Origin of the sequence: Streptomyces sp. NPDC051320, from assembly GCF_040682175.1 — a bacterium.
Lineage (GTDB): Bacteria > Actinomycetota > Actinomycetes > Streptomycetales > Streptomycetaceae > Streptomyces.
This window is the reverse complement of the sequence record NZ_JBFBAL010000010.1, coordinates 172880-228833: the sequence shown is the minus strand read 5'-3', so window position 1 is coordinate 228833 and position 55954 is coordinate 172880. Positions and strand designations below refer to the sequence as shown.

The following is a 55954-nucleotide window of genomic DNA, read 5'->3' as shown; positions in this document are numbered from 1 at the left end:
GCCGCGGCGGTCACCAGGGCTCCGACCAGGACGGAACGGCGTGCGATGTGCGGGGGCTTCGTGGGCATGCTGGTAGTGCCTCCGTTGCGGCTGGGGATGGTTCAGGGAACAGAGGGTGCGGCCGGGGCTGTTCGCCCCGGCCGCCGAGCGGGTGTGAACTCAGTGGATCTTTCCGGCTCCGGCGCCGCGGTCCACCAGGTGCGGGACGGCGCGGGGGTTGTCGACGCGGGTGCGCAGGGTGGGGGTCCAGCCCGCGCCGGAGGTGAGGTGCTCCGCGGGGATTCCGGCGTTGTGGACCGCGATGAGGTCGGTCCGCCGGCCGTTGACGTAGTTGTCGTCGGCGGTGAGGGGCGCCTCGCTCCACTTCTTGAGGATGGTCGCCGGGTCGAAGCCGGGCGCCAGGGTGATGGCGTTGTGCTCGGCGACCAGCTGGGAGTTCTTGCCCACGCCGAACGTGTACGCGTATTCCTGGCCGGGGGTGATCACGAAGTGGTTGTTGTACGAGTCGACCTGGCCGAAGCGGACCCGCGGGGCGCGCTCGGTGATGCTCCGGAAGAGGTTGTGGTGCAGGGTGACCTTGATCTTGCCGGCGTCGGTGGCGGTCGCGCTGTCGCTGTTGCCGAAGAGCAGGGTCTTGTCGTGGTCGGTGAAGGCGTTCCAGGACGCGGTGACGTAGTTGGCGCCCTTGACGACGTCCAGTTCACCGTCGTGCTGCTGGTAGATCCGGCCGAAGTAGTACGGCTGCGCGCTGTCGGGGCGGCGGCCGTCGGTGAAGGTGTTGTGGTCGAGCCAGACGTGGGTGGCTCCGTAGACGACCAGGTTGTCGTATTCGGAGTTCCAGTTCCCGGTGTCCCCGTCCGTCGGGTCCCACTGCGGGAAGCAGTCGAAGGCGTCCTCGAAGGTGAGGTTGCGGACGATGACGTTGTCCACGTTCTCGATCTGCAGGTCGCCGGAGAGGATCCTGGCGTGCGGGCCGAGGCCGATCACGGTGGTGTTGGCGGGCACCTTGACCTCGACCCTGGCTGCCTGGTTGGCGGCTGACGCGTCCCGCAGGTCCTCCTGCGGGCCGCTGGGCACCTGGTCACGGCCCCAGACGGCGGGGTCGTAGTCGGCGAGGTACTGCTCGAGGCGGTAGCCGGGGGCCGCGTAGTCGTCGCAGGAGAGGCCAGCGCCCGTGTCGTCGGTGTTGAAGTCGAGGGTGCCCCTGACCTTGATGATCTTGGGGGCGTCCCCGGCGTCCTTGAAGGCGGCAACCAGTTCGGCGCGGCTGGAGACGGTGTAGATGTGGTCGGCCGTCGCGGCCGATCCGCCGGTCGTGCCGGCGCCGGCCGAACCCCAGCCGTCGTGGGCTGCCAGCACGGCACGTGCCGGGTCGTGATGCGGTGCGGCCGATGCGGCGGGCCCGGTGATGCCGAGCACCAGCGCGGCGCATCCCACGACGATTCTCATGACGCGGCCATGACATGCCTGACCACGACGTCTCGGTGAAAGCATCGTTACTCCTGAAGGGGTGGATGTCCGGCGGCGGCACCGTCCCGGCTGCCGCCGCCGCTTGTGGGCGTGCTGTGGGCGTACTGCTGGGGGCGAATCGCGAAAATCAGCTCTTCGTCCGCTGCTTCCAGTCCGCCTGAGCCGCGTTCAGCTCATCGGCGATCTTGTCGAGAAAGGCCTTCGCGGTGATCTTGCCGAGCAACAGCTTCTGGAACTCCGGCTCGTTGTCGGACTTGGAAATGGTGTTCCAGTCGGGCAGGTAGTACGGCAGCTGCACGATCGTGGTGTCGGCACCGTTCAGCGCTTCGGCGGCCAGCTTGGTGGGCTCCGCCTTCTGGACCCAGGCCGCCTTGGCGGCCTCGGTGTTCGCCGGAACCTGGCCCGCGGACTCGTTGAACTTGGAGTTCTCCTCGGCCGAGACGGCGAACTCGATGAACTTCCAGGCAGCCGCCTTGTTCTTGCTCGCCTTGAACAGGCTCAGCCCGTCGACCGGGTTCGAGACCTGCACACGCTTGCCGTCGTCCATGGTCGGATTCGGGATGCCGCGGAACTTGTCCGCACCCAGCGCCTTCAGGTGGTCCTGGTAGGAGCCGAGGTTGTGACTCAGCATGCCGATGGAGCCGCTGTCCCACTGGGCGACCATCTTGGTGAAGTCGTTGTTGAGGTCGGCGGACGGCGTGTCCTTCTTGTACAGGGCGACGTACTTCGCCAGAGCGGCCACGTTCTTCGGATCGTTGACCGTGGTCTTGTCGCCGCTCCAGAAGGAGCTGATGCCGGTCTGCCCGTACACCGCGTCCAGGGCCGGCGCGATGGACCCCGTACCGCCCCGGATGGTGAAGCCGAACTTGTTCTTGCCGCTGTCGGTGAGCTTGTCGGCCGCGGTGTAGAACTTCGACCAGGTGGTCGGTGCGTCCAGGCCGGCGCTCTTGAAGAGGTCGGTGCGATACCACAGCGTGCCGTTGTTGACGGACGTCGGCACCTGGTACAGCTTGTCCCCGCCGCCCGCGGCCCGGCTGCTGTCGAGCAGTTTCTGGCCCAGTCGGCCGTGCAGCGAGCTCTTGTCCAGCCGGCTGTCCAGCGGCTCCAGCGCCCCCTGGACCGCGACTTCGGCGAGCATCGCGGTGCCCACACCTCCGACGTCCGGCAGGCCACCGCCCTGGATGGCGGTGTCGTACTTGGACTGGGCACTCGCTGCGGGTATCCCGACGTAGTTGACCTTGATGTCGGGGTACTTCTTCTCGAAGTCCGCGATGACCTGCTTCCAGATGTCGGTGCGGACACCGCCGTTGTTGTCCCAGAAGGTGATCTCGCCCTTGCCGGAGCCCTCGTTTCCCTTGGCTCCCGCGGTGCCGCTGCCGTCGTCACCGCAAGCGGTCGCGGTCAGGGCGAGCACCGCGGCCAGCGTGGCCGCGCCGGACGTTCTGCGCCGGTGGGTGGTGGTGGAGATCTTCATCGTCGGCTCTTCTCTCTCTGGATCCCTGAATCTCTGAAAGGCGCGGTTACTCATGCGGTGGCCACCCTCCGTACGTAGGCGGCGGCCGTGTCCCGGTCGAGTCGACCGTCGGCGACGACGGTGACGATGCGCCGGACGACCACCTCGCCGGCCGCCACCGGCAGCCGTCCCTCCCAGGCGAGGGCCGAGCCGACACCCGGGTACTCCCTGCTCCGTACGAACCACGGGTCACGGCGGGTCTCCTCGGTCGCCCCGGCGAACACCAGCGTCCAGCCGTTGCCCGCGAGCGCCAGCCAGTCCGCTCGCCTCCCGTGGACCGGCTCCTCGCCGTCGGTGTCCTGGGTGAACACGTGGGGCGTCCCGGCCTCCTTGGGCGCGCGCCAGAAGAAGCCGCCGTATCCCGCGCCGGGACGGCCGTTGGTTGCCGGGCTGCCGATCGAGAGGTCCCGGCCGCTGGAGTTGGTGAGCGAGAAGGTGAAGTCCAGCGCCCAGGCGCGGTCGTCGAGCTCGGTCGCGGCGACGGTCCGGTACTCGCTGAGCAGTTCCCCTTGCGCAGTGCGCCAGCTCACGTCCTCGACGAAGCCGTCCGAGTCGCGCAGCTTCCACCCGTCATGACGCTGCGTCCCGTGGTTGGCCAGCTCGGTGGAGCCCCGGCCCCGGACGAAGGTGCGTCCGCCCCAGAAGTTGACCCCGTCGATGTCGGGCACGGCGACCGACACGCCCAGATGGTGCAGATGGTCCTGCGGCATCTCCTCGGTGACCCGGAGCCCCTGCAGGGTGGTGAGCGGGTGGAGGTACGGACGGGGGGAGAGCCGTGTGTCGATCTCGGGCCGGTAGTGGTAACAGCCGACCGGGCGTCCCGCGCAGCGCAGGACCACGGAGGACCGCACGGACGACTGCACGGAGGACGTCATGAGGTGCTCACCTCGGAGGGGAGGGCCCAGGGGGCGCCGAGTTCGGAGAAGAGGCTGAGCGTGTCGGCGCTCGCGGCGACCAGGCCGCCGATGCCCCGCACGATCCGCCGGGAACCGCTCTCACCTGCGGCGCTGCGCCAGGACCCGGCGGGCAGCGGGGCCGGATCCGGGGCGAGGCGGATGGCTTCGACCACCCGCATGAAGGCCCCCGTCTCCTGCGGTGGCGCTAGGAGCGCGGCCCGGCCCGAGAGGTGCTCGACCAGGTTCTCCAGCAGATCCGTGCGGCCATGAACCGACTCGGCCGGCCCGCTGCCCGCGCGCTGCACCAGGACCCGGTCCTGCTTGTACCAGAAGGTGATCCGCCCACGGTCGCCGTGCACCACGAGATACGGTTCGGCCTGCTCTTCCGCGCAGAGCGTCGCCGCCACGGTGACCCGGGTGCCGCGCCCGGTGACGGCGCGTACGCAGGAGGTGTCGTCGGCCTCGATGTCGTGCGCCCGGAACAGCTCGGTCTCGATGGACGACACGTCATCGGCCTGCGAACTGCCGTCCAGGGCGAAGGCGGTCGCGACGGCATGCGCCAGCGGATTCGTCAGCACCCCGTCGACGACGTCCAGGTCACCGAGACGGCGACGGCCCGCCCAGGGAGCCCGCCGGTAGTAGCCCTCGTCGCGTACCCATGCCCCGGCGCCGCCGATGCCCCGTACGGTCCCGATCGAACCGCTGTCGATCAGCTGGCGGATCGCGGGCAGGGCGTGCGAGCCGAGGGACTGGAAGCCGATCTGGCAGGCCGTTCCCGCCGCCCGGACCCCATCGGCCATCCGCTGGAACTCGGCGTAGGACGGCGCGGGCGGTTTCTCCAGGAGGAGGTGCACACCGCGCCGGGCGGCGGCGAGCGCCAGCTCCGTGTGGGTCTGGATGGGCGTGCAGATCACCGCCAGCTCGGCGCCGGTGGAGTCCAGGAGCCCGCCGAAATCGGCGGACTGCGCGGGGGCGCCGAACCCGGCCAGTTCCTCTGCGGTGAGCGGAGCGAGCTCACAGATCCCGGCCAGCCGGAGCAGGCCGGCGGCCTCCAGGCGGCCGATGTTCTCGAGATGTCTGCGTCCGTGGCCGCGCGCGCCCGCCAGGACGACAGGCAGCGGCCGACTGCTCTTCACCATGGACATCAGCCCTTCACCGCACCGGCGCTGAAGCCGGTGATCAGCCACTTCTGGATGAATGCGAAGACGATGACGACGGGCAGCGCGGCCACCACACCGCCCGCGGCCAGCGCACCCAGGTCGACGCTGTCCGAGCCGATCAGGGTGTTCAGGCCGACCGGGATCGTCTGTTTGTCCTGTTCGCTCAGGAACATCAGAGCGAAGAGGAAGTGGTTCCAGCTGTGCACGAAGGCGAACGAGCCGACCGCGATCAGCCCGGGGCGCAGCAGCGGCAGCACCACCGCGCAGAAGGCCCGGAAGCGTCCGCAGCCGTCCACCCAGGCGGCCTCCTCCAGCGAGACCGGCACGTTCTTGATGAAACCGCTGATCAGGATGATCGACAGGGGCAGCTGGAAGACCGTCTCGGCGACGATCACGCTGCCCAGCGAGTTGATCATCCGGAGGTTCTTGAAGATCTCGAAGAGCGGCACCAGCATCAGTGCCCCCGGAATGAACTGCGAGCAGAGCAGGCCGAGCATGAAGGCGTTCTTGATACGGAACCGGAAGCGGGCGAGGGCGTATCCGCCGGCCAGCGCCACGGCCGTGGTCGCCACCAGCGTGCTGATGCCGACGATCATGCTGTTCTGGAAGAAGATCCCGAAGCTCCGGTCGTTCCAGACCTTGGAGAAGTGCTCGAAGGTGATCGGCCACGGCACCAGCGCCGTCGAGCCGGCCGGGCGGAACGCGAAGAGGAGCATCCAGTAGAAGGGGACGAGGGTGAAGAGCAGATAGAGGCCCAGCGGCAGATAGATCTGCCAGCGCGGCACCTCGTCGAACGCGCGCCGGTTCTTCTTCGGGGGATGCACCGGAGCGGAGGCACCGGTGCCAACTCGGCGTTCCCGGGTGCTCTTCTCGGCGAGTGCGGCGGTCACTTGTTGTCGCCTCCGAACTTGCTCAGGCGGAGATAGACGATGGAGCAGAAGAGCAGGATCACGAAGGCGACGGTGGTCAGCGCCGAGGCGTAGCCGAAGTCGTGGCCGTCGATGGTGGTGTTGGCGATCTTCAGCGGCAGTGTGGTGGTCACACCGGCCGGGCCGCCGCCGGTGAGGGTGTAGAGCAGGTCCACGTTGTTGAACTCCCACACTCCGCGCAGCAGGGTGGCGAGGATGATCGCGTCCTTGAGGTGCGGCAGGGTGATGTGGAAGAACTGCCGCATCCGTCCGGCGCCGTCGACCGACGCCGCCTCGTACAGCTCCTTGGAGACGGACTGCAGGTCGGCGAGGATGAGGATCGCGAAGAAGGGAACGCCGCGCCACAGTTCGGCGACGGTCGCGGCCCAGAAGACGGTGCCGGTGTCGGAGAGCACCGAGGTGCCGTACGAGCCGATGCCTGCGTCGGCGAGGTAACGGCTGAAGCCGGTCGACGAGTTGTACAGCAGGATCCAGATGGTGCTGGTCAGCACACCGGAGACGGCCCACGGCGAGAACACCATGGCGCGGGAGATACCGCGGCCGATGAAGGTCTGGTTGACGATCAGCGCCAGGCCCAGTCCGAGGGCCAGTTGGAGGGCGATCTGGGTGACGACCCACTGTGCGCTGAACCCCAGCGTCGGCCAGAACTGGTCGTCCTGGGTGAAGATCCGGGTGAAGTTGTCGAAGCCGGCGAAGCCGTTGCGCCAGGGTTTGGTGACGTTGTAGTTCTGCAGGCTGTAGTAGAAGACGCTGAGCACCGGGTACGCGATGAAGCCCAGCATCAGCAGGCCTGCGGGGGCGATCAGCAGGTAGGGCAGGCGCCGGGGCGTCGCCGAACGCCGCTTGGGCACCTTCGGCTGCTGTGCGGCCACGGCTGCGGCTTGTGCCATGACTCGTCTCCGATCTGGGTTGGGGTAAGCGCTTACCGGACGGCGTTCGGCATACCGGGTGTGTAGCTGTGCGGCGGGTGGGACGTCGTGCGGGTGGAACGTTGGGCGGGGCGATCAGGCGGTTCGGTCAGCCCGCGTAGGGGTCCGGCACCTGTCCCGGCCGTGCCAGGAAGGCGAAGTCGCAGCCGGTGTCGGCCTGAGTGACCTGTTCGTTGTAGAGAGCGCCGTAGCCGCGCTCGTACCGGGTGGGTGGCGGGGTCCACGCGGCCCTGCGTTGCTCCAGCTCCTCGTCGGACACCTCGAGTCGGAGGGTGCGGGCGGGTACGTCCAGGGTGATGAGGTCCCCGGTGCGCACCAGCGCGAGCGGACCGCCGACGTAGGACTCCGGCGCGACGTGCAGCACGCAGGCGCCGTAACTCGTACCGCTCATCCGGGCGTCGGAGATCCGCACCATGTCGCGGACCCCCTGCTTGAGCAGATGGTCGGGGATGGGCAGCATCCCGTACTCGGGCATCCCGGGGCCGCCCTTGGGGCCCGCGTTGCGCAGCACCAGGACGTGCTCGGCGGTGATGCCCAGTGCGGGGTCGTTGATGGTGTTCTGCATGGTCCGGTAGTCGTCGAAGACGACCGCGGGGCCGGTGTGGGTGAGCAGCCGGGGCTCGGCCGCGATGTGCTTGATGACGGCGCCGTCGGGGCAGAGGTTGCCGCGCAGCACGGCGACGCCGCCCTCTTCGGCGAGCGGGTTCTCGCGGGGGCGGATCACATCCGGGTTGTGGACGAGAGCGCCTTCGAGCTGGTCACGCAGGGTGGCGTGGGAGACGGTGGGCCGGTCCAGGTGCAGCACATCGGTCAACTGGGCCAGGAAGGCCGGGAGGCCGCCGGCGAAGTGGAAATCCTCCATCAGATAGCGGCCGCCCGGACGGAGATTGGCGAGTACCGGGACCGTGCGGGCGATGCGGTCGAAGTCGTCGAGGGTGAGTTTGATCCCGGAGCGGCCCGCCATGGCGATGAGATGGATGACGGCGTTGGTCGAACCGCCGAGCGCGAGCACGGTGGCCACCGCGTCCTCGTACGCCTCGGCGGTGAGGATCTTCGAGAGCTTCATGTCCTGGTGGACGAGGTCCACGATCCGCAGCCCGGAGGCGGCGGCCATCCGGTCGTGACCGGAGTCGACGGCCGGGATGGAGGAGGCACCGGGGACGGTCACGCCGAGCACCTCGGCTGCGGCCGTGAGGGTGGACGCGGTGCCCATGGTCATGCAGTGGCCGGGCGAGCGGGCGAGCCCGTTCTCCAGCTCCGCCATCTCGCAGTCGCCGATCAGACCGGCCCGCTTGTCGTCCCAGTACTTCCACATGTCGGTGCCCGAGCCGAGGACCTCGTTACGCCAGTGGCCCGGCAGCATCGGGCCCGCGGGGACGAAGACGGTGGGCAGGTCGACGGTGGCCGCGCCCATCAGCAGGGCGGGGGTGGACTTGTCGCAGCCGCCGAGCAGCACCGCGCCGTCGACCGGATAGGAACGGAGCAGTTCCTCGGTCTCCAGCGAGAGGAGGTTGCGGTAGAGCATCGGGGTCGGCTTCTGGAAGGTCTCCGACAGGGTCGACACCGGGAATTCCAGCGGGAACCCACCGGCCTGCCAGACTCCGCGCTTGACCGCCTGCGCCCGGTCGCGCAGATGGACGTGGCACGGGTTGATGTCGCTCCAGGTGTTGAGGATCGCGATGACCGGCTTGCCGAGGTGCTCCTCGGGCAGATAGCCGAGCTGGCGGGTGCGGGCCCGGTGGCTGAAGGAGCGCAGACCGTCGGTGCCGTACCACTGGTGGCTGCGCAGCTGATCCGGCCTTCTGCGGGAGGTACCGGCCGGTGGGGTGCCGGCGGAGGAGCTACCGGTCTGGCGGGCGTCGGTGGAAGCGGTCGTGGGCTCGGAGTTGTCGAACCTCATATCGCCCACCCCGCCACCAGGTCGGCGACCTCCGCGCGCTGCGCCTCGTCCAGTACCCGGCTCGGCGCCCGCACGTCCCGCCGGCACAGCCCGAGCGAGGCGAGCGCCTCCTTGACCACGGTGACGTTGTTGGCGGACTGATCGGCGGCGCGCAGTTCCTCGAAGGGGCGGATCTGCTCCCAGACCTTCATGGCGGCGGCGCTGTCGCCGGCCCGCAGAGCCTCCAGCATGGCCAACGAGACGCTCGGCGCCACATTGACGAGTCCCGAGGTGAAGCCGGCGGCGCCGCCCGCGAAGTACGAGGGCGCGTACAGCTCGGCGAGTCCCGCGATCCAGACGAAGCGGTCGAGGCCCGCGTCACGGGCGAAAGCGGCGAAGCGCGCCGCGTCGGGGACCGCGTACTTCACCCCGATGACGTTGCGGCAGAGCCGGCCGAGCTCGGCCATGCTGGCTCCGGGAAGGTGCGGGTTACGCAGGTAGGGCACCACACCGAGTTCCGGCACGGCGTCCGCGACGGCCCGGTGGTAGTCGACCCAGCCGCCCCGCGACACATACGGGTGGACGGGCTGATGGACCATCACCATCTGCGCCCCGCACTCCCGGGCGTGCCGTGCCGCGGCGACCGCGGTCGGAACATCGTGGCCGACTCCGACCAGCACCACCGCCCCTGCACCGGTGCCGGGGACCGCCCCGGCCGCTGCCTCCTCGATGGTCAGTTCGGTGACGCGGGTCCGTTCGGCGGGCGTGAGGGCGTAGAACTCACCGGTGTTGCCGTTGGGGGTCAGCGTCCGGACGCCGCCGTCGATGAGCCGGCGCAGCAGAGCTCGGTGTGCGGTCTCGTCGATCGCGCCGTCTGCGTCGAAGGGCGTCACGGGGATCGCTACGACATCGGCGAGCGCGGTGCGCAGTGGCTGGAAGTTCATCGGGCTTCCGCTCCTTCGGATCCTGCTGACCTGCCGGACGCTCCGGACATCCCGGAATCGGGGAAGGCCCGTTCCACGAAGCCGGCGATGTGGTTGTGCAGGGTGCGTGCCGCACGCTCGACGTCCCCGTCCAGGGCGAACCGCAGGATCTCCCGGTGTTCGCCTGCCTCCCGGTCCCAGGAGGGGTCGGCGGCCCAGGCGACGGTGGAGACCAGGGCGGCCTGGTCGCGTACCTCGTCCAGCATCTTCGCGAGCAGCGGATTGCCGCAGGGCAGGTAGAGGGCCCGGTGGAACTCACGGTTGGCGAGGGAGCGTTCGGCCCGGTCCTCGGCACCGTCGGCCCGTACCAGGGCTTCCCGGGCGGCCTGGAGGGACGCCTTGCGGAGAATGGATCTCTTCAGCGCCTCCGGCTCGAGCAGCAGTCGTACGTCATACACCTCGCGTGCCATGGCGGCGTCGACGGTGCGCACGGTGACGCCCTTGTACTGGCTCATGACGACCAGCCCGGTGCCGGCGAGCGTCTTGAGTGCTTCGCGTACCGGGGTCTTGGAGACCCCGAACTGTGCTGCCAGCTCGGTCTCGACCAGGGCCTGCCCCGGGCTGAGCTGCCCGGTGAGGATGGAGTGCTTGATCGCCTCCAGGACGTACTGGGTCCGGGAAGGGATCGGGCTCGGGGCAAAGGTCATGGGCGCTCTCAGATCTCACGTATCAGGTGTCACGTATGGGGCGCGTACCAGGTCCGTGTATGGCATATCGCGTATCGCGTCTCATATATGACGTACGAAGTACGACGCGTTGAAGCTAGGCCCGTGACAGCCGTTCGTCAATGCTTCGCGCACCAGTGATTCGGTTGCCCAAGCGGTCGGTGCCGGTCCTGCCAAGGCATCTGCCCGATCCGCCGAGTACCCCTCAGCTGCCACGCCGGCCTGGTGAAATGGTCACGAGCGAGGGTCCTGCGGGACCGCGATGCGGCCCTGGATCTGACAGGCACGATCGTCAACTCTTTCGGCACCAACGCCATGTGGCCGGCGTCCGGCAGCTGGGCCAGGTCCCTGACCGGCTCGGACAGTCTGGCCGGACTGACCGTCTTCGCGATGTGGGCGCCGACGCCGGCGGGGCCGTTGCTCGGCGCGGTCGCCGACCGGGTCCGCCGCCGCCCACTGCTCGTCCGGTCGAACCTGGCCATGTCGGTGACTGATCCTCTCCCTCGGGGCCCTCGACTCCCGGGGGCGGCTCTGGCTCCTCTTCGCCGTCCGGTGGTCTACGGCACCCACACCGTCGTCACCGACGCCGCCGAATCGGCGCTGGCGACCGCCGTCGTCGACAAGGAATGTTGTCGACAACAGGGTCAGACTCTCCGGACCGGAGAAACTCATCGCTGGGTCCGTGAGCGGTCAGAACAGCATGCTCCGGGATCAGGCCAGCGCGGCCCGCACGAGCCCGAGGTCGGTGTCCGACGCCAGTCCCGCGTGGTACAGCCGCAGTTCACTCGCGCCGAGTCCGGCGGCGCGGGCGGCGTCGTCGGCCAGGGTGGCCGGGCTGCCGCCCATACCGGAGACCACGGTGAAGTTGGCGGCGAGGACCGTGCCGGGCCTGCGGTGCGCGGCGAAGGGGGTCAGCAGCGCGGGGTCGCCCGCGCAGGGCACGACCACGCCGTCGGCGACCGCCAGGATGTGTCCGGGATCGACGCCGGCGTTGGCTCCGCAGTGGTGGGCGACCGGGTCCGCGTGCAGCAGGACCTGGAAGCCGGGGGCGGCAGCGGCCCGTACCGCGGCGATCGCCCGTTCCTGCAAGGTCCGGGCGGTCCGGGTACGCCAGGTGAGCGTGGCCGCGGCGAGGTCGGCGCCGAGCAGCTTCTCGATCGCCGGCCATCCGGCGCCGGAGGTCCCGCTGGACCACACCGGCTCCAGCCCGCGCCGTACCGCGACGCTCAGCTCTTCCGCGTCCACGCCGAGTTGCTGGTAGCCGTCGGCGCAGGCGGGGCAGAAGCAGAGCGACATCAGGTAGTGACCGGCCTCGCCGAGCTGCACCCCGGCGATCTTGTCGTGGGCGTGCAGATGGGCGAGCCCGTACCAGCCGAGGGACTCCAGTTCGGTGCCGAGCGCGCCGGGGCGGGTCGCTGCCTCGGCCGCGAGGTCGGTCAGATAGTCGCGGGTCGCGGGCTGTGCGATGCAGGGCGCCCAGGGATAACGGTCGCCGTAGGCGTTGACCACCGAGGTGCCGGGATGCTCGGCGCCCATCCGGGAGTTGTGCGCGAGCACCACCCAGGTGTGCACATCGAGGCCGGCTCCGGCGAGCGCGGCGGCGGCCTCGGCGAACGGGTCGGCGGACGGCGCCCAGGCCCCGGCCGCGTACGGGCGCAGTGCACGTCCGGCCCACCGTGCGCCGGACGCCGGGTAGAGCACGGACGCGTGAGCGGCGGTCACGATCCGGTGCTCCGGATGGCGCGGCGTCAGCGCGCGCGTGGAGTGGTAGGCGGACGCCAGGGTGACCTGCTGGACACCCAGGTCGGCGATACGCGAGGCGGCGTCCGGGTCGCCGACGACATCCCAGGGATAGACGAAGGCAGCGGTCTTCACTCCGATCCCTCCGCAGCCGTCAGCACCGCACGGCCGTGCTCGATGATCTCGGTGAGCGCCTTCACATGGGGGGCCGATGGTTCGCTCAGCGGCGCGCGGACCTCGCCGACGTCCAGGCCGCCGAGCCGTACACCGGCCTTGACCAGCGACACCGCGTAACCGCGCCCCCGGTTGCGCAGTTCGACCAGCGGCCGGTAGAAGCCGTCGAGCAGCCGGTTCACCAGCGCGTCGTCGCCGGAGCGCAGCGCCCGGAAGTAGGCGAGGGCGATGTCGGGAGCGAAGCAGAAGACCGCCGAGGAGTACAGCGTCACGCCGATGGCCCGGTAGGCCGGAGCAGTGAGTTCGGCGGTGGGCAGTCCATTGAAGTAGAGGAAGTCGCGGCCGGGGAGTTCGGTGCGCACCGCGCTGATGATGCGCTGCAGCAGGTCGAGGTCGCCGTGCCCGTCCTTGACTCCGATGATCCCTTCGACCCGGGCGAGCGCGACGACGGTCTCCGGGGTGAACACGGCGTTGTCGCGCTGGTAGACGATGACGTCGAGCGCGGTGGCCGTGGCGAGCTCGGTGTAGTGGCGCAGCAGCCCGTCCTGGTCCGCCACCACGAGGTAGGGCGGCATGGCGAGCAGCCCGTCGGCTCCGGCCTGTTCGGCGAGGTTCGCGTACTGGACGGCGAGCGCGGTGCCGTAGCCGACGCCGGCCACGACGGGGACCCGGCCGGCGCTCTCCTCGACCGCGGCGGCGACGACCGCCCCGAACTCCTCGGGCGCGAGGGCGTGGAATTCGCCCGTGCCGCAGCAGGCGAAGACCGCTGCCGCACCGTCGTCGATGCCGCGGCGCACATGAAGGCGAAAGGCATCGAGGTCGATGGCGCCGTCCGGCCCGTATGCGGTGACGGGGAAGAACAGCAGGCCATCGAGTCGGCCGGCGAGCGGGGCTGAGGACACGGGGGCGCTCCCTGGGGCATTCCGTTGTGCACAGTTCCGGTCGTGCACCGTGCAGATGTGCACAAACCTGATCTGCGTCTACATTTCTGAACGATGTCCACGCTAAGTCAGCAGGCGGGACCGGTCAAGGCAGAAAACACCGAGTCGGCGGTGGAACTCGGCCCTCCGCGCGACACTTGACGGGTCCCACGGGGCTCCTTAGCTTGTCCATGCATGTGAATGCCATCCATGTGAACGTCGGCCCCTCGAGGAGAGACCCGCTGATGCCCGCTCCCCGCACCATCCTGCTCACCGGAGCCGCCGGAGGCCTCGGCACCCTGATGCGCGGTCTGCTGCCCGCTTACGGCTACGAGCTGCGCCTCTTCGACGTCACCCCGATCGAGGGCGAGCCGACGGCGATCACCGCGGACCTGGCCGACCGGGAAGCACTGCGCGAGGCCGTCCGAGGCGTCGATGCGATCATCCACCTGGCCGGCATCTCGCTGGAGTCATCGTTCGACAAAATTCTCCGGGCCAACATCGAAGGCACCTACAACCTGTACGAGGCGGCGCGCGCGGAGGGCGTCGGACGGATCGTCTTCGCCTCCTCCAACCACGCGGTGGGCTACACCCCGAGCCCGGAGGGCGAGCTCCCGCTCGATTCGGGCGCACTGATCCCGATCGACACCCCGCGCCGGCCCGACACCTACTACGGCCTCTCGAAGTGCTTCGGCGAGGATCTGGCGCAGCTGTACTGGGACAAGTTCGGCCAGGAGACGGTTTCGGTACGGATCGGCTCCTGCTTCATGGAGCCCACCTCCGTCCGGATGCTGTCGGTCTGGATGAGCCCCGGCGACGGCGCCCGCCTCTTCCATGCCGCGCTGACCGCCGAGGACGTCCGGCACACGGTGGTCTACGGATCGTCCGCCAACACCAGGCTGTGGTGGGACCTCACGTCGGCGCGGGCGCTGGGTTACGAGCCGCAGGACGACTCGGAGCAGTACGCGGAGAAGCTCATCGCCGAGCAGGGCGAACTGGACCCGGCCGACCCCGCGCAATCGCACCTCGGCGGCCCGTTCCTCACCGACCCGCCCATCTGGCCCTACTGAGCGGAGCCGCACCGCACCCTCGACAGCAGTACCCGCGCGCCCCGCGTGACCTCGCGTCCTGCGGGATGCGGGCAGCAAACGGGCCCGTCCGGTCTACCGGACGGGCCTTTGTCATGCCCGGACGGGCACGGCCTCCCCTGGTCGGACCTGCGTAACCGCCCATCGAAGCGGGCACAAACGGGCAGGACCGAGCCCGTTCCTGCCCTATTCACGTCAGGCGGGCGGCGGTAGAAATCACCCCACAGCGCGTGGCAACACCTACGCGTGGCACCACCGAGGAGGCACCGTGTCCGCGAACGCGGAACAACGACAGCGAGAGATCGTCCAGGCCGCCAGACGGTCGGGTTCGGTCGATGTCGCCGAACTCTCCGTGCTGCTCGGTGTCGCCAAGGAAACGGTGCGCCGCGACCTGCGGGCGCTGGAGGACCACGGCCTGGTCCGGCGTACGCACGGCGGGGCCTACCCGGTCGAGAGCGCCGGCTTCGAGACCACCCTCGACTTCCGCACCACCATGCACGTCCCCGAGAAGCGCCGGATCGCCGCCGCCGCCGCCCAGTTGCTCGGTGACGCGGAAACGGTCTTCGTCGACGAGGGCTTCACCCCGCAGCTGATCGCCGAGGCGCTGCCGCACGACCGCCCACTCACCGTGGTCACCGCCTCCCTGCAGACCGCCGGTGCGCTGGCGGTCGCCGAGAACACCGGCGTACTGCTGCTCGGCGGCCGGCTCCGGGCCGGCACGCTGGCCACCGTCGATCACTGGGCGACCCGGATGCTGGCCGGGTTCGTCATCGACCTGGCGTTCATCGGCGCCAACGGCATCTCCCGCGAACACGGTCTGACCACCCCCGACCCGGCGGTCGGCGAGGTGAAGGCGCAAGCGGTCAGATCGGCAAGGCGCCGGGTGTTCGTCGGCAACCACACGAAATTCGGGGCGGCCGGTTTCTGCCGCTTCGCCGAGGTGACCGACTTCGAAACGATCGTCACGAGCACGCTGCTCCCGCCGTCCGAAGCCCACCGCTACTCCCTGCTCGGGCCGCAGGTCATCCGCGTCTGAGTCTCACCACCCGAGGAGCAATCCATGCGAAGTCAGAGCCGGCGCAGGACGCGCTCCGTGCTCGTGCAGGCCACCGCCGGCGCCCTGCTCACCAGCCTGTTGTCCGGCTGCTGGGCCGGCGCCGGAGGAACCGGATCGGGCGGGAACTCGATCAACGTACTAATGGTCAACAACCCGCAGATGACGGAGTTGCAGAAGCTCACCGCCGCACACTTCACCCGGGAGACCGGCATCAAGGTGAACTTCACCGTCCTCCCCGAGAACGATGTCCGCGACAAGATCAGCCAGGACTTCGCCAACCAGGCGGGGCAGTACGACGTCGCGACCCTGAGCAACTATGAGATACCCATCTACGCCAGGAACGGCTGGCTGCGCGAACTGGGGACGTACGCGGGCCGGGACCAGGCGTTCGACCAGCAGGACATCCTGCCCGCGCTGCGCCAGTCCCTCACCGGCGAGGACAGGAAGCTCTACGGTGAGCCGTTCTACGGCGAGTCCTCCTTCCTGATGTACCGCAAGGACGTCTTCGCACAGAAGCACCTGACCATGCCCGCCCATCCCACCTGGCAGCAGGTCGCCGACCTCGCCGCGAAGGCCGACGGCGCGAAGCCGGGCATGAAGGGCATCTGTCTGCGCGGTCTGCCCGGCTGGGGGGAGCTGATCGCACCGCTGACCACGGTCGTCAACACCTTCGGCGGCACCTGGTTCGACAAGGACTGGAAAGCCCGGCTGGACTCCCCCGCCTTCAAGCAGGCCGTGGACTTCTATGTGCAACTGGTCCGCAAGCACGGCGAGTCGGGCGCCGCCCAGTCCGGTTTCGCCGAGTGCCTCAACGACCTCACCCAGTCCAAGACCGCGATGTGGTACGACGCCACATCCGCCGCGGGATCACTGGAATCGGCCTCGTCCCCGGTCAAGGGCAAGATCGGCTACGCTCCGGCGCCGGTGCAGAAGACCAGCAGCTCGGGCTGGCTCTACACCTGGGCCTGGGGCGTCCAGAAGGCATCCCGCAATCCGGACAAGGCCTGGAAGTTCATCTCCTGGGCTTCCAGCAAGGAGTACGAGGAGCTCGTCGGCAAGGAGACGGGCTGGTCCGACGCCCCGGCCGGCAAACGCGCCTCCACGTACGCCAACCCCTCCTACCGCAAGGCCTCCGCCGCCTTCGCGGACACCACCCTCAACGCCATCAAGAGCGCCAGGCCGAACGATCCCGGGGTGCAGCCGAGGCCCGCGCCCGGCATTCAGTTCGTCGGCATTCCCGAGTTCACCGACCTCGGCACCAAGGTCTCCCAGGAGATCAGTGCCGCCATCGCCGGGCGCCAGTCGGTGGATTCGGCCATCAAGGCGTCTCAGCGGCTCGCCTCGAAGATCGCGAAGGAGTACGAGGGACGATGACTGCAACCGCCGCTCCGACCCTGCCCGCCCTCGCGCCACCGGCCCACGGCCGGCTGCGCGCCTGGGTCACCCGGGCCCCGCTGCTCCCCGCCCTGATCTTCATGATCGCCGTCACCCAACTGCCCTTCGTGGCGACGGTGGTGATCTCCTTCTTCAACTGGAACGCGCTCTACCCCGACGCACGGCACTTCACCGGATTCGCCAACTACTCCGATGTCCTCACCGATCCGGCGCTGCGCAAGTCGGTGTACACCACCGTGCTGCTCACCGTGGCGGTGGTGCTCGTCAGCCTGGTGCTCGGGCTGATCCTGGCGCTGCTGCTGGACCGCCGCTTCAAGGGCCGCGGCTTCGTCCGCACGCTGCTGATCGCCCCCTTCCTGCTGGTGCCGGTGGCCGCGGCGCTGCTGTGGAAGCACGTCCTCTACAACCCGGAGTACGGGCTGTTCAACGGCGTGCTGCACTGGATCGGCGGCAACGGCGCACCACAGCCGGACTGGGTGTCCAACACCCCGCTGCTCGCGGTGGAGGCGTCGCTCATCTGGCAGTGGACACCGTTCATGATGCTGATCCTGCTGGCCGGACTGCAGAGCCGCTCGCCGGAACTGATCGAGGCGGCCCGGATCGACGGGGCGGGCAGCTGGCAGATCTTCCGCCACCTGACACTGCCGCACCTGCGGCGCTACCTCGAACTCGGCGCGCTGCTCGGCTCGATCTACATCGTGCAGAACTTCGACGCGGTCTTCACCATCACCTCGGGCGGCCTGGGCACCGCGAACCTCCCGTACACCGTCTACCAGGCCTTCTACCAGGCACATGAGAACGGACTGGCCTCCGCCGCAGGCGTGCTGGTGGTCATCGGCACGATCATCATCGCGACCTTCGCGCTCCGCGTGGTCTCGTCCCTCTTCAACGAGGAGGCATCCCGGGCATGACGTCTCTCGACACATCCACCGGCACCCCGGTCGGCGCCGCCGGCCCACCGCCCGGCCCGTCGGCCGGCACCCGGCGTACCCCGCGCGGTAAGGGCGCGGCGCTCGGTCTCGTCGCCTGGCTCGCCGGGATCCTCTTCTTCCTCCCCATCGCCTGGATGGCGCTCACCTCCTTCCACGCGGAGGCGGACGCGGCCACCAACCCGCCATCGCTGGCCGCCTCGCTCACCCTCGACGGCTACCGCGACTTCTTCGGCGCGGGCGGCGGTGCCAGTCCCTGGCCCGCGCTGATCAACTCGGCGGTGGCCTCGGTCGCTTCGACGCTGTTCGTGCTGCTGCTCGCGATGCCGGCCGCGTACGCGCTGTCCATCCGGCCGGTGAAGAAGTGGACCGACGTCCTGTTCTTCTTCCTCTCCACCAAGATGCTGCCGGTGGTGGCCGGGCTGCTGCCGATCTACCTCTTCGCCAAGAACACCGGGATGCTCGACAACATCTGGCTGCTGGTCATCCTCTACACCTCGATGAACCTGCCGATCGCGGTGTGGATGATGCAGTCCTTCCTCGCCGAGGTGCCGGTGGCCATCATCGAGGCCGCACGGGTCGACGGCGCCCGGCTGCCGGTGATCCTGACCCGGATCGTCGCCCCGATCTCGGCACCCGGTATCGCGGCCACCGCACTGATCTGCTTCATCTTCAGCTGGAACGAGCTGCTCTTCGCCCGGGTACTGACCGGGGTGGTCGCGCAGACCGCGCCGGTCTTCCTGACCGGCTTCATCACCAGCCAGGGCCTGTTCCTGGCGAAGGTGTGCGCCGCGTCGCTCGTCATCTCCCTGCCGGTACTCGCCGCAGGGTTCGCCGCCCAGGACAAACTGGTCCAGGGCCTTTCGCTGGGAGCCGTGAAATGAAGGCCGCCATCATCGAATCCGTCGGCAAGGTCGTGTACGGGGAGGTGCCCGACCCCACCCCCGGACCGCGGGAGGTGGTCGTCGAGGTGGCCGCCTGCGGACTGTGCGGGACCGATCTGCACATCCTGCAGGGCGAGTTCGCTCCCACCCTGCCGGTGGTGCCCGGCCACGAGTTCGCCGGCACGGTCGTCGCGCTGGGCCGCGAGGTCACCTCGCTGGCGGCCGGGGACCGGGTGGCCGTCGACCCTTCGCTGTACTGCTTCGAGTGCCGTTACTGCCGCATCGGCCACAACAACATGTGTGAGAAGTGGGCGGCGATCGGGGTGACCACGGCGGGTGGTGCCGCCGAGTACGCGGTGGCGCCCGCGGCCAACTGCGTCAAGCTGCCCGACCAGGTCAGGACCGAGGACGCGGCGCTGATCGAGCCACTGTCCTGCGCGGTGCGCGGCTACGACGTACTGAACAGCAGGCTCGCCGCCCACGTGCTGATCTACGGCTCGGGGACGATGGGCCTGATGATGCTGGAGCTGGCCAAGCGGACCGGCGCGGCGAGCGTCGACGTCGTCGACATCAACGAGGAACGGCTGGTCACCGCCCGGGGACTCGGCTGCAGCGGCACGGCCCGCGCCGCCGACGAGCTGGGCCGGGCATCCCGGGGCTGGGACGTCGTCATCGACGCCACCGGGAACGCGGCGGCCATCCAGGACGGCCTGGGCCGGGTCGCGAAGGCCGGCACCTACCTGCAGTTCGGCGTCGCCGACTACGCGACCCGGGCCACCATCGACCCGTACCGCATCTACAACCAGGAGATCACCATCACCGGCTCGATGGCGGTGCTGCACAGCTACGAGCGGGCTGCCGAGCTGTTCGCCGCAGGGGCTCTGGATCCGGAGGTCTTCATCAGCGACCGGCTGCCGCTGGCGAGCTACCCGGACGCGCTGGACCGCTTCAAGGCGGGCCTCGGACGGAAGATCGTGGTGCTGCCCGGGAGCTGAGCCGTCACTGCGGGACGTGCCGGAGAAGTCCGAAGAAGATTCAAGAAACTGCAAAGAATTCGCGGAACTGCACAGGGCCTCCGCTCGTTGCTCCGGACATGACCGCAATGACCCCTGGCTCGAACATCCCGCTCCCGACCACCCATGTCGCGGTGGACGTCACCGCACCGGTGCGGCTCGACGTGTCGGGCCTGCTGCTCACCGCAGACGGCAAGGTGCGCTCCGACGACGACTTCATCTTCTACAACCAGCCGTCCGGTCCCGGTGTCACCCACCGCTCCGGTGGCGGTTCCGCGCCGGACGCGATCGTGGTGGACACCGCGGCGGTCCCGGCGGGTATCGAGAAGATCGTCGTCACCGCGAGCCCGGACGCGGCCGGACAGACCTTCCAGGGCATCGAGCCCACCGCCACCGTCCGCAACGCCCAGGACGGCGCCACACTGGCCTCCTTCACCCCGCCCCGGCTGGGCACCGAGACCGCGCTGGTGATCGTGGAGATCTATCTCCGCAACGGCGCCTGGAAGGTCCGTGCGGTGGGACAGGGCTATGCGAACGGGCTGGCCGGTATCGCGACGGACTTCGGTGTCTCGGTGGAGGAGCCGGCCGCCGCTGCGCCGACGCCGGCCGCCACGACCCTCCCGCCCATGCCGCAGGCACCGCCGGCGCCGGTGGCCGACCCGCGGGTCGCCGCTCCGACGCCGGCCGCCACCACGCCCCCGGCCGCCCCGGAACCCGCCGCGCCGGCACCGGCCGCGACCGGGCGGATCAACCTCGACAAGGGCCGGGTCAGTCTGCAGAAGAACCAGACGGTGTCCCTGGTCAAGGCAGGTAAGCCGCTGCTCTCGCAGGTGAAGATGGGTCTCGGCTGGGAACCGGCCTTCCGTGGCAAGGACATCGACCTCGACGCCTCGGTCATCGCCTACGGCCCGCAACGCAACCACATCGACAGCTGCTACTTCGGCAAGCTGTCCATCCTGAACGGCGCGATCAAGCACTCCGGTGACAACCTGACCGGCGAGGGTGCGGGCGACGACGAGGTCATCATGGTCGACCTCGGCCGGATCCCCGCCGAGGCGACCGGCCTGGTCTTCACGGTCAACTCGTTCACCGGCCAGAAGTTCACCGAGGTGGCGAAGGCCTACTGCCGGCTGATCGACGCGGCCAGCGGCGAGGAGCTGGTCCGCTTCGATCTGACGGGCGCGGAGCCGCAGACCGGTGTGCTGATGGCCAAGCTGATCAAGCAGTTCTCCGGGGAGTGGGAGATGACGGCGGTGGGCGACTTCGTGAAGTCACGCACGGTCCGTGGCATGGTCAAGCCCGGAGCCCAGACGCTCTGACCGGTGGGACGGCCACGTCGGTCCGGCGGACGCCGGCCTGCCCCCGTCACTGGCGGTAGCCGCTGAGGAAGCGGCCGATGCGGCTGATCGCCGCTTCGAGGTCGTCGGCGTACGGCAGGGTCAGGATCCGGAAGTGGTCGGGCCGCGGCCAGTTGAAGCCGGTGCCCTGCACGACCTGGATCTTTTCGCGGAGCAGCAGGTCCAGGACGAATTTCTCGTCGTCCTGGACCTGGTGAACCTTGGGATCCAGCCGCGGGAAGGCGTACAGCGCACCCTTCGGTTTCACGCACGAGATGCCCGGGATCTCGTTGAGCTTCTGCCACGCCCGGTCGCGCTGGTCGTGCAGACGGCCGCCCGGCGCGGTCAGTTCGCCGATGGACTGCCGGCCGCCGAGCGCGGCCTGAATGGCGTACTGCGCCGGGGCGTTGGCGCACAGCCGCATGGAGGCCAGCATCGTCAGGCCCTCCAGATAGCTCTTCGCGTGCTGCTTCGGGCCGGTGACGACCAGCCAGCCCGAGCGGAAACCGGCCACCCGGTAGGTCTTCGACAGACCGCAGAAGGTCAGCACCACCAGGTCGGGTGCGAGGGACGCCGCGCTGTGATGGACCGCGTCGTCGTACAGGATCTGGTCGTAGATCTCATCGGCGAAGACCATCAGACCGTGGCGGCGGGCCAGATCGAGCATGCCCTCGACGATCTCCCGGGGATAGACCGCGCCGGTCGGATTGTTGGGATTGATGATCACCATGGCTTTGGTGCGGTCGGTGATCCTGGCCGCCATGTCCTCGAGGTCGGGGTTCCAGTCCGCCGACTCGTCACAGATGTAGTGCACCGCCCTGCCGCCGGCCAGCGTGGTCACCGCGGTCCAGAGCGGGAAGTCCGGGGCCGGGATCAGGACCTCGTCGCCGTCCTCGATCAGCGCCTGCATCGCCATCGAGATCAGCTCGGAGACACCGTTTCCGAGAAAGACGTCGTCGACGGTGACATCGGTGAGACCCAGGTCCTGGTATCGCTGGACGACGGCACGCCGTGCGGACAGCACGCCCCGCGAATCGGTGTAGCCGTGCGCCCGGGGCAGCATCCGGATCATGTCCTGGACGATCTCCTCCGGGGCCTCGAAACCGAAGAGGGCCGGGTTGCCGGTGTTCAGGCGCAGCACGCTGTGACCAGCTTCTTCCAGCGCGTTCGCCTGCTCGATCACCGGGCCCCGGATCTCGTAGCAGACCTCGCTCAGCTTGTTGGACTGGCGGAACTCCATGCCGTGGCCCTCCCAGGTCTCACTTGCGTCACTTGGTTTTACCAAGTGGCAGCTTGGAAAGTCCAACTTGTTGTCTAGACTGCGTCCCATGCCCCGCCGAAGCTACGACCAGTACTGCCCCGCGGCCCGCGCCCTCGATGCCGTGGGGGACCGGTGGACCCTGCTGATCGTGCGAGAACTCCTGGCCGGTCCGCGCCGCTACACCGACCTGCACGCCGACCTGCCCGGCGTCAGTACGGACGTGCTCGCCTCCCGGCTCAAGGACATGGAGCGCGACGGCCTGACCAGCCGGCGCAGACTGCCACCGCCGGGCGTGGCGTTCGTGTACGAGCTCAGCCCGCGCGGGCGCGAGCTGCTGCCGGTCCTCACCGCGCTGGCCGACTGGGGTGCACCGGAGCTGGCCGAGCGCCGGCCCACCGACGCGGTCCGGGCACACTGGTTCGCGATTCCGCTGGCGCGGCGTCTCGGCGACCTGGGCGTGGGGGTGATCGAGGTCCGTCTGGACGAAGGCGTCTTCCATGTACGGACCGACGGCGGCGAACCGCTGTACGGTGACGGCCCCGCCGACCGGCCGACGGCCACGCTCACCATGGACGCCGGCACCTGTATCGCCGTCAGTGACGGCAGCCTCTCCCTGAAAGAAGGCATCAGCCAGGGGTCGGTCCTGCTGGATCCACCCGTGTGAGCAGCGTCGCACCAGGAAGAGGGGGGTCGGTGTGGCCGAACTCGCCTGCGGCGGCGCCGCGTTCCCCCCTCTGACCTGCGGCTGTACCCAGTGCATGTGACCGACGACATGGTTGCTTGTCGAGCACGTGACTGATACCACGCGCAGATGAGGGTTAACTGTCAGTGGCAGGCCTTAGCCTTGTTCACATGTCCACCACATCTTCCGCCTCCGAGGCCAACGACGCCATCCGCCGGTTCGTCGATGCCCAGGCGACGGGTGCCGAGTGGCCCTCCGAGGACTACGAGGTGCTGCTCACGGAGTGGGCCGCCGCGATCCAGGACCGGATCGAGCCGGCGGCCTAGCCGACCCGGCGCGCCGCTCCCTCCGTCGGGGTGACGACGGCATACGGAAAGTGACCCGGTATCCACCGGGTCACCTCATGCCGTACTTGCCGGAAACTGGCCTGTCCTGGCCGGACTCAGAGCTTGGTCAGCTTGGCGTAAGGGCTGAGAATCCTCCCCTGACGCCCGGAGAAGTCGATGAGCACGGCGTCATTGTCGCCCTCGATTCCGACGACTCTTCCGAGTCCGAACTGGTCATGCGAAACCCGGTCTCCCACATCGAAGATCTCGATCGGTGCGGCAGCTTGGGCCGGGCGGTTGAAGGGACTGGAGGGCAGGTGGCGCCGGGATCCGGCTGACTTAGTCATTGCTGTCAGTATGCGCCCGCAAGCCCCCCTCACGCCATGTCTGTCCCGCGGCCGGGCCTGCGGCCACCGGATTCCGGGCCGCGGGACAGCGGTGAGGCGTGGTCGGATCAGCGGCTCTGGCGCTTCCAGGGGCCGGTGATGGCGATCATGATGCCCGGCGTCTGGATGTTCGCGTAGAGCGTCCGGCCGTCCGGTGAGAACGTGACGCCGGTGAACTCGCTGTACTGCGGTTCCTGTGCGGTGCCGATATTGAGCTCGTTCCGGGCGATCGGGTACGTACGCCCGGTGTCGGTGGCGCCGAAGAGGTGCTGGACCCCTTCGCCGTCCTCGGCGATCACCAGGCCGCCGTACGGCGAGACGGTGATGTTGTCGGGGCCGTCGAAGGCGCCGTCCTCGGCAGGGGCGCGGTTCACGCCCAGCAGCACCTTCAGGGTCAGCGTCCGCCGCCGGGGGTCGTAGAACCACACCTGTCCGTCGTGCTGGACGGGGCTCTCGCCGCGGGCGAACGAGGACACGATGTAGGCCCCGCCGTCCGCCCACCACATGCCCTCCAGCTTCCGGGCGCGGGTGACCTCACCGTCGGCGAACTGCTTGCGCACCGACACCGTCTTCGCGTCGCGGTCCGGCACATCCACCCAGTCGACGCCGTAGACCGTGCCGGTCCGGGTGGCGCGCGACAGGTCGTCGACGAACGTGCCGTGCCGGTCGTAGCACTTCGTGGCCTGCAGCTCACCGGCCGTGCCGGGGAGGTGGCGCAGCTGCCCGCGACCGTGCCGGAAACCGTGGGCCGGCGGGGTCCAGCGGTAGAGCAGGCCGTTGGGGCCCGCGGCGTCCTCGGTCAGGTAGAGCCGACCGCTACCGGGGTCGACGACCACGGCCTCGTGGGCATAGCGCCCCAGGGCCTTGACCGGCTGCGGCTGCTGATTGGCCCTGCGGTCCTGCGGGTCCACCTCGAAGACGTAGCCGTGGTCCTTGGTCATGCCGTTGGCGCCGGCCTTGTCCTCGGTCTCTTCACAGGTGAGCCAGGTGCCCCACGGGGTGCTGCCGCCCGCGCAGTTGGTGGACGTGCCCGCGATACCCACCCACTCGGCGACCTCGCCGCTGCGGTGCACCTCGACGACCGTGCAGCCGCCGCCCGCGGCGGGGTCGTAGACCAGCCCCTCGGGATGCGGTACCGGGTGCGGAAGCTTCGAGCGGGCGCCGCCCAGCTCGTGGTTGTTGACCAGCAGGGTGGTACCGTGCGGCCCCGCGAAGGCGGCCGTGCCGTCGTGGTTCGACGGGGTGGTCTCGCCCGAGTCGAGCGAGGTCACCCCGGTGCGGGTGATGACGCGGTACGAGAAACCCGCCGGCAGCGCGAGCAGGCCCTGCGGGTCGGCTACCAGAGCGCCGTAGCCCGGCTCCGCCCGGTGGCTCTTGTGCCCGTGGCCTGCGGCCCCGGAGGGTTCGGTGGCGGCGAGCGCGCCGGGGGCGGTGGCCAGGGCTCCGACGGTCCCGGTGAGGGCCACTCCCGCACCGGCGATCACGGACTGTCCGGTGAATTCCCTGCGGCTGAGCGGCATCGCGAGTCTCCTGACGTAACACGCACGGCTGAGTCGTTTCGGGCTCACCGTCCCGTCCGCGTATAAACGGCAGTTGAACGACGCACTACTTCGAGAGGCTTTTCCTCATGCAATTCCCGACAACCGGCCGGCGCGTCCTCATCACCGGGGCATCCCGCGGTCTCGGACGCGCCATGGCCCAGGCCTTCGCGGCCAACGGCGACCGGGTCGCGGTGCATTACGGATCCCGTGAAGCGGACGCGCTGCGAACCCTGGAATCGCTCGCCGGTACCGGCCATGTGCTGGTGGGCGGCGACCTCTCGGATCCGGCGCGGGCGGCCGATGTCGCCGGGCGCGCCGCCGAGGGGCTGGGCGGTATCGACGTGCTGGTGAACAACGCGGCGGTGAACGAGCGCCATCCGCTGCCCGAGACGCCCTACGAGGAGTGGGTGGCCGTGTGGCAGCAGCACGTCGCCGTCAACCTGCTCGCCACGGCGCACCTCAGCCACCTCGCGGGACGCCGCATGATCGACGGCGGCACCGGTGGCCGGATCGTCAACATCGGCTCGCGTGGCGCGTTTCGCGGGGAGCCCGAGCACCCCGCGTACGGCGCGACCAAGGCCGCGGTACACGCGCTGGGCCAGTCGCTCGCGGTCTCCCTCGCGCCGTACGGGATCGGTGTGGCTTCGGTCGCGCCCGGCTTCTTCGAGACCGAGCGGGTCGCGGACCGGCTGAGCGGCGCGGAGGGCGAGGCGATCCGGGCCCAGTCGCCGTTCGGCAGGGTGGCGTCGGCCGATGAGATCGCCGCAGCGGTGCTCTGGCTGGCGTCATCCCTCGCCGAGTGGTCGTCGGGCACGGTGCTCGACCTCAACGGCGCTTCCTACCTGCGCACCTGAGAGTCACCGGGGAGCAGGCCTGCGCGCGGCCAGGCCTGCTCGGTCGTCAGGCGGGCGCCGCGGTCAGGCTCGTGACCGCGCCTTGAAGGCCGCCTTGCGGGCCTCCTTCGCGGCCTTCTTGTCCGGGTGCAGCCGTCCCATCGCCTCGAGCACGTCCGCGGTGGCCGGATGGTCCACCCGCCAGGCGGCGTCGAAGAAGCCGGAGTGCTGTCCGGTGAGCCCTTCGACGAGCGCCTGCAACTCCTCGTCCTCGCCGTCCGCGTCGAGCTGGGCGGCCAGTGTGTCGATGGCCAGCCAGAACACCATGGCCTCGGGCGGCGGCGGCACATCGGCCGCGCCGCGTTCGGCGAGCCGGACCCGGGCGAGACCGCCGAGTTCCGGGTCGTCGAGCACCGCGCGCACCTCGTGGTCCGCGGCCTCGTCGACGATCAGCGAGAGGGCCTGCTGACAGTGCAGTCGCCGCAGTGGCGCGCCCCGGTCGGCGCCGCGCGCGGCGGCCAGCAACTCCGCTGCCGCTGCCGCCGGTTCGCGGTCGGCCAGCCAGAGTACGGTCTCCGCGCGGGCCGCTGCCGCGGGGAAGTGCGCGAGAGCGTCGAGCAGGGCGCTCGCATCCTTCTCGGCGAGGTCGCCGACTACCGGGGCCTCGACGCCGGCGTCCAGCATCCGCGCCCGGATGCCGTAAAGGCCGAGCGGGGTGAGCCGGACCATTCCGTAGCGCGCGACATCCTCCTCGTCGATCGGCTCGGCGGCGCCCTCGGTCTCCTCCGCCATCAGGGCCTCGTCAACCGGCCAGTACTCGACGAGGCCGATGGGTTCCAGGAGACGGAACTGGTCGTCCAGGCGCATCATCGCCTCGGACACCTGCTCGAGTGCGTCGTCGGTGGGCTCCCCCATGTCGTCGGGGACGATCATCGACGCGGCGAGTGCCGGCAGCGGGACGGGCCCGTCGGCGGAACCGGTCTCCGACACGCTCAGCAGATAGAGATTGCCCAGTACGCCGTCGAGGAACTCCGCCTCCGTCTCCGGGTCCCACTCCAGTTTGGCGAAGTCGACCTCGCCGTCCTCGCCCACCAGATCGGCGAAATCGTCGAACTGTGGCCCGATGGCATCGGCATACACGGTCTCCAGACCGTCCAGCCAGAGGGCGAGGATCTCCTGCGGGCTGCCGGACGTGACCAGCTGCAACTGCTCGCCGGATGACGCCGTGCCCTCACCGTCCTCCTCGTCGGCATCTTCCACATCGACGAGTCCGGTGTCCACGGCGAGCCCCCATGCCTCGCTCGCCCCGGCCGCGCCGTCCCCGTCCGCCGGAAGGCCGAGTTCGGCGGCGGCGAGCGGGAGTTGCTCATCAGTCAGCTCGCCGCCCGCACCGACCCGGGTGCCGGGACCGGCCCAGCGGGCGAGCCGCACCGCGCGGGCGAAGAGCGGGGCGGCCAGCGCGTCACGAGCCAGTTCCGCGTCGGAGTTCAGCCGCACCGGCGGCATGGTGGGGCGGTCTCCGGACATCGGTGGTTCTCCTCGTTACGGATCTGGTGACGGGCGTACGGGTCGGGCGCGCCCCAGCGTAGACGCATTTCCACCCATGCAGCCCGGTTCATGTACGCGTCAGGTTTCGTCCACCTGCGAACCCTTGACAACTCCGGTGCCCAGGCAAGAGATTGACGCGCGTAGAACGTAGACCGCCGCTCCGCTCCACCCTCACCTCCCGGAGTTCTGTGATGCCTGCCGTTCCTTCCCTCAGCCTCACCAGATCGACCGCGGTCGCCGCCGTCGTCACGGCCGCGCTCGCCGCGGGTCTGCTCGTCGGCACGTCGTCGGCGAGCGCGGCCGAGGTTCGTATTCACGACATCCAGGGCTCGACCCGGATATCGCCGCTCGCGGGCCAACCGGTGGCCGACGTCACCGGCGTCGTGACCGGCGTCCGCACGTACGGATCGAAGGGCTTCTGGTTCCAGGACCCCCGGCCGGACGCCGACCCCGCGACCAGCGAGGGCGTCTTCGTCTTCACCGGCTCCACGCCGACCGTCACCGTGGGCGACGCGGTCTCGGTGTCCGGCACCGTCAGCGAGTACGTGCCGGGTGGCGCCTCTTCCGGCAACCAGTCGATCACCGAGATCGGCAAGCCTTCCGTGACCGTCATCTCGTCGGGCAATCCGCTACCCGCGGCGACGGTCATCAGCTCCCGCTCGGTGCCCGGCACCTTCGCCCCGGAGGGCGACCCGGCGGCCGGCGGCAGCATCAACGGCCTGCCGCTTCAGCCGAAGAAGTACGCCCTGGACTACTACGAGTCGCTGGAGGGCATGAACGTCCGGATCGGCACCTCCCGGATCACCGGGGCGACCGACCCGTACAGCGAGCTCTGGGTGACCGTGAAGCCGGACGAGCGCCCGACTCCGCGCGGTGGCACCCTGTACAACTCGTACACCTCCCAGAACACCGGGCGGCTGATGGTCCAGTCGCTGGTGCCGATCGCCCAACAGCCCTTCCCGGTGGCCAACGTCGGCGACTCCCTGACCGGATCCACCGAGGGTCCGCTGGACTACAACCAGTACGCGGGGACGTACACCGTGGCTGCGCGCCAGATGGGCACCGTCACGGCGGGCGGTACGACTCCCGAGGTCACCCGCAAGCAGAAGCGGAACGAGCTGGCAGTCGCCACCTACAACGTGGAGAACCTGGACCCGACGGACCCGCAGAGCAAGTTCGACAAGCTCGCCGCCGGGATCGTCGACCATCTGGCGTCGCCGGACATCGTCGCCATCGAAGAGGTCCAGGACAACGACGGCGCCAAGAAGGACGGCGTGGTGTCCGCCGATGTGACGGTCGGCAAGTTCATCGACGCGATCGTCGCGGCCGGCGGGCCCCGCTACGAGTGGCGCTCCATCGACCCGGTGGACCTCGCGGACGGCGGTGAACCCGGCGGCAACATCCGCCAGGGCTTCCTCTACAACCCGGACCGGGCCGACTTCACCGACCGCTCGGGCGGCACCGCCACCACGGCCACCGACGTCGAGTCGAAGCACGGCAAGGCGGCTCTCACCTACTCCCCCGGCCGCATCGACCCGGCCAACGCGGCCTGGACGAACAGCCGCAAGCCGCTGGCCGGCGAGTTCACCTTCCGCGGCAGGAAGGTCTTCGTGATCGCCAACCACTTCTCGTCGAAGGGCGGCGACCAGGGCCTGGATTCCCAGTTCCAGCCGCCGACCCGCAGCTCGGAGACAGCCCGGCACCAGCAGGCCACCGTGGTGAACACCTTCGTGAAGAAGATCCATGCGGCACAGAAGAACGCCGAGGTGGTGGTGCTCGGTGATCTGAACGACTTCGAGTTCTCCGGCACGGCGAAACTGCTCACCGCCGGCCGGGCCCTGGAGGCGACGGCCTACTCGCTGCCGGTGAGCGAGCGGTACTCGTACGTCTACCAGGGCAACTCGCAGATCCTGGACCAGATCCTGGTCAGCCCGACCATCAGGCACTACCAGTTGGACATCGTGCACATCAACGCCGAATTCGCCGACCAGAACAGCGACCACGACCCGAGCGTGCTGCGCTTCCGGCCGTAACCGGCTCCGGCCGGGTCCGGGTAGGGGGCACCGCACGCCCCTGCCCGGCACCCGCGCCTCGCACACTCACCCCGGGACACCTCGCTCTGCATACGCGGCGGATACGCGACGCGTGCGAAGATCGGGGAGCAATGAACCGGCTCCCGGATGAAGCAGGGGTGGAGATGTGACGATCGGCACTGAATCGGACCAGGAGAGCGATGCGCCGGACGCCGCACGCCCGGACGGACAGCCGAAGCAGCAGCGCTCCTTCTGGAAGGAACTGCCGCTGCTGATCGTCATCGCACTGGTGCTGGCGCTGCTGATCAAGACGTTCCTGCTCCAGGCCTTCTCGATCCCGTCGGGCTCGATGGAAAACACACTGAAGATCGGCGACCGGGTCCTGGTCGACAAACTGACTCCGTGGTTCGGCTCGAAACCGGAGCGCGGCGAAGTGGTGGTCTTCCACGACCCCGACGGCTGGCTGGCGGACGAACCGACCCCGAAGCCCAGCGCGGTCCAGACGGCGCTCAGCGCGGTCGGACTGATGCCGTCCGCCGACGAGAAGGACCTGATCAAACGGGTCATCGGGGTCGCCGGCGACACCGTGGAGTGCAAGGGCACGGGCCCGCTGAAAGTCAACGGCAAGGCGCTCGACGAGCCGTACGTGTTCCCGGGCAACACCCCGTGCAGCACGGACAGCGCCGGCCAGTTCAAGATCACTGTGCCGAGCGGTCGCATCTGGGTGATGGGCGACCACCGGCAGTACTCGGCCGATTCCCGGTACCACCAGGACAAGCCGGGCGGCGGCGCGGTGCCGGTGAAGGACGTGGTGGGACGCGCGATCGCGGTCGCCTGGCCGCTCGACCGCGTGAACAACCTGCCGGTTCCGTCCACCTTCGGCCAGTCGGGGATCAACGCCGTGGGCACTGCCGCACCCGGAGCGGTCGGCCTGATGGGCGCCGTGCCGCTGGTGCTGTGGCGCAGGCGGAAGCGCTCCCCCAGCCGGGCACACCGTTCAGTTTCGCTTGCCGTTCCATCGGAGAAGAACTAAGTAGACCTTCAGCTTGCTCTCGGTCGACACTGTCGCCATGACCCTCTCACGCCCCTTCGGGCGGGCCCTCTGCGCCATGATCACGCCCTTCACGCCCACCGGTGAGCTCGATCTGCCGGGCGCCCGGCGGCTCGCGTCCCACCTGGTCGACGCGGGTTGCGACGGCCTCGTCCTGAGCGGCACCACCGGTGAGTCGCCGACCACCAGCGACGCGGAGAAGACCGCCCTGGTACGGGCGGTGGCGGAGACGGTCGGCGGCCGGGCGCACATCGTGGCCGGGGTCGGCAGCGCGTCCACCCGGCATACCGTCGAACTGGCCCGAGCGGCGGAAGACGCCGGGGCGGACGGCCTGCTGGTGGTGACGCCCTACTACAGCCGCCCGCCACAGGACGCCGTGGAGGCGCATTTTCGTACCGCTGCCGATGCCACGGCGTTGCCGGTCATGCTCTACGACATCCCGGGCCGTACCGGCACCCGTATCGGAACCGACACCCTGCTGCGGCTGGCGGAACATCCGCGGATCGTGGCCGTGAAGGACTGCGCCTACGACCTGCTGGGTTCGACCCGGGTCATCTCACGCACCGAACTCGCCTACTATTCGGGCTGCGAGGAACTGAACCTGCCGTTGTACGCGGTGGGCGGGGCCGGCTTTGTCAGTACGGTGGCCAATGTGGCGCCGCGGCAGCTGCGAGGGGTGCTCGACGCGTTCGACCGCCGCGATCCGGCGGAGGCCGCCCGGCTGAATCAACTCAACCTTCCGCTGGTGGAGTTGATGATGGCTTCCGGCCTGCCCGGCACGGTGACCGCGAAGGCGCTGCTCGATGCGGCCGGACTGCCGGCCGGACCGGTCCGAGAACCGCTGCGACCCGCCGGCCGCGAGGCGGTCGACGGACTGCGCACGGCGTACCAGGAGCTGCTCGGCGCCTCGTGAGGCGCCGTCAACGCCGGTCGGTCTCAGTTGTGGCGGTGCAGCACCTCGTTGAGCCCGCCCCACACCGCGTTGTTCGGGCGGGCCTCGACCTTGCCGGTCACCGAGTTGCGGCGGAAGAGGATGTTGGACGCGCCGGAGACCTCACGGGCCTTGACGATCTGCCCGTCGGGCATCGTCACCCGGGTGCCCGCCGTGACGTAGAGCCCGGCCTCGATGACGCACTCGTCGCCCAGCGAGATCCCGACACCGGCCTCGGCGCCGATCAGGCAGCGCTCGCCGATGCTGATGCGGACGTTGCCGCCGCCGGACAGGGTACCCATGGTGGAGGCGCCGCCTCCGATGTCGGAGCCGTCGCCGATCACCACACCGGCCGAGACCCGGCCCTCGACCATGGAGGTGCCCAGGGTGCCCGCGTTGAAGTTGACGAACCCCTCGTGCATGACGGTGGTGCCTTCGGCGAGGTGCGCGCCGAGCCGGACCCGGTCGGCGTCGGCGATCCGGACGCCCTTGGGCGCCACGTAGTCCGTCATCCGCGGGAACTTGTCGATCGAGGTCACCTGGAGGTGCAGGCCCTCGGCACGGGCGTTGAGCCGCACCTTCTCGATGTCGTCCACCGCGACCGGGCCGAGCGAGGTCCACGCGACGTTGGAGAGCAGGCCGAACATGCCGTCGAGGTTCTGGCCGTGCGGCTGCACCAGCCGGTGCGAGAGCAGGTGCAGGCGGAGATAGATGTCGTGGGCGTCCAGCGCCTTGTCGTCGAGCGAGGCGATGACCGTGCGGACGGCGACAACCTCGACTCCGCGGCGGCGGTCCGGGCCCAGCGCCTTGGGCGCGGCCTCGCCCAGCAGTTCCTGGGCCCGCTCGGCGGAGAGCCGCTCGGTTCCCGCGGGACCGGGCTCCGACGTGAGCCGGGGAGCGGGAAACCAGGTGTCGAGGACGGTGCCGTCGGCGGTGACGGTGGCGAGTCCGGCGGCCACGGCGCCGGTGGAGCGGGGAGAACTCTGCGAAAGCGTGTCGGTCATGACCAAAACCTAACCGGCAGGGCCCCGCACCGCCCAACCGTCTCAGATCCGGCGGGTGGTCAGCCGATCACCCGGGCGAGCATCCCGCGCACCTCGGCCGCGTCGAATTCCCGCTCCGTCAGCAGCAGCTGAATGAGCAGGCCGTCGATCAGGGCGACCAGCGCCCGGGCCACCGCCGGGTCTCCCCCGACATGGAGCCGGACGGCCTCCACCAGCCCGTCGAGCCACTCCGCAGCGACCGGCCGCAGCGCTTCGCGGCGGAGGGCGGCGAGATAGAGCTCGTACTCCAGCCGGATCCGGCTCCGGTCCCCCGTGGCGAACCGGCCGAGCAGCCCGGTGAGGCGGTCGGCGAGCGGCTCGTCCCGCCCATCGAGGACCCGCACCCAGCCCTCCAGCGCGGTCTGCGGCTCGCCGTTGACCTGCCGGAGGGCTGCGACCAGCAGCTCGTCGAGGGTCGCGAAGTGGTACGTGGTCGAGCCGAGCGGCACGTCGGCCTCGGCAGCCACGGAGCGGTGGCTCAGCCCGGCGATGCCCTTCTCACCGACCACGCGGATCGCGGCGTCGATGATGCGCCTGCGGCGCTCGGGGTCATAACGGCGGACCATCAGTGGGATCCGCCGAGGTTGAGCAGCACGACACCGGCGATGACCAGGGCGATCCCGGCGAGCCTGGCCGCGTTCGCCGCCTCACCCAGGAAGACGATTCCGATGATCGCGATCGCGGCGGTGCCGACGCCCGCCCAGATCGCATAAGCCGTACCCACCGACAGCGACTTCAGCACCTGCGCCAGCAGCACGAAAGCGAGCACATAGCCGATCACCGTCGCCAGTGAGGGCCACAGCCTGCTGAAACCGGCGCTGTACTTCAGCGCGGTGGTTCCGCCGACCTCTGCCGCGATAGCTGCGGCGAGCAGTACATAGGGCATGCGTACGACCGTACACATCGGGGAGCGGCTACGGTGTGCCGTCCGGTAGGAAAATGGCAGCGACAACGACGGAGTGAGCGTGGCACAGGATTCGGGGTGGGGCGGCGGCTATGGTGGCGCGCCGTACGGAGGAGCGCCCGGCTGGGGCTGGATGCCTCCGCAGGCTCCCAAGCCGGGGGTGATACCGCTGCGGCCCTTGCAGGTCAGTGACATTCTCAGCGGGGCCATGGCCACGGTGGGGCGCTATTGGAAACAACTGCTCGGCATAGCGGCGACCCTCTACGGCGGCGCCGCGGTGCTGGTGGGGGTGGCGCTGGCGGTGCTCTATGCCGTGCTGTCGGACCGGATCCACACCATCTTCGACGCCCCTGAGGGAGATGACGTCAGCTGGCATCTGGCGGCGCCGCTGGCGTTCTCCTTCCTCGGAGTCGTGGTCGGCGCCGCGCTGTTGCTCATGGTCTGCGGCGCGATGATCTACGCGACCTGCGCGACGGTCCTCCAGGAGGCCGTCCTGGGCAGGGAAACGACCTTCGGTGCGGTCTGGCGGAAGGCGTGGTCCCGGGTTCCCTCGGTGATCGGCACCGTGTTCCTGAGCGGCTTGATCGCGATGATCCCGCTGCTGGTGATCGGCGGCGCCGTGGCTGCGGTCATCGTGTGGTCCGTCCACCAGGACAGTCCGGCGCCGGCCATCGTGGCCGGCGTGCTCGGTGTGCTGGTGCTCGTCCCGGCGGCCGCCTGGCTGTGGGTCCTGTTCACCCTGGCGCCGGCCACTGTGGTGTTCGAGCACCAGGGCCCGGTCGGCGCACTGCGCCGGTCGGCCGGGCTGGTGCGGGGCGCCTGGTGGCGGACCTTCGGGGTGACGCTGCTGGGCTTGGCGATCGGTGGAATAGCCGGCTATCTCATCCAGGTTCCGTTCAGCATGCTGGGGATGTTCAGCAGCCTGCCGCTGAGCATAACCGCACACAACGATCCCACTTCGGCGCAGGTCTTCGCCGAAGCGGCGGGCTATCTGGCGTTCGCGCTGCTGGGCCAGACCCTCAGCCAGATCGTCTCGGCCACCTTCCCGCAGCTGGTGACCGGGTTGGTCTACGTCGACCGGCGGATGCGTAAGGAGGATCTGGGCCCCGTGCTCGCCGAGGCGGCCACCCGGGACGCCACCGCCTGACGGTGCCGGCGGGCGCGCTCGGGAACGGCGAACGCCGAACGGCCACGGTGCGGTGCACCGTGGCCGTTCGGCGAAGGACCGATGAGGGTCCGCGACAGATCAGACGTTGAAGCCGAGCGCGCGCAGCTGCTCCCGGCCGTCATCAGTGATCTTGTCCGGGCCCCACGGCGGCATCCAGACCCAGTTGATCCTGAGCTCACTGACGATGCCGTCGGTGGCCGACTTCGCCTGGTCCTCGATCACATCGGTCAGCGGGCAGGCCGCGGACGTCAGGGTCATGTCGAGGGTGGCGATGTTGGACTCGTCGATATGAATGCCGTAGATCAGGCCGAGATTGACGACGTCGATCCCGAGCTCGGGGTCGACCACGTCGTACAGCGCTTCCCGGACCTCCTCCTCGGAGGCCGGCTTCATCGTGGCGGTCTCGTTCTCGCTCATACGGTCTTCCCTTCGGACAGCGCCTGGGCCGTCGCTTCCTTCCACGCCATCCAGCTCAGCAGCGCACACTTCACGCGCGCCGGGTACTTCGAGACGCCGGCGAACGCGACCGCGTCCTCCAGCACCTCCTCCATCGCGTCGTCCGGTTCGATCTGTCCCTTCGACTGCATCAGCTCCAGGAAGGTGGCCTGGATCTTCTGCGCGTCCGCCAGCTCCTTGCCGACCAGCAGTTCGTTCAGCACGGAGGCGCTGGCCTGGCTGATGGAGCAGCCCTGGCCCTCGTACGACACATCGGCGATGCGGTCGCCCTCGTACTTCACGCGCAGCGTGATCTCGTCGCCGCACGTCGGGTTGACGTGGTGCACCTCGGCGTCGCCGTCACGAAGACCGCGCCCGTGCGGGTGCTTGTAGTGGTCCAGGATCACTTCCTGGTACATCGAATCCAGCTTCACGATCCAGTCCCTGCCCGGTGTGTTCGGTTAACCGAAGAAATTCCGTACGTACTCCAGGCCGTCCACCAGTGCGTCGACGTCTGCAGGCGAGGAGTACAGATAGAACGACGCTCGGGTGGTCGCAGGAATTCCGTAGCGCAGGCAGACCGGACGCGCGCAGTGGTGTCCGACCCGGACCGCGATGCCCTGCTCGTCGAGGACCTGGCCCACGTCGTGCGGGTGGATGTCACCGAGCGTGAAGGAGATCGTCGCACCGCGGTCCACGGCCGTCGTCGGGCCGATGAAGCGCAGGTCGGGCACCTCGCCGAGACGCTTCATGGCGTACTCGGTGAGCACGTGCTCATGCGTGGCGATCTTGTCCATGCCGATGGCGCTGAGGTAGTCCACGGCCGCACCGAGGCCGACGGCCTGGGCGATCGGGGGCGTGCCCGCCTCGAACTTGTGCGGCGCCGGAGCGTAGGTCGACGAGTGCATCGACACGGTCTCGATCATCTCGCCACCGCCGAGGAACGGCGGCAGGTCCTCGAGGAGCTCCTGGCGGCCCCAGAGGACGCCGATGCCCGTCGGGCCGACCATCTTGTGGCCGGTGAACGCCACGAAGTCGGCCTGCAGTGCCTGGACGTCGACCACCATGTGCGGGGCGGCCTGCGAGGCGTCTATGCAGACCAGCGCCCCGACCTCCTGAGCCCGGCGGATGATCGTCTCGACCGGGTTGACCGTGCCCATCAGGTTGGAGACCAGGGTGAAGGAGACGATCTTCGTCTTCTCGGTGATGACCTCGTCGATGTCGGACAGGTCGAGGCGGCCGTCCTCGGTGAGGCCGAACCACCTGAGCTTCGCGCCGGTGCGCTGCGCGAGCAGCTGCCACGGGACGATGTTGGAGTGGTGCTCCATCTCCGTGATGACGATCTCGGTCTCGTGGTCGACCCGGTAGGGCTCATCGGCCCAGCCCAGCATGTTCGCCACCAGGTTGAGCGACTCGGAGGCGTTCTTGGTGAAGATCACCTCGTTGCGGCTCGGCGCGTTGATGAAGGCGGCGACCTTGTCGCGGGCGCCCTCGTACAGCGCCGTGGCCTCCTCGGCCAGCACGTGCACGCCACGGTGGACGTTGGCATTGTGCTGTTCGTAGTACTCGTTCAGCGCGTCGAGGACCTGGCGCGGCTTCTGCGACGTCGCCGCGTTGTCCAGGTAGACGATCTTCTTCCCGTCGTGGACCACGCGGTCCAGCAGGGGGAAGTCCTTGCGGATCGCTTCTGTGTCGAGAAGGCCCGGCAGCTGTGTCACGCCACGCCCTCCTCAGTGTTTGCTCCGCTCACGGGGCCACCCTTCGTGTACGCCTCGTAGCCCTCGTTCTCCAGCTTGTCCGCGAGCTCGGGGCCGCCGGACTCGGCGATGCGTCCGTTTGCGAAGACATGCACGAAGTCGGGCTTGATGTAGCGCAGGATGCGCGTGTAGTGGGTGATCAGCAGGGTGCCGACCTCGCCGGACTCGCGGACGCGGTTGACGCCGTCGGAGACCTGGCGCAGCGCGTCGACGTCCAGACCGGAGTCGGTCTCGTCGAGGATCGCGATCTTCGGCTTGAGCAGTTCGAGCTGAAGGATCTCGTGGCGCTTCTTCTCACCACCGGAGAAGCCCTCGTTGACGTTGCGCTCGGCGAAGGCCGGGTCCATCTGGAGGGTCTCCATCGCGCCCTTGACCTCCTTCACCCAGGTACGCAGCTTCGGCGCCTCGCCGCGGATGGCGGTGGCCGAGGTACGGAGGAAGTTGGAGACCGAGACGCCGGGGACCTCGACCGGGTACTGCATCGCGAGGAAGAGGCCGGCCCGGGCGCGCTCGTCGACGGTCATCTCCAGGACGTCCTCACCGTCAAGGGTGACGGTGCCCCGGGTGATGGTGTATTTGGGGTGCCCGGCGAGCGAGTACGCCAGTGTCGACTTGCCTGAGCCGTTGGGGCCCATGATGGCGTGGGTCTCGCCCTGCTTCACGGTCAGGTCGACGCCCTTGAGGATCTCCTTCGTACCGTTCTCGGTTTCGACGGAGACGTGCAGGTCGCGGATTTCAAGCGTTGCCATGGGTGACTCAGGACTCCTGGGTGACGGAGACGAGCACATCGTCCCCTTCGATCTTGACGGGGTATACGGGGACGGGGCGCGTCGCGGGAAGGCCGGACGGCTTGCCGGTTCGCAGGTCGAAGGTCGAACCGTGCAGCCAGCATTCGATCGAGCAGTCCTCGACCTCGCCCTCCGAGAGTGAGACGTTCGCATGCGAGCAGATGTCGTTGATCGCGAACACCTCGCCCCCGGTCCGGACGAGCGAGACCGGCGTGGAGCCGATTTCCACCCGTTTCGGAGTGTCGTCCTCCAGCTCGTTCAGCGCACAGGCTTTGACGAAGGCCATCAGACAGCGGCCCCCAGCTCGGCGTCGATCTTGGCGAGCAGGCGCTCCTCGACGTCCGGCAGGCCGATCTGCTGGACCAGTTCTGCGAAGAAGCCGCGGACCACCAGGCGGCGGGCCTCCGACGCCGGGATGCCCCGCGACTGCAGGTAGAAGAGCTGCGCGTCGTCGAAGCGGCCGGTCGCGGAGGCGTGGCCCGCACCCGCGATCTCGCCGGTCTCGATCTCCAGGTTCGGGACCGAGTCGACCCGCGCGCCGTCGGTGAGGACGAGGTTGCGGTTGAGTTCGTAGGTGTCGGTGCCCTCGGCGGCGGCTCGGATCAGCACATCCCCGATCCATACCGCGTGCGCGTCCTGGCCCTGCAGCGCGCCCTTGTAGGCCACGTTCGACCGGCAGTTCGCGACGTTGTGGTCAACGAACAGGCGGTGCTCCTGGTGCTGCGCCCGGTCGGTGAAGTACAGACCCAGCAGCTCGGCGTCGCCGCCGGGGCCCGCGTACTGCACGCGCGGGTGGAGACGGACGACATCGCCGCCGAAGGTGACCACGACCGACTTGAAGGACGCGTCCCGGCCCACCAGCGCGTTGTGCTGGGCCACGTGGACGGCCTTGTCGTCCCAGTCCTGGACGGAGACGACGGTCAGCTTGGCACCGTCGCCCAGGATGTAGTCGACGTTGGCCGCGAGCACCGCGTCGCCGGTGTGGTCGATGACCACGACCGCCTCGGCGAACGCACCGAGCTCGACGATCTGGTGACCGTAGGCGACCCCGCCGGCCCCGCGCACCGCGATCCGGATCGGCTCGCTGAGCACGGCCTCCTTGGGCACCGAGACGACCGAGGCCTTCTCGAAGGAGGAGTACGCCTGCGCGGCGATCCGGTCGACGGGCTTGCCGGCCGCGCCGATCCGGGCGTCGTCGCGGCCCACGGTCTCGACGGTCACGCCCTCGGGGGCGGTCACCTCGATCTCGAGGCCGCTGCCGGTCGCTACCGCGGTCCCGTCGTGCAGGCCCCTCAGGCGCTCCAGCGGAGTGAACCGCCACTCCTCCTCGCGGCCGCCGGGGACCGGGAAGTCCGCCACGTCGAAGGACGGCGGCGCGCTCATGCGAGTGGCTACGGTCGACTCTGCGGCCACCGCGATGGACCCGGCAGTGGTGGAACCCGCCGCGGGCGGTCCCCCCTGGACCGAAGCCTGTCGGGGGTCCTTGGAGGAATTCTGAGCCTCAGCCATGGCTGTCGTCGTGCTCGCTTTCTGATGAAGACGTCTGAGTCGGTCGATGGTGCGCTGGCCGGTCGGCTGCTAGCCGACCGAACCCTCCATCTGCAGCTCGATCAGCCGGTTGAGCTCCAGGGCGTACTCCATCGGGAGTTCCTTGGCGATCGGCTCGACGAAACCGCGGACGATCATCGCCATCGCCTCGAACTCCGTCATCCCGCGGCTCATCAGATAGAAGAGCTGGTCGTCGGAGACCTTGGAGACGGTCGCCTCGTGGCCCATGGACACGTCGTCCTCGCGGACGTCCACATAGGGGTAGGTGTCCGAGCGGGAGATGGTGTCGACCAGCAGCGCGTCACAGAGCACGTTCGACTTGGAGCCCTCGGCGCCCTCGCCGATCTCGATCAGTCCGCGGTAGGAGGTACGGCCGCCGCCTCGCGCCACCGACTTGGAGACGATGTTGGAGGAGGTGTTCGGCGCCATGTGCACCATCTTCGCGCCGGCGTCCTGGTGCTGGCCCTCGCCCGCGAAGGCGATCGACAGGGTCTCGCCCTTGGCGTGCTCACCCATCAGGTAGACGGCCGGGTACTTCATGGTGACCTTGGAGCCGATGTTGCCGTCGACCCACTCCATGGTCGCGCCCTCGTATGCCACGGCACGCTTGGTGACCAGGTTGTAGACGTTGTTCGACCAGTTCTGGATCGTCGTGTAGCGGCAGCGGCCGCCCTTCTTCACGATGATCTCGACCACGGCGCTGTGCAGTGAGTCGGAGGAGTAGATCGGTGCGGTGCAGCCTTCGACGTAGTGGACGTAGGCGTCCTCGTCGACGATGATCAGCGTCCGCTCGAACTGGCCCATGTTCTCCGTGTTGATACGGAAGTAGGCCTGCAGCGGGATGTCGACGTGTACGCCCTTCGGCACGTAGATGAACGAGCCACCGGACCACACGGCCGAGTTCAGCGAGGCGAACTTGTTGTCGCCGACCGGGATGACGGTGCCGAAGTACTCCTGGAAGAGCTCAGGGTGCTCCTTCAGCGCGGTGTCCGTGTCGAGGAAGATGACGCCCTGTTCCTCCAGGTCCTCACGGATCTGGTGGTAGACGACCTCCGACTCGTACTGAGCCGCGACACCGGCGACCAGGCGCTGCTTCTCCGCCTCCGGGATGCCGAGCTTGTCGTACGTGTTCTTGATGTCCTCAGGCAGTTCCTCCCAGGACTCCGCCTGCTTCTCGGTGGACCGCACGAAGTACTTGATGTTGTCGAAGTGGATGCCCGACAGGTCGGAGCCCCAGTTCGGCATCGGCTTCTTGCCGAACAGACGCAGGCCCTTCAGCCGCATCTTCAGCATCCACTCGGGCTCGTTCTTCTTCGCCGAGATGTCGCGGACGACAGCTTCGGACAGGCCACGCTTGGCCGCGGCGCCTGCCGCGTCGGAGTCGGCCCAGCCGAATTCGTACGTACCCAGGCCCTCGAGTTCGGGGTGGGCAGTCTCCGTGGGGAGAGTCATGCGGGGTTCCTCCCGGCCTTGCTTGCGGATACTGAATCGGTGGTCTGCGGGGCGGGGCGGTGCGTGGCCTTCGGGATGAAGGTCGTACACACCCCGTCACCATGGGCGATGGTCGCCAGACGCTGCACATGGGTCCCGAGCAGGCGGGAGAAGACCTCGGTCTCCGCCTCGCACAGTTGCGGGAACTGCTCGGCCACATGGGCCACCGGGCAGTGGTGCTGGCACAGCTGCTCACCCACCGGCGCAGTACGCGCCGTAGCAGCGTACCCGTCGGAGGTCAACGCCTTGGCCAGCGCCTCGGCCCGGTCCTCGGGCGCCGCCGCCTCGACGGCGCTCCGATAGGCCTCCGCCTGACCGGCGAGCCGGTCACGGGCGAAATCCATCACGGCCTCGTCGCCCGAATGGCGGGATATCCAGCCCAGGGCGTCGGCGGCGAGCTTGTCATAGGACTGATCGAAGGCGTCTCGACCGCAGTCCGTGAGGGCGAAGACCCTGGCGGGGCGCCCTCGGGTCCGCGCGCCGTACACCCGCTGCTCGCGGGCGGCGATCACGTCGTCGGCGAGCAGCGCGTCCAGATGGCGGCGGACCGCCGCCTGGGTCAGCCCGAGGCGACCGGCGAGCTCGGCCACCGTGGAGGGGCCGTGGTCCAGGATGGAGCGCGCGACACGGTTGCGGGTGGACCGCTCACCGGTCGCGAGTTCCTCCTGCGGAGCCTCGCCGACGTTTTTCACAACGCCATTGTTGCGTAATTCCCCGGCCCGCGACAAGCGAAGATCGGTATCGCCTTCGGTGGTCTCGATCACTTAGGGTCACCTAAGCGGCGCTCCGGGCTGCCCGGACCCGGGGCCGGGGGGCTTGTGGACGGTTCGTAGACTCGCCCGCATGAGCACAGATCCCGCCGTTGAGGTCCGCGGCCTCGTCAAGCGGTACGGCACCAGGACCGCGGTGGACGGTCTGGACCTGAGCGTCGGGGCCGGCACCGTCACCGCGGTCCTCGGACCGAACGGCGCGGGCAAGACCACCACGGTGGAGACCTGCGAGGGCTATCGTCGCGCCGACGCCGGCACGGTCCGGGTGCTGGGCCTGGACCCTGTGGCCGACGGAGCGGCGCTGCGCCCCCGGATCGGGGTGATGCTGCAGTCCGGCGGCGTCTACTCCGGCGCCCGGGCCGAGGAGATGCTGCGCCACACGGCCAGGCTGCACGCCCACCCGCTGGACGTGGACGCGCTGATCGAACGGCTCGGCCTGGAGGGCTGCGGCCGTACGTCCTACCGCAGGCTCTCCGGCGGCCAACAGCAACGGCTCGCCCTGGCGATGGCCGTGGTCGGCCGACCCGAGCTCGTCTTCCTCGACGAGCCGACAGCCGGTCTGGACCCGCAGGCCCGCAGGTCCACCTGGGAGCTCGTGCGGGAGCTGCGCAACGACGGGGTGACCACCGTGCTGACCACCCACTTCATGGACGAGGCCGAGCAGCTCGCCGACGATGTCGCGATCATCGACAGCGGCCGCGTCATCGCCCACGGCAGCCCCCAGGCGCTGTGCCGCGGCGGCGCCGAGAACACCCTGCGCTTCGTCGGCCGGCCGGGGCTCGACCTCGGCTCACTGCTGAAGGCCCTGCCGGACGGCACCGAGGCCGCCGAGCTGACCACCGGCTCCTACCGGATCACCGGAACAGTCGACCCCCAATTGCTGGCCACCGTCACCTCCTGGTGCGCCCAGCACGGTGTGATGCCGGACCGGATCTCGGTGGAGAGCCACACCCTCGAAGACGTCTTCCTGGAACTGACCGGCAAGGAGCTGCGCGCATGAGCGCCGGTACGTACGCCCCGCGCCCCGGCGCGGCCCCGCTTGCCCGGATGATCACGGCGCAGACGGCGTTCGAGACGAAGATGATGCTGCGCAACGGCGAACAGCTGCTGCTGACGGTGATCATCCCTTCGCTGCTGCTGGTCCTCTTCTCGGCGGTGGACATCGTCGACACCGGCAAAGGCAGGTCCGTCGACTTCCTGGCGCCGGGCATCCTCGCGCTCGCCGTGATGTCCACGGCCTTCACCGGGCAGGCCATCGCCACCGGCTTCGAACGCCGGTACGGGGTGCTCAAGCGGCTCGGCGCCTCGCCGCTCCCCCGCTGGGCGCTGATGGCCTCCAAGACGTTCTCCGTACTGGTCACCGAAGTCCTGCAGATCGTGCTGCTCACGGTGATCGCCTTCGCACTCGGCTGGTCGCCGCACGGCGGCCCCTTCGCCGTTCTGCTGCTCCTCGTCCTCGGCACCGCCGCCTTCTCCGGACTCGGCCTGCTGATGGCGGGAACGCTCAAGGCGGAGGCCACTCTGGCCGCGGCCAACCTGGTCTTCCTGCTGCTGCTCGTCGGTGGCGGGGTGATCGTCCCGATGGACAAGTTCCCCGGCGGGATCCGGTCCGTGCTGGACGTGCTGCCCATCTCCGCGCTCTCCGACGGACTGCGCGAGGTGCTCCAGCAGGGCGCTTCGATGCCCTGGGGCGATGTGGGAATTCTGTGCGTGTGGGCGGTGCTCGGCCTGGGCGCCGCCGCCCGCTTCTTCCGCTGGGAGTAACGGTCCGTACTGCTCCAGGCGGCCTCGTCGGCCGGCCCGGGTGCCGGGCGACCCCCTCGTGAAAGTGCGCACAAGCGTCCGGCCTACCATGTATCCCGTGCCGAACATGACCCGCGCCGAAGCCGTTCGAGCCGTGCGCAACCCCCTCGCCTACATCGCCGACCGCTGGACCCCGGCTCCCCGGACCGTCCAGCGGGCAGCACTCGCCGCTCTCGTGATGGCCGTGATCATCGTCGTCACCGGCGGAGCGGTCCGGCTGACCGCGTCCGGACTCGGCTGCCCGACCTGGCCCGAATGCACCGACGGGAGCCTGACGGCGACCAGTGCGATGGGCCTGCACGGCGCGATCGAGTTCTCGAACCGGATGCTGACGTACGTGCTGTGCGCCGCGGTCGGCTGGGCGATCATCGCGGCTCGTTCCGCGAAGCCCTGGCGGCGCTCGGTGACCCGACTGGGCTGGGCCCAGTTCTGGGTGGTCATGGGCAACGCGGTGCTGGGCGGCATCGTGGTGCTGGTGGGCCTGAACCCGTACACCGTGGCCGCACACTTCCTGCTCACCACGGCGCTGATCACGGTGGCGGTGCTGACCTGGCAACGCACCCGCGAGGGCGACGGCGCGCCCCGTCCCCTGGTGGGCAAGGCGGTCACTCAGCTGACCTGGCTGCTCGTCGTGGCATCCGGCGCGCTGATCGCGGTCGGCACGGTCGTCTCCGGCGCCGGGCGGCACGCGGGCGACTCCAGCGAGGTCGCACGCATCCCGGTCGACTGGGAGATGATCGCGCAACTGCACGCCGATCTGGCCTGGGTCGTGGTCGCGCTCACCGTCGCGCTCTGGTTCGTGCTGAAAGCCGTGGACGCACCGGTGGGACCGCTGCACCGGACCCGCGATCTCTTCCTGGTGCTGATGGCGCAGGGCGTGATCGGCTACGTCCAGTACTTCACCCACACCCCCGAGATCCTGGTCGGCATCCACATGCTCGGCGCGACCCTGGTGTGGATCGGTGTCATGCGGGTGCTGCTCTCGCTCCGGGAGCGTCCGCAGGAGGCTCCGGTGACTGCTGCGCGGAAGGTCGCGGAGACGAGCGCGCAGGCTGTGCCCGCGCAGCCCCCGGTGACCGACGCCGCCGCGCTCCCGGCCGTCCGGGAAGTCCCTTCCGGCCGCTGAATGCGGCTGCGGCCCTGCCCGTGACGGGCAGGGCCTTCAGTGCTTCGGGCAGGACTTTCAGCGCTCGCCGGGGCTGCCGAGCTGGATGCCCGCCATCCGCTTCCATTCGTAGGGTCCGGTGCGGACCTTGGCCGCGAAGTCGCCGTCGAACGTCTCGTGGACCGTGACGCCGGCCTTCGCGGTGGCGCTCTGCGCTATGGCGAACGACGGGGCCATCAGGTCGCCCCAGTCGCCGTCCTCGCCCACCAGCACGATGCGAGCTCCCCGACGGCCGATGTACGCGAGCTGCGCCTCGGCCCCCCCGTGTGCCTGCCCGAAGGACACGATCTGCTTGGCCAGCCGCGCCGCCTTGCGGTCGGCCCTGGCCTGCTGCTTCTCGTGGTCGCCAGGGCCGTTCTCGAGCCCGTTCTCGTGCTCGTTGCCGTCGTTCTTGTCGTCATCGACCGGGGTGTCTGCCATGGCCGCATGCTACTTGCGGGTAGTCGGACGTGCGACGGGTGGGTGGGGTGGCGCGGGCCACACGGCACAGCCGAAAGCCCCCGCACGCGGTGGCATCACGCGACACGGGGGCTTTCGGCGGTGATAAGGGGGCGCCTGTCAGCGCAGGAACGGGTCCACGGCAACAGCCACGAAGATCAGCGACACATAGGTGATCGACCAGTGGAACAGCCGCATCTCCTTCAGCTTCGCGCCGGCCGCGCCGCTCTTGGCCCGGGACTGCAGACCGTGTGCCTCCCAGAGCCACCATCCGCCGGCCAGCAGCGCCACGGAGGTGTAGAACCAGCCGGTGTACCCGAGCGGCGTCAGCAGCAGCGAAACACCGACCATCACCCAGCTGTAGACCACGATCTGCCGGGCCACGACCTGGTTGGTGGCGATGACCGGGAGCATCGGTACGCCGACCCTGGCGTAGTCCGCCTTCACCTTCATGGAAAGCGGCCAGTAGTGCGGCGGTGTCCAGAAGAACATCACGAGGAAGAGGATGACCGGGGCCCACGAGAGCGAGTCCCGGACGGCGGTCCAGCCGATGAGGACCGGCATGCAGCCCGCGATGCCGCCCCAGACGATGTTCTGCGAGGTGCGGCGCTTGAGGAGCATCGTGTAGACGACCACGTAGAAGAGCAGCGCGCCCAGTGCCAGTGCGGCGGAGAGCCAGTTGACCAGGAACCCGAACCACAGGGTGGAGACCGTGGCCAGCGTGAAGGCGAAGACCAGGCACTCCCGCGGGGTCACCATCCCGGTCACCAGCGGTCGCTGCGACGTGCGGTCCATCAGCGCGTCGATGTCGCGGTCGATGTACATGTTGAACGCGTTCGCGCCCCCGGCCGAGAGATAGCCGCCGATCGTGGTCACCAGGACCAGCCACAGATCGGGAACGCCCTGCTGGGCCAGGAACATCACCGGCACCGTGGTGATCAGCAGCAGCTCGATGATCCGCGGTTTGGTCAGCGTCACGAAAGCCTTGACGCGAGCCCCGAATGGCCGATGGCCCCCCGGGCTGGGAGTCTGGACGACCCCTGCGGGTCGGGACTCGACGGCCGTCACGTACACCCCTGACAGAGAATTTTCCAGCAAGTTCCGCCGGTGAGAGCCCGGTCGACACTTGCGCGTACCACGTCACTCTAGACGTTGCCCCTCCGCCGTTATCCGCCGGGGTCGGGTCGTGTTGAGGCCCTTGTCAAGGGGCAGTCGCCCCTGCCGACGAGCGAACCGGAGCGGTCACCGGCACCCTGGCAGGTGTCCCTCTTTCATCGGCGGGAACCCGAAAAGACGAGTGTTGCGGCGGGGGTAGGCTCGACAACGCCCGGTGCATCGACCGTAACCGGGCTTACATGATGTGGAGAGGAGCCCTGACCCAGGGTGAGTACCAAGCCGACCACCACAGACCTCGAGTGGACCGAATTGGACCAGCGGGCCGTAGACACCGCCCGCGTGCTGGCCGCGGACGCCGTACAGAAGGTCGGCAACGGCCATCCCGGTACGGCCATGAGCCTGGCCCCGGCCGCGTACACCCTCTTCCAGAAGGTGATGCGGCACGATCCGGCCGACCCCGAGTGGACCGGTCGTGACCGGTTCGTCCTCTCTGCCGGACACTCCTCGCTGACCCTTTACACCCAGCTCTACCTGGCCGGGTTCGGCCTGGAGCTGGATGATCTGAAGGCTTTCCGCACCTGGGGCTCGAAGACCCCGGGACACCCGGAGTACGGGCACACCACCGGTGTGGAGACCACCACGGGCCCGCTGGGCCAGGGTGTCGCCAACGCGGTGGGCATGGCCATGGCCGCCCGCTACGAGCGCGGCCTCTTCGACCCGGAAGCGGCCTCGGGCACCTCCCCGTTCGACCACTTCGTCTTCGCGATCGCCGGCGACGGCTGCCTCCAGGAGGGCATCTCCGCGGAGGCCTCCTCGCTGGCCGGACACCAGAAGCTCGGCAATCTCGTACTGCTGTGGGACGACAACCACATCTCCATCGAGGGTGACACGGAGACCGCGGTCTCCGAGGACACCATCAACCGGTACGAGGCCTACGGCTGGCACGTCCAGCGGGTGACGCCGAAGGAGAACGGCGACCTCGACCCGGCCGCGCTGTACGCCGCGATCCAGGCCGCCAAGGCCGAGACGGGGCGTCCCTCGTTCATCGCGATGCGCTCGATCATCGCCTGGCCCGCCCCCAACGCCCAGAACACCGAGGCCGCGCACGGCTCGGCGCTCGGCGACGAGGAAGTCGCTGCGATCAAGCAGGTCCTGGGCTTCGACCCGACGCAGTCCTTCGAGGTTTCCGAGGAGGTTCTGGCCCACACCCGCGCCATCCTGGACCGCGGCCGTGACGCCAGGGGCGAGTGGGAGAAGGGCTTCGCCGCCTGGCGCACCGCGAACCCGGAGCGTGCCGCGGAGTTCGACCGCATCAGTGCGGGCGAGCTGCCCGATGGCTGGCAGGACAAGCTCCCGGTGTTCGAGGCCGGCAAGGCGGTCGCCACCCGCGCCGCTTCCGGCAAGGTGCTCCAGGCGCTGGGCGATGTCGTTCCCGAGCTGTGGGGCGGCTCCGCCGACCTCGCGGGCTCGAACAACACCACCATCGACAAGAACTCCTCGTTCCTGCCGGTGGGCAACCCGCTGCCCGGCGCCGACCCGTACGGCCGCACGATCCACTTCGGCATCCGCGAGCACGCCATGGCAGCGACCATGAACGGTATCGCCCTGCACGGCCACACCCGGATCTACGGCGGCACCTTCCTGGTGTTCTCCGACTACATGCGCAACGCGGTCCGGCTGTCCGCGCTGATGCAGGTGCCCGTCACGTATGTATGGACGCACGACTCGATCGGCCTCGGTGAGGACGGCCCGACCCACCAGCCGGTGGAGCACCTCGCCTCGCTGCGCGCCATCCCGGGTCTGAACGTCGTCCGCCCCGCGGACGCCAACGAGACGGCGATCGCCTGGCGCGAGATCCTCAAGCGCTACACCAAGGAGTTCGGCAAGGGCGCCCCGCACGGCTTGGCGCTGACCCGCCAGGGCGTGCCGACGTACGAGGCGAACGAGGACGCGGCCAAGGGCGGCTACGTACTCTTCGACGCCGATGGCGGTGCCCCCCAGGTGGTGCTGATCGGTACCGGCTCGGAGGTCCAGCTGGCCGTGGAGGCCCGCGAGCAGCTGCAGGCCGCCGGGGTGCCGACCCGGGTCGTCTCGATGCCGTCGGTCGAGTGGTTCGACGAGCAGGACCAGGGGTACCGGGACTCGGTGCTGCCGCCGTCCGTGAAGGCGCGGGTGGCGGTCGAGGCCGGTATCGGTCTGACCTGGCACCGTTTCGTGGGCGATGCGGGCCGCATCGTGTCGCTGGAGCACTTCGGTGCGTCCGCCGATGCCAAGGTCCTCTTCCGTGAGTTCGGCTTCACCGCCGACGCGGTCGCCGCAGCAGCCCGGGAATCGATTGAAGCCGCAGCGCGCTGACGCCTGTATACGACCAGTAGGAGATGCAAATCCCATGACAGACGCACTCAAGCGCCTCTCCGACGAAGGCGTCGCGATCTGGCTCGACGACCTTTCCCGCAAGCGCATCACGTCCGGCAATCTCGCCGAACTGATCGACCAGCAGCACGTGGTGGGTGTCACCACCAACCCGTCGATCTTCCAGAAGGCGATCTCGCAGGGCGACGGCTATGACACGCAGCTCACGGACCTGGCGGCCCGCAGGCTCACGGTCGAGGAAGCCATCCGCATGATCACGACGGCGGACGTCCGGGACGCCGCCGACATCCTGCGGCCGACCTTCGACGCCACGCAGGGGCAGGACGGCCGGGTCTCCATCGAGGTGGACCCGCGGCTCGCGCACAACACCAGGGCCACCGTGGCCGAGGCCAAGCAGCTCGCCTGGCTGGTGGACCGTCCGAACACCTACATCAAGATCCCGGCGACCGAGGCCGGTCTGCCGGCCATCACCGAGACCATCGGCCGGGGCATCAGCGTCAATGTCACGCTGATCTTCTCGCTGGAGCGCTACCGCATGGTCATGGACGCCTACCTTTCGGGGCTGGAGAAGGCCAAGGCCGCGGGTCTGGACCTCTCGAAGATCTTCTCGGTGGCGTCCTTCTTCGTATCCCGGGTGGACACCGAGATCGACAAGCGTCTCGACGCCCTGGGCACCGACGAGGCGAAGGCAGCCAAGGGCAAGGCGGCAGTCGCCAACGCCCGTCTGGCCTACGAGGCGTACGAGGAGACCTTCGCCTCCGACCGCTGGGCCGCCCTGGACAAGGCGCAGGCCAACAAGCAGCGCCCGCTGTGGGCCTCGACCGGCGTCAAGGACCCGGCGTACCGGGACACCATGTACGTGGTGGACCTGGTCGCGCCGAACACGGTGAACACCATGCCGGAGGCGACGCTCGACGCCGTCGCCGACCACGGCGAGATCACCGGTAACGCGGTGTCCGGCACCTACGAGCAGGCTCGCGCGGACCTCGCCGCCATCGAGAAGCTCGGAATCTCCTACGACGACGTCGTCCAGGTCCTGGAGGACGAGGGCGTCGAGAAGTTCGAGGCGTCCTGGACCGACCTGCTCAAGTCCACTGAGGCAGAGCTCAAGCGCCTCGCTCCTTCGGAGGGCTAAACATTGTCCAGCAGCAATCCGCTGCGTGACGCCCAGGACCGGCGGCTCCCGCGTATCGCGGGGCCGTCGGGCCTGGTCATCTTCGGCGTCACAGGCGATTTGTCCCGTAAAAAGCTGATGCCTGCTGTCTACGACCTGGCCAACCGCGGCCTGCTGCCACCAGGCTTCTCGCTCATCGGCTTCGCGCGCCGCGACTGGGAGAACGAAGACTTCGCCCAGGTGGTCCACGACTCCGTCAAGGAACACTCCCGTACCCCCTTCCGCGAAGAGGTCTGGCAGCAGCTGAGCCAGGGCATGCGCTTCGTGCAGGGCACCTTCGACGATGACACGGCGTTCGACACGCTGAAGTCGACGATCGAGGATCTCGACAAGGCGCAGGGCACCGGCGGCAACTTCGCCTTCTATCTGTCCGTGCCGCCGAAGTTCTTCCCCAAGGTCGTCCAGCAGCTCAAGAAGCACGGACTGGCCGAGCAGCAGGAGGGCTCCTGGCGCCGCGCGGTCATCGAGAAGCCCTTCGGCCACGACCTGAAGAGCGCTCAGGAGCTCAACGAGGTCGTGCACGAGGTCTTTCCTCCGAACGAGGTCTTCCGGATCGACCACTACCTCGGCAAGGAGACCGTCCAGAACATCCTGGCGCTGCGCTTCGCCAACACCCTCTTCGAGCCCGTCTGGAACCGGTCGTACGTCGACCACGTCCAGATCACGATGGCCGAGGACATCGGTATCGGCGGCCGGGCCGGCTACTACGACGGCATCGGCGCGGCCCGTGACGTCATCCAGAACCACCTGCTCCAGTTGCTCGCGCTGACCGCGATGGAGGAGCCCGCCTCCTTCGACGCCGACGCGCTGGTGGCCGAGAAGACCAAGGTACTCGGGGCCATCAAGCCGCCCAGGGACCTCGGCAAGGAGACCGTGCGCGGGCAGTACGCCGCAGGTTGGCAGGGCGGCGAACAGGCCGTCGGCTACCTCGAGGAAGACGGCATCGACCCCAAGTCGAAGACCGACACCTACGCGGCGGTGCGCCTGGAGATCGACAACCGCCGCTGGGCGGGCGTCCCCTTCTACCTCCGGACCGGCAAGCGGCTGGGCCGCCGGGTCACCGAGATCGCGGTCGTCTTCCAGCGTGCCCCGCACTCGCCCTTCGACCACACGGCGACCGAGGAACTCGGACACAATGCGATCGTCATCCGGGTGCAGCCCGACGAGGGCATCACCATGCGGTTCGGCTCCAAGGTGCCCGGCACCTCGATGGAGATCCGGGACGTCTCGATGGACTTCGCGTACGGCGAGTCCTTCACCGAGTCCAGCCCCGAGGCGTACGAACGGCTCATCCTCGATGTGCTGCTCGGCGACGCGAACCTCTTCCCCCGGCTGGAGGAGGTCGAGCAGTCCTGGCGGATCCTCGACCCGATCGAGCGGTACTGGGAATCCCACGGCAAGCCGGCTCAGTACGAGTCGGGCACCTGGGGGCCCGCCGAGGCGGACGAAATGCTCGCACGCGAAGGACGGAGCTGGCGCCGGCCATGAAAATCGATCTGACGGAAACCACGGCCAGCAAGGTCAACAAGGCCCTCGTGCAGGGCCGTCGCGCCAGCGGCTCCCCTGCCGTCGGCATGGTGTTGACCCTCGTCATCGTGACCGACGAGGAGAACGCCTACGACGCGCAGAAGGCGGCCAACGAGGCGTCCCGCGAGCACCCCTCGCGCACCCTGGTGGTCATCAAGCGGGCCTCCCGCTCCCCGCGCGACCGTGCGGCGGCGCGGCTCGACGCCGAGGTGCGGGTCGGCGCCGACGCGGGCACCGGCGAGACGGTGGTCCTGCGGCTGTACGGCGAGGCGCTGCACCATGCCCAGTCGGTGGTTCTGCCGCTGCTGCTGCCCGACGCCCCGGTGGTGGTCTGGTGGCCGGTGAACGCGCCGCTCGACCCGGCGAAGGACCCGCTCGGCGCACTGGCCCAGCGCCGCGTCACCGACTCGTACGCCGCCGAGCAGCCGATCCAGGAGCTGACGGCCCGCTCCGCCGCCTACGCACCGGGTGACACCGACCTGTCGTGGTCGCGCATCACGCCGTGGCGTTCGATGCTGGCGGCCGCGCTGGACCAGTTGCCGTGCCAGGTGACCGGCGTCGAGGTGGAGGGCGAGGAGTTCAACCCGAGCTGCGAGTTGCTCGGGATGTGGCTCGCCGACCGGCTGGACGTACCGGTGGCGCGCGCCGTCTCGTCCGGTCCCGGTCTCACGTCCGTACGGATGGAGACGGACCACGGCGTCATCATCCTGGACCGTGCCAACGGGTCGTTGGCCACCCTCTGCATGCCGGGGCAGCCGGACCGCGCGGTGGCGCTGAAGCGGCGGGAGACCTCCGAGCTGCTCGCTGAGGAGCTGCGCAGGCTCGACCCGGACGACACCTATGCGGCCACCCTGAAGTACGGCGTGGACCGGCTCGGAGCGCCGTCCCCCCGGACTTCCGGTGGTGCGGGCGCCGATCGGGCCCGGTCCGACAGTCCGGATGAGCCGAAGGCGGCTCCGGCCGCGAAGAAGGCAGCGCCGGCCAAGAGGGCGGCATCGAAGTGAGCTCTCCGCAACTCGTCGTCCACCGCGACAAGGAGCTGATGGCGCAGGCCGCCGCGGCACGGCTCATCACCAAGGTGGTGGACGCCCAGGCCGCACGCGGCTCCGCCTCGGTGGTGCTCACCGGTGGGCGCAACGGCAACGGGCTGCTCGCGGCCCTCGCCGAGGCGCCCGCCCGGGACGCCGTCGACTGGTCGCGGATCGACCTGTGGTGGGGCGACGAGCGGTTCCTGCCGGACGGTGATCCGGAGCGCAACATCACGCAGGCCCGTTCCGCCCTGCTCGACTCGGTGGGGGTGGACCCCGGCCGGGTGCACGCCATGGCCCCGTCGGACGGCGCGCACGGCAACGATGTGGAGGCCGCTGCTGCCGCTTACGCGGCTGAACTGGCCGCCGCGTCGGGGCCGGAGGACCACGGCGATGTGCCGGCCTTCGACGTCCTGGTGCTGGGGGTCGGCCCGGACGCGCATGTGGCCTCGCTCTTCCCCGAGCTTCCCGCCGTACGGGAGACCGAACGCACCGTCGTCGGAGTGCACGGTGCGCCCAAGCCGCCGCCCACCCGTATCTCGCTGACGCTGCCCGCGATCCGGGCCGCACGTGAGGTGTGGCTGCTGGCCGCCGGCCAGGACAAGGCGGGGGCAGCCGCTCTCGCGCTGTCCGGGACCGGTGAGGTCCAGGCGCCGGCCGCGGGAGCGTACGGCCGCAACCGCACGCTCTGGCTGCTGGACTCGGCAGCGGCCTCCCAGCTGCCTCCGCAGCTCTACGGCCCGCCCATCGCCTGAGTCACCGGCAGGGGACGCAGCACCTGCACGGAACCGGCCCGCACTCCGAGGAGTGCGGGCCGGTTCCGTGCAGGCCGCCTAACGACCGCGCAGCGTGCGGTACTTGCGCACCAGGGCGGCGGTGGAGCTGTCCAGCTGCCCGGCATCCTTGCCCGGGGCGATTTCGGTGAGGAGCGGCTCGATCTTCTTGGCGAGGACCTTGCCGAGTTCGACGCCCCACTGGTCGAAGGAGTCGATGTTCCAGATCGCACCCTGGACGAACACCTTGTGCTCGTAGAGGGCGATCAGCTGGCCCAGCACGGACGGCGTGAGGGTGTCCGCGAGGATCGTCGTCGTCGGGTGGTTGCCGCGGAACGTCTTGTGCGGCACCAACTTCTCGGCGACGCCCTCCGCCCGTACCTCGTCGGGTGTCTTGCCGAAGGCCAGGGCCTGCGTCTGGGCGAAGAAGTTCGCCATCAACAGGTCGTGCTGGGCCTCCAGACCGGACGTCAGGTCGTCGACCGGCCTGGCGAAGCCGATGAAGTCGGCGGGGACGACCTTCGTACCCTGGTGCAGCAACTGGTAGTAGGCGTGCTGGCCGTTGGTCCCGGGGGTGCCCCAGACGACCGGACCCGTCTGCCAGTCGACCGGATTGCCTTCGCGGTCCACGGACTTGCCGTTCGACTCCATGTCCAGCTGCTGGAGGTAGGCGGTGAACTTCGAGAGGTAGTGCGAGTACGGCAGCACGGCGTGCGCCTGCGCGTCGAAGAACGCGCCGTACCAGACGCCCAACAGCCCCAGCAGCAGCGGGATGTTCTGCTCCGGCGGGGCGGTCCGGAAGTGCTCGTCGATCAGATGGAACCCACCGAGCATCTCCCGGAAGCGGTCCGGGCCGATCGCGATCATCAGGGAGAGCCCGATGGCCGAGTCGTAGGAGTACCGACCGCCGACCCAGTCCCAGAACTCGAACATGTTGGCCGTGTCGATACCGAAGTCGGCGACCTTCTCGGCGTTCGTCGACAGGGCGACGAAGTGTTTGGCCACCGCTCCCGCGTCGGCCCGCAGACCGGTCAGCAGCCAGTTGCGCGCGGAGGTGGCATTGGTGATGGTCTCGATGGTCGTGAAGGTCTTCGAGGCGATGATGAAGAGCGTCTCGGCCGGGTCCAGGTCCCTGACCGCCTCGTGCAGGTCGGCGCCGTCGACATTGGAGACGAAGCGGAACTGCAGCTCGCGTGCGGTGAACGAGCGCAGGGCCTCGTACGCCATCGCGGGGCCCAGGTCGGAGCCGCCGATGCCGATGTTGACGACGGTCCGGATGCGCTTGCCGGTGTGGCCCGTCCACTCCCCCGACCTCACCTTGTCCGCGAAGCCGGCCATCTTGTCGAGTACCGCGTGCACGGCCGGCACGACGTTCTCCCCGTCGACCTCGATCACCGCGTCACGCGGGGCACGCAGTGCGGTGTGCAGCACCGCGCGGTCCTCGGTGGTGTTGATCTTCTCGCCGTGGAACATCGCGTCACGCAGACCGGCCACCCCGGCGGCAGCGGCCAGCTCACGGAGCAGGCCCAGCGTCTCGTCGGTCACCAGGTGCTTGGAGTAGTCGAGATACAGATCGCCCGCCCGGAGGGTGTATGCCGTCCCTCGCTCGGGGTCTCTGTCGAACAGCTCCCGCAGACGCGCGTCGCCCAGTTGCTCCCGGTGCTTGCCCAGCGCGGTCCATTCGGGCATCTGGTTGAGCCTGGTACGGCCTTCTGCGTTCATCTCGGGCATCGGTCCATTCTTCTCGTACCTGCGTACATACCCCGCTGTCCGTCCAACCTAATTGATCTGGCGGTTGAAGACCGTGGGCGGCACCCGCAACGCACTCCGGCCGGACCCCCGAGGAGGTCCGGCCGGATGTGGTGTGTTCAGATCTCGCCGCGCAGTTTGGCGAGCGCTTCGGCGAGGATCGCCTCACCGTCCGCGTCGCTGCGCCGCTCCCGCACATACGCGAGGTGCGTCTTGTACGGTTCGGTGCGCGGCGGGGCCGGTGGATTGTCGCGGTTCTGGCCGGCCGGGAACCCACAGCGCGGACAGTCCCAGGTGTCCGGAACCTGCGCGTCGCTGGCGAAGCTCGGCTGCGTCTCGTGCCCGTTCGAGCACCAGAACGAGATGCGGAGACGCGGTGCTGACTCGCCTCGCTCGGCCTCCCCCATCGGGCCCGCTCCAACCCGGCTTCCCCGGATCGCGTTGCCACTTGCCACGGTCGTAACTCCCTGCGTGATGGTGCTCGAAGATGCCCCAGTCTACGGAAGGCCCAACGCGCGTCCAGTGATTGGAGTTACACCCCCGCACCGAAACGCGGAGAACGCAAGATGCCGGTAGGTCAGCGGTTCAGCTTCATCAGCAGACCCAGTACGACAATGCACGCGAACCACCCGATGCCGAGCACCACGGTGATGCGGTCGAGGTTGCGCTCGGCGACCGAGGAGCCGCCGACGGACGACTGCATGCCGCCACCGAACATGTCGGAGAGGCCGCCGCCCTTTCCCTTGTGCATCAGCACCAGCAGCATCAGCAGCAGGCTGAAGACGATCAGGGCGATCGAGAACCCCATAATCACGGCTGGACCAACTTCCTCGGAGCTCAATACGGACATCGGGGCCGGACGGCTGTTGTCAGCCGTCTCGGCCCCGCAAGGGTACGACGGATCCGCGCTACCGCATACTCACTGGTCGCGGAACCGGACGATCTTGACGAACTCGTCGGCGTCCAGAGCGGCGCCGCCGATCAGCGCACCGTCCACATCCGGCTGCGCCATGATCGCGGCGACGTTCCCGGACTTCACCGAGCCGCCGTACTGGATGCGGACCTTGTCGGCCAGCTCCTGCGAATACAGCTCGGCCAGCCGCGCGCGGATCGCTCCGCAGACCTCCTGCGCGTCCTCGGGGGTGGCCACCTCACCGGTGCCGATCGCCCAGACCGGCTCGTAGGCGATCACGATCGACTCGGCCTGCTCGGCCGGGATGTCCTTGAGGCCCCCGTCGAGCTGCCCCAGCGTGTACGCGACCTGGTTGCCGGCCTTGCGGATGTCCAGGCCCTCGCCGACACACAGGATCGGGGTGAGACCGTGCCGGTAGGCGGCCTTGACCTTGGCGTT

At 69.1% G+C, this 55954-nt stretch carries 54 protein-coding genes and 1 pseudogene (2 of these 55 cut by a window edge); 22 read left to right on the top strand and 33 right to left on the bottom strand.

The annotated features are described in order from the left end of the window. From AB0M87_RS23020 to AB0M87_RS22965, 12 genes and pseudogenes are all read right to left on the bottom strand, one after another. Window positions 1–68, bottom strand: a pseudogene (locus tag AB0M87_RS23020) (pectinesterase family protein); its annotated part reaches 997 nt to the left of the window's first position; the annotation flags it as partial. 91 nt (window positions 69–159) lie between these two features. Further along, window positions 160–1449, bottom strand: a complete 1290-nt coding sequence (locus AB0M87_RS23015; RefSeq protein WP_365855794.1) for a pectate lyase — start codon at window positions 1447–1449, stop codon at window positions 160–162. A gap of 148 nt (window positions 1450–1597) precedes the next feature. Beyond that, window positions 1598–2944, bottom strand: coding sequence for a sugar ABC transporter substrate-binding protein (locus tag AB0M87_RS23010; RefSeq protein WP_365855792.1), 1347 nt, complete (start codon window positions 2942–2944; stop codon window positions 1598–1600). 50 nt (window positions 2945–2994) lie between these two features. Next, window positions 2995–3858, bottom strand: coding sequence for a PmoA family protein (locus AB0M87_RS23005; protein ID WP_365855790.1), 864 nt, complete (start codon window positions 3856–3858; stop codon window positions 2995–2997). After that, window positions 3855–5018, bottom strand: coding sequence for a Gfo/Idh/MocA family oxidoreductase (locus AB0M87_RS23000; protein ID WP_365855788.1), 1164 nt, complete (start codon window positions 5016–5018; stop codon window positions 3855–3857). Before AB0M87_RS23000 ends, AB0M87_RS23005 begins: the two co-directional genes overlap by 4 nt. A gap of 5 nt (window positions 5019–5023) precedes the next feature. Next, entirely contained in the window at window positions 5024–5863 is an 840-nt protein-coding gene (locus AB0M87_RS22995) for a carbohydrate ABC transporter permease (protein WP_365855948.1), read from the bottom strand. A gap of 62 nt (window positions 5864–5925) precedes the next feature. Beyond that, a complete protein-coding gene (locus AB0M87_RS22990) occupies window positions 5926–6858 on the bottom strand; it encodes a sugar ABC transporter permease (RefSeq protein ID WP_365855786.1) in 933 nt (310 codons plus the stop codon). A gap of 127 nt (window positions 6859–6985) precedes the next feature. Continuing rightward, entirely contained in the window at window positions 6986–8797 is a 1812-nt protein-coding gene (gene araD / locus AB0M87_RS22985) for an L-arabinonate dehydratase (RefSeq protein WP_365855784.1), read from the bottom strand. Next, the gene (locus tag AB0M87_RS22980; protein WP_365855782.1) at window positions 8794–9720 is read right to left on the bottom strand and encodes a dihydrodipicolinate synthase family protein; all 927 of its coding nucleotides are present in this window, start codon (window positions 9718–9720) and stop codon (window positions 8794–8796) included. The genes araD and AB0M87_RS22980 overlap by 4 nt, the downstream gene beginning before the upstream one ends. Further along, on the bottom strand, window positions 9717–10406 hold the full coding sequence (locus AB0M87_RS22975) for a GntR family transcriptional regulator (protein ID WP_365855780.1): 690 nt from the start codon (window positions 10404–10406) through the stop codon (window positions 9717–9719). Before AB0M87_RS22975 ends, AB0M87_RS22980 begins: the two co-directional genes overlap by 4 nt. 729 nt (window positions 10407–11135) lie before the next feature. Further along, window positions 11136–12299 carry a hypothetical protein gene (locus AB0M87_RS22970; protein ID WP_365855778.1) on the bottom strand — a complete coding sequence of 388 codons (1164 nt, stop codon included), beginning with the start codon at window positions 12297–12299 and terminating at the stop codon, window positions 11136–11138. After that, complete coding sequence (locus AB0M87_RS22965; protein ID WP_365855776.1) at window positions 12296–13240, bottom strand: 5-dehydro-4-deoxyglucarate dehydratase; 945 nt, start codon at window positions 13238–13240, stop codon at window positions 12296–12298. Before AB0M87_RS22965 ends, AB0M87_RS22970 begins: the two co-directional genes overlap by 4 nt. A gap of 263 nt (window positions 13241–13503) precedes the next feature. On the opposite strand from AB0M87_RS22965, the gene AB0M87_RS22960 reads away from it, so the two are divergent. From AB0M87_RS22960 to AB0M87_RS22930, 7 genes are all read left to right on the top strand, one after another. Next, window positions 13504–14328, top strand: coding sequence for an NAD(P)-dependent oxidoreductase (locus AB0M87_RS22960; RefSeq protein WP_365855774.1), 825 nt, complete (start codon window positions 13504–13506; stop codon window positions 14326–14328). Window positions 14329–14614: 286 nt separating this feature from the next. Further along, window positions 14615–15382 (top strand): DeoR/GlpR family DNA-binding transcription regulator, encoded by a 768-nt coding sequence (locus AB0M87_RS22955; protein ID WP_365855772.1) that lies wholly within the window; start codon window positions 14615–14617, stop codon window positions 15380–15382. A 24-nt stretch (window positions 15383–15406) separates the two neighbouring features. Further along, entirely contained in the window at window positions 15407–16777 is a 1371-nt protein-coding gene (locus AB0M87_RS22950) for a sugar ABC transporter substrate-binding protein (protein WP_365855770.1), read from the top strand. Then, window positions 16774–17709: a sugar ABC transporter permease gene (locus tag AB0M87_RS22945; protein ID WP_365855768.1), complete on the top strand. Its 936-nt coding sequence runs from the start codon at window positions 16774–16776 to the stop codon at window positions 17707–17709. Before AB0M87_RS22950 ends, AB0M87_RS22945 begins: the two co-directional genes overlap by 4 nt. Then, entirely contained in the window at window positions 17706–18611 is a 906-nt protein-coding gene (locus AB0M87_RS22940) for a carbohydrate ABC transporter permease (RefSeq protein WP_365855766.1), read from the top strand. The genes AB0M87_RS22945 and AB0M87_RS22940 overlap by 4 nt, the downstream gene beginning before the upstream one ends. Then, window positions 18608–19606 carry a zinc-dependent alcohol dehydrogenase family protein gene (locus AB0M87_RS22935; RefSeq protein WP_365855764.1) on the top strand — a complete coding sequence of 333 codons (999 nt, stop codon included), beginning with the start codon at window positions 18608–18610 and terminating at the stop codon, window positions 19604–19606. Before AB0M87_RS22940 ends, AB0M87_RS22935 begins: the two co-directional genes overlap by 4 nt. A 98-nt stretch (window positions 19607–19704) precedes the next feature. Next, window positions 19705–20943 carry a TerD family protein gene (locus AB0M87_RS22930; protein ID WP_365855762.1) on the top strand — a complete coding sequence of 413 codons (1239 nt, stop codon included), beginning with the start codon at window positions 19705–19707 and terminating at the stop codon, window positions 20941–20943. A gap of 46 nt (window positions 20944–20989) precedes the next feature. Here the strand turns inward: AB0M87_RS22930 and AB0M87_RS22925 are convergent, their stop codons facing one another. After that, window positions 20990–22201, bottom strand: coding sequence for a pyridoxal phosphate-dependent aminotransferase (locus AB0M87_RS22925; protein WP_365855760.1), 1212 nt, complete (start codon window positions 22199–22201; stop codon window positions 20990–20992). Between the two features lie 88 nt (window positions 22202–22289). On the opposite strand from AB0M87_RS22925, the gene AB0M87_RS22920 reads away from it, so the two are divergent. Together AB0M87_RS22920 and AB0M87_RS22915 are read left to right on the top strand one after the other, a co-directional pair. Next, the gene (locus AB0M87_RS22920; protein ID WP_365855758.1) at window positions 22290–22886 is read left to right on the top strand and encodes a helix-turn-helix domain-containing protein; all 597 of its coding nucleotides are present in this window, start codon (window positions 22290–22292) and stop codon (window positions 22884–22886) included. 188 nt (window positions 22887–23074) lie between these two features. Further along, window positions 23075–23230, top strand: coding sequence for a hypothetical protein (locus AB0M87_RS22915; protein ID WP_365855756.1), 156 nt, complete (start codon window positions 23075–23077; stop codon window positions 23228–23230). A 116-nt stretch (window positions 23231–23346) separates the two neighbouring features. Here the strand turns inward: AB0M87_RS22915 and AB0M87_RS22910 are convergent, their stop codons facing one another. After that, window positions 23347–23577, bottom strand: coding sequence for a CarD family transcriptional regulator (locus AB0M87_RS22910; RefSeq protein ID WP_365855754.1), 231 nt, complete (start codon window positions 23575–23577; stop codon window positions 23347–23349). A 107-nt stretch (window positions 23578–23684) separates the two neighbouring features. Then, entirely contained in the window at window positions 23685–25136 is a 1452-nt protein-coding gene (locus AB0M87_RS22905; protein ID WP_365855752.1) for an alkaline phosphatase PhoX, read from the bottom strand. A 107-nt stretch (window positions 25137–25243) separates the two neighbouring features. On the opposite strand from AB0M87_RS22905, the gene AB0M87_RS22900 reads away from it, so the two are divergent. Further along, complete coding sequence (locus AB0M87_RS22900) at window positions 25244–26011, top strand: SDR family oxidoreductase (RefSeq protein ID WP_365855750.1); 768 nt, start codon at window positions 25244–25246, stop codon at window positions 26009–26011. 63 nt (window positions 26012–26074) lie between these two features. Here AB0M87_RS22900 and AB0M87_RS22895 read toward each other — a convergent pair whose 3' ends face one another. Further along, on the bottom strand, window positions 26075–27517 hold the full coding sequence (locus AB0M87_RS22895; protein ID WP_365855748.1) for a hypothetical protein: 1443 nt from the start codon (window positions 27515–27517) through the stop codon (window positions 26075–26077). A gap of 212 nt (window positions 27518–27729) precedes the next feature. Between AB0M87_RS22895 and AB0M87_RS22890 the strand changes: the two genes are divergently transcribed. The 3 genes from AB0M87_RS22890 (at window position 27730) to dapA (ending at window position 31535) form a co-directional block, all read left to right on the top strand. Then, complete coding sequence (locus AB0M87_RS22890) at window positions 27730–29571, top strand: endonuclease/exonuclease/phosphatase family protein (RefSeq protein WP_365855746.1); 1842 nt, start codon at window positions 27730–27732, stop codon at window positions 29569–29571. Window positions 29572–29743: 172 nt separating this feature from the next. After that, complete coding sequence (gene lepB, locus AB0M87_RS22885; RefSeq protein ID WP_365855946.1) at window positions 29744–30604, top strand: signal peptidase I; 861 nt, start codon at window positions 29744–29746, stop codon at window positions 30602–30604. 37 nt (window positions 30605–30641) lie between these two features. Continuing rightward, window positions 30642–31535 carry a 4-hydroxy-tetrahydrodipicolinate synthase gene (gene dapA, locus AB0M87_RS22880; protein WP_365855744.1) on the top strand — a complete coding sequence of 298 codons (894 nt, stop codon included), beginning with the start codon at window positions 30642–30644 and terminating at the stop codon, window positions 31533–31535. A 23-nt stretch (window positions 31536–31558) separates the two neighbouring features. Here the strand turns inward: dapA and dapD are convergent, their stop codons facing one another. The 3 genes from dapD to AB0M87_RS22865 are packed head-to-tail and all read right to left on the bottom strand — an operon-like array spanning window position 31559 to window position 33482. After that, window positions 31559–32557 (bottom strand): 2,3,4,5-tetrahydropyridine-2,6-dicarboxylate N-succinyltransferase, encoded by a 999-nt coding sequence (dapD, locus tag AB0M87_RS22875; protein WP_365855742.1) that lies wholly within the window; start codon window positions 32555–32557, stop codon window positions 31559–31561. Between the two features lie 59 nt (window positions 32558–32616). Continuing rightward, complete coding sequence (locus AB0M87_RS22870; RefSeq protein ID WP_365855740.1) at window positions 32617–33162, bottom strand: TetR family transcriptional regulator; 546 nt, start codon at window positions 33160–33162, stop codon at window positions 32617–32619. Continuing rightward, a complete protein-coding gene (locus AB0M87_RS22865) occupies window positions 33162–33482 on the bottom strand; it encodes a multidrug efflux SMR transporter (protein WP_365855739.1) in 321 nt (106 codons plus the stop codon). Before AB0M87_RS22865 ends, AB0M87_RS22870 begins: the two co-directional genes overlap by 1 nt. A 79-nt stretch (window positions 33483–33561) precedes the next feature. Here AB0M87_RS22865 and AB0M87_RS22860 point away from each other — a divergent pair, with 79 nt between their 5' ends. After that, the gene (locus AB0M87_RS22860; protein WP_365855737.1) at window positions 33562–34647 is read left to right on the top strand and encodes a hypothetical protein; all 1086 of its coding nucleotides are present in this window, start codon (window positions 33562–33564) and stop codon (window positions 34645–34647) included. Window positions 34648–34746: 99 nt separating this feature from the next. Here the strand turns inward: AB0M87_RS22860 and AB0M87_RS22855 are convergent, their stop codons facing one another. The 8 genes from AB0M87_RS22855 to AB0M87_RS22820 form a co-directional block, all read right to left on the bottom strand. Continuing rightward, window positions 34747–35085 carry a metal-sulfur cluster assembly factor gene (locus tag AB0M87_RS22855; protein ID WP_365855735.1) on the bottom strand — a complete coding sequence of 113 codons (339 nt, stop codon included), beginning with the start codon at window positions 35083–35085 and terminating at the stop codon, window positions 34747–34749. Then, window positions 35082–35537, bottom strand: coding sequence for a Fe-S cluster assembly sulfur transfer protein SufU (gene sufU, locus AB0M87_RS22850; RefSeq protein ID WP_365855733.1), 456 nt, complete (start codon window positions 35535–35537; stop codon window positions 35082–35084). Before sufU ends, AB0M87_RS22855 begins: the two co-directional genes overlap by 4 nt. 27 nt (window positions 35538–35564) lie before the next feature. Next, entirely contained in the window at window positions 35565–36821 is a 1257-nt protein-coding gene (locus AB0M87_RS22845; protein ID WP_365855731.1) for a cysteine desulfurase, read from the bottom strand. Further along, window positions 36818–37609 carry a Fe-S cluster assembly ATPase SufC gene (gene sufC, locus AB0M87_RS22840; protein ID WP_365855729.1) on the bottom strand — a complete coding sequence of 264 codons (792 nt, stop codon included), beginning with the start codon at window positions 37607–37609 and terminating at the stop codon, window positions 36818–36820. The genes AB0M87_RS22845 and sufC overlap by 4 nt, the downstream gene beginning before the upstream one ends. A 7-nt stretch (window positions 37610–37616) precedes the next feature. Beyond that, complete coding sequence (locus tag AB0M87_RS22835) at window positions 37617–37934, bottom strand: non-heme iron oxygenase ferredoxin subunit (RefSeq protein ID WP_365855727.1); 318 nt, start codon at window positions 37932–37934, stop codon at window positions 37617–37619. Beyond that, the gene (sufD, locus tag AB0M87_RS22830) at window positions 37934–39031 is read right to left on the bottom strand and encodes a Fe-S cluster assembly protein SufD (protein WP_365855725.1); all 1098 of its coding nucleotides are present in this window, start codon (window positions 39029–39031) and stop codon (window positions 37934–37936) included. The genes AB0M87_RS22835 and sufD overlap by 1 nt, the downstream gene beginning before the upstream one ends. Window positions 39032–39226: 195 nt before the next feature. Continuing rightward, on the bottom strand, window positions 39227–40648 hold the full coding sequence (gene sufB / locus AB0M87_RS22825) for a Fe-S cluster assembly protein SufB (protein ID WP_365855723.1): 1422 nt from the start codon (window positions 40646–40648) through the stop codon (window positions 39227–39229). After that, complete coding sequence (locus AB0M87_RS22820) at window positions 40645–41379, bottom strand: metalloregulator ArsR/SmtB family transcription factor (RefSeq protein ID WP_365855721.1); 735 nt, start codon at window positions 41377–41379, stop codon at window positions 40645–40647. Before AB0M87_RS22820 ends, sufB begins: the two co-directional genes overlap by 4 nt. 151 nt (window positions 41380–41530) lie before the next feature. Here AB0M87_RS22820 and AB0M87_RS22815 point away from each other — a divergent pair, with 151 nt between their 5' ends. From AB0M87_RS22815 to AB0M87_RS22805, 3 genes are all read left to right on the top strand, one after another. After that, complete coding sequence (locus AB0M87_RS22815) at window positions 41531–42457, top strand: ABC transporter ATP-binding protein (protein WP_365855719.1); 927 nt, start codon at window positions 41531–41533, stop codon at window positions 42455–42457. Then, a complete protein-coding gene (locus AB0M87_RS22810) occupies window positions 42454–43221 on the top strand; it encodes an ABC transporter permease (protein ID WP_365855717.1) in 768 nt (255 codons plus the stop codon). The genes AB0M87_RS22815 and AB0M87_RS22810 overlap by 4 nt, the downstream gene beginning before the upstream one ends. 88 nt (window positions 43222–43309) lie before the next feature. Next, window positions 43310–44386 (top strand): COX15/CtaA family protein, encoded by a 1077-nt coding sequence (locus tag AB0M87_RS22805; protein WP_365855715.1) that lies wholly within the window; start codon window positions 43310–43312, stop codon window positions 44384–44386. A gap of 57 nt (window positions 44387–44443) precedes the next feature. Here the strand turns inward: AB0M87_RS22805 and AB0M87_RS22800 are convergent, their stop codons facing one another. Further along, window positions 44444–44845 carry a hypothetical protein gene (locus AB0M87_RS22800; RefSeq protein WP_365855713.1) on the bottom strand — a complete coding sequence of 134 codons (402 nt, stop codon included), beginning with the start codon at window positions 44843–44845 and terminating at the stop codon, window positions 44444–44446. Window positions 44846–44983: 138 nt separating this feature from the next. Then, window positions 44984–45931: a heme o synthase gene (locus AB0M87_RS22795; RefSeq protein ID WP_365855711.1), complete on the bottom strand. Its 948-nt coding sequence runs from the start codon at window positions 45929–45931 to the stop codon at window positions 44984–44986. 315 nt (window positions 45932–46246) lie between these two features. On the opposite strand from AB0M87_RS22795, the gene tkt reads away from it, so the two are divergent. From tkt to pgl, 5 genes are read left to right on the top strand one after another with little or no spacing between them, the layout of a single operon-like run. Then, a complete protein-coding gene (gene tkt / locus AB0M87_RS22790) occupies window positions 46247–48334 on the top strand; it encodes a transketolase (RefSeq protein ID WP_365855709.1) in 2088 nt (695 codons plus the stop codon). A gap of 34 nt (window positions 48335–48368) precedes the next feature. Further along, window positions 48369–49487, top strand: coding sequence for a transaldolase (tal, locus tag AB0M87_RS22785; RefSeq protein WP_365855707.1), 1119 nt, complete (start codon window positions 48369–48371; stop codon window positions 49485–49487). Window positions 49488–49490: 3 nt separating this feature from the next. Next, window positions 49491–51014, top strand: a complete 1524-nt coding sequence (zwf, locus tag AB0M87_RS22780) for a glucose-6-phosphate dehydrogenase (RefSeq protein ID WP_365855705.1) — start codon at window positions 49491–49493, stop codon at window positions 51012–51014. Then, on the top strand, window positions 51011–52057 hold the full coding sequence (opcA, locus tag AB0M87_RS22775) for a glucose-6-phosphate dehydrogenase assembly protein OpcA (protein ID WP_365855703.1): 1047 nt from the start codon (window positions 51011–51013) through the stop codon (window positions 52055–52057). The genes zwf and opcA overlap by 4 nt, the downstream gene beginning before the upstream one ends. After that, window positions 52054–52836, top strand: a complete 783-nt coding sequence (gene pgl, locus AB0M87_RS22770) for a 6-phosphogluconolactonase (protein WP_365855701.1) — start codon at window positions 52054–52056, stop codon at window positions 52834–52836. Before opcA ends, pgl begins: the two co-directional genes overlap by 4 nt. Window positions 52837–52914: 78 nt before the next feature. Here the strand turns inward: pgl and pgi are convergent, their stop codons facing one another. The 4 genes from pgi to tpiA form a co-directional block, all read right to left on the bottom strand. Further along, window positions 52915–54576 carry a glucose-6-phosphate isomerase gene (gene pgi, locus AB0M87_RS22765; protein ID WP_365855944.1) on the bottom strand — a complete coding sequence of 554 codons (1662 nt, stop codon included), beginning with the start codon at window positions 54574–54576 and terminating at the stop codon, window positions 52915–52917. Window positions 54577–54722: 146 nt separating this feature from the next. Beyond that, complete coding sequence (locus tag AB0M87_RS22760) at window positions 54723–55058, bottom strand: RNA polymerase-binding protein RbpA (RefSeq protein WP_365855699.1); 336 nt, start codon at window positions 55056–55058, stop codon at window positions 54723–54725. Between the two features lie 122 nt (window positions 55059–55180). Next, a complete protein-coding gene (secG, locus tag AB0M87_RS22755; RefSeq protein ID WP_365855697.1) occupies window positions 55181–55411 on the bottom strand; it encodes a preprotein translocase subunit SecG in 231 nt (76 codons plus the stop codon). A gap of 111 nt (window positions 55412–55522) precedes the next feature. After that, on the bottom strand, window positions 55523–55954 hold the 3' portion of the coding sequence (gene tpiA / locus AB0M87_RS22750; RefSeq protein WP_365855695.1) for a triose-phosphate isomerase. Its footprint extends 357 nt past the window's final position; only the last 432 of its 789 coding nucleotides appear in the window; its start codon lies off the right edge, out of view — the gene reads right to left on this strand; its stop codon occupies window positions 55523–55525.

What these genes read in the sequence shown, in the direction of transcription:
- araD (WP_365855784.1), bottom strand. Translation starts at nt 8,797, where the DNA reads ATGAGGTTCGACAACTCCGAGCCCACGACCGCTTCCACCGACGCCCGC.
- AB0M87_RS22915 (WP_365855756.1), top strand. Translation starts at nt 23,075, where the DNA reads ATGTCCACCACATCTTCCGCCTCCGAGGCCAACGACGCCATCCGCCGG.
- AB0M87_RS22975 (WP_365855780.1), bottom strand. Translation starts at nt 10,406, where the DNA reads ATGACCTTTGCCCCGAGCCCGATCCCTTCCCGGACCCAGTACGTCCTG.
- AB0M87_RS22925 (WP_365855760.1), bottom strand. Translation starts at nt 22,201, where the DNA reads ATGGAGTTCCGCCAGTCCAACAAGCTGAGCGAGGTCTGCTACGAGATC.
- AB0M87_RS22905 (WP_365855752.1), bottom strand. Translation starts at nt 25,136, where the DNA reads ATGCCGCTCAGCCGCAGGGAATTCACCGGACAGTCCGTGATCGCCGGT.
- AB0M87_RS22990 (WP_365855786.1), bottom strand. Translation starts at nt 6,858, where the DNA reads ATGGCACAAGCCGCAGCCGTGGCCGCACAGCAGCCGAAGGTGCCCAAG.
- AB0M87_RS22910 (WP_365855754.1), bottom strand. Translation starts at nt 23,577, where the DNA reads ATGACTAAGTCAGCCGGATCCCGGCGCCACCTGCCCTCCAGTCCCTTC.
- AB0M87_RS22945 (WP_365855768.1), top strand. Translation starts at nt 16,774, where the DNA reads ATGACTGCAACCGCCGCTCCGACCCTGCCCGCCCTCGCGCCACCGGCC.
- tal (WP_365855707.1), top strand. Translation starts at nt 48,369, where the DNA reads ATGACAGACGCACTCAAGCGCCTCTCCGACGAAGGCGTCGCGATCTGG.
- AB0M87_RS22870 (WP_365855740.1), bottom strand. Translation starts at nt 33,162, where the DNA reads ATGGTCCGCCGTTATGACCCCGAGCGCCGCAGGCGCATCATCGACGCC.
- opcA (WP_365855703.1), top strand. Translation starts at nt 51,011, where the DNA reads ATGAAAATCGATCTGACGGAAACCACGGCCAGCAAGGTCAACAAGGCC.
- AB0M87_RS22920 (WP_365855758.1), top strand. Translation starts at nt 22,290, where the DNA reads ATGCCCCGCCGAAGCTACGACCAGTACTGCCCCGCGGCCCGCGCCCTC.
- AB0M87_RS22900 (WP_365855750.1), top strand. Translation starts at nt 25,244, where the DNA reads ATGCAATTCCCGACAACCGGCCGGCGCGTCCTCATCACCGGGGCATCC.
- dapD (WP_365855742.1), bottom strand. Translation starts at nt 32,557, where the DNA reads ATGACCGACACGCTTTCGCAGAGTTCTCCCCGCTCCACCGGCGCCGTG.
- pgi (WP_365855944.1), bottom strand. Translation starts at nt 54,576, where the DNA reads ATGAACGCAGAAGGCCGTACCAGGCTCAACCAGATGCCCGAATGGACC.
- AB0M87_RS22930 (WP_365855762.1), top strand. Translation starts at nt 19,705, where the DNA reads ATGACCGCAATGACCCCTGGCTCGAACATCCCGCTCCCGACCACCCAT.
- AB0M87_RS22805 (WP_365855715.1), top strand. Translation starts at nt 43,310, where the DNA reads ATGTATCCCGTGCCGAACATGACCCGCGCCGAAGCCGTTCGAGCCGTG.
- AB0M87_RS23005 (WP_365855790.1), bottom strand. Translation starts at nt 3,858, where the DNA reads ATGACGTCCTCCGTGCAGTCGTCCGTGCGGTCCTCCGTGGTCCTGCGC.
- AB0M87_RS23010 (WP_365855792.1), bottom strand. Translation starts at nt 2,944, where the DNA reads ATGAAGATCTCCACCACCACCCACCGGCGCAGAACGTCCGGCGCGGCC.
- AB0M87_RS22815 (WP_365855719.1), top strand. Translation starts at nt 41,531, where the DNA reads ATGAGCACAGATCCCGCCGTTGAGGTCCGCGGCCTCGTCAAGCGGTAC.
- AB0M87_RS22865 (WP_365855739.1), bottom strand. Translation starts at nt 33,482, where the DNA reads ATGCCCTATGTACTGCTCGCCGCAGCTATCGCGGCAGAGGTCGGCGGA.
- AB0M87_RS22800 (WP_365855713.1), bottom strand. Translation starts at nt 44,845, where the DNA reads ATGGCAGACACCCCGGTCGATGACGACAAGAACGACGGCAACGAGCAC.
- AB0M87_RS22895 (WP_365855748.1), bottom strand. Translation starts at nt 27,517, where the DNA reads ATGTCCGGAGACCGCCCCACCATGCCGCCGGTGCGGCTGAACTCCGAC.
- AB0M87_RS23000 (WP_365855788.1), bottom strand. Translation starts at nt 5,018, where the DNA reads ATGGTGAAGAGCAGTCGGCCGCTGCCTGTCGTCCTGGCGGGCGCGCGC.
- AB0M87_RS22950 (WP_365855770.1), top strand. Translation starts at nt 15,407, where the DNA reads ATGCGAAGTCAGAGCCGGCGCAGGACGCGCTCCGTGCTCGTGCAGGCC.
- dapA (WP_365855744.1), top strand. Translation starts at nt 30,642, where the DNA reads ATGACCCTCTCACGCCCCTTCGGGCGGGCCCTCTGCGCCATGATCACG.
- AB0M87_RS22890 (WP_365855746.1), top strand. Translation starts at nt 27,730, where the DNA reads ATGCCTGCCGTTCCTTCCCTCAGCCTCACCAGATCGACCGCGGTCGCC.
- AB0M87_RS22835 (WP_365855727.1), bottom strand. Translation starts at nt 37,934, where the DNA reads ATGGCCTTCGTCAAAGCCTGTGCGCTGAACGAGCTGGAGGACGACACT.
- AB0M87_RS22855 (WP_365855735.1), bottom strand. Translation starts at nt 35,085, where the DNA reads ATGAGCGAGAACGAGACCGCCACGATGAAGCCGGCCTCCGAGGAGGAG.
- AB0M87_RS22940 (WP_365855766.1), top strand. Translation starts at nt 17,706, where the DNA reads ATGACGTCTCTCGACACATCCACCGGCACCCCGGTCGGCGCCGCCGGC.
- sufD (WP_365855725.1), bottom strand. Translation starts at nt 39,031, where the DNA reads ATGAGCGCGCCGCCGTCCTTCGACGTGGCGGACTTCCCGGTCCCCGGC.
- AB0M87_RS22980 (WP_365855782.1), bottom strand. Translation starts at nt 9,720, where the DNA reads ATGAACTTCCAGCCACTGCGCACCGCGCTCGCCGATGTCGTAGCGATC.
- AB0M87_RS22960 (WP_365855774.1), top strand. Translation starts at nt 13,504, where the DNA reads ATGCCCGCTCCCCGCACCATCCTGCTCACCGGAGCCGCCGGAGGCCTC.
- sufB (WP_365855723.1), bottom strand. Translation starts at nt 40,648, where the DNA reads ATGACTCTCCCCACGGAGACTGCCCACCCCGAACTCGAGGGCCTGGGT.
- AB0M87_RS22935 (WP_365855764.1), top strand. Translation starts at nt 18,608, where the DNA reads ATGAAGGCCGCCATCATCGAATCCGTCGGCAAGGTCGTGTACGGGGAG.
- sufC (WP_365855729.1), bottom strand. Translation starts at nt 37,609, where the DNA reads ATGGCAACGCTTGAAATCCGCGACCTGCACGTCTCCGTCGAAACCGAG.
- secG (WP_365855697.1), bottom strand. Translation starts at nt 55,411, where the DNA reads ATGGGGTTCTCGATCGCCCTGATCGTCTTCAGCCTGCTGCTGATGCTG.
- AB0M87_RS22810 (WP_365855717.1), top strand. Translation starts at nt 42,454, where the DNA reads ATGAGCGCCGGTACGTACGCCCCGCGCCCCGGCGCGGCCCCGCTTGCC.
- AB0M87_RS23015 (WP_365855794.1), bottom strand. Translation starts at nt 1,449, where the DNA reads ATGAGAATCGTCGTGGGATGCGCCGCGCTGGTGCTCGGCATCACCGGG.